Source organism: Caballeronia sordidicola, from assembly GCF_001544455.2.
Classification (GTDB): domain Bacteria; phylum Pseudomonadota; class Gammaproteobacteria; order Burkholderiales; family Burkholderiaceae; genus Caballeronia; species Caballeronia sordidicola.
The window spans coordinates 170,928-216,625 of the sequence record NZ_FCOC02000010.1 but is presented as its reverse complement, the minus strand read 5'-3'; the positions used below and the strand labels follow the sequence as shown (position 1 = coordinate 216,625).

Sequence of the window (45,698 nt, the reverse complement as noted above, 5' to 3'; positions counted from 1 at the left end):
CACCTGAAAGCGCGACGGATTTTTTCGGTTTGAAGCCGCCGGCAGCGGGTGCTTCTTTTGTCAGGGTATCGCTCATTTGTTTCAGTCTCCTGAATGAACACCGTTACTTTGCCTGGTTGAACAGCGCGTCGAGCTTCTGCTCGAAGTCGTGGTAACCAATGCTCTTGTACAGTTCCTCGCGCGTTTGCATGGTGTCGAGCACATTCGCTTGCGTGCCATCGGTGCGAATTGCGCGATACACGTTTTCCGCGGCCTTGTTCATTGCGCGGAAAGCGGAGAGCGGATACAGCACGATGGAAACATCCACGCTGCGCAATTCCTCGACAGTGAAAAGCGGCGTCGATCCGAACTCCGTGATGTTGGCAAGCACCGGGACCTTCACGGCATCGACGAATTGTTTGTACATCTTGAGATCGGTCATCGCTTCCGGGAAGATCATGTCCGCGCCGGCCTCCACACACGCGCGCGCACGGTCGATCGCCGCGTCCAGGCCTTCCACCGCAAGGGCGTCGGTACGCGCCATGACGACGAAGTTCGCGTCGGTGCGGGCGTCGACAGCGGCCCTCACTCGATCTGCCATTTCCTGCTGCGAGACGATCGCCTTGCCCGGCCGATGACCGCAGCGTTTCGCGCCCACCTGGTCTTCGATATGCATCGCGCCGGCGCCGGCCTTGATCAGCGACTTGACCGTGCGCGCAATGTTGAAGGCGCTCGGGCCGAAGCCGGTATCGACGTCGACCATCAGCGGCAGGTCGCATACGTCGGTTATGCGGCGGACGTCGGTGAGGACGTCGTCGAGCGTGGAAATGCCGAGGTCGGGCAGTCCCAGCGATCCGGCCGATACGCCGCCGCCCGACAGGTAAATTGCCTTGAAGCCGGCATGCTGGGCGAGCAGCGCGTGATTCGCATTGATCGCGCCGACGAGTTGCAGGGGCTTCTCGGCCGCGACCGCCGCGCGGAACTTCGCGCCGGCGCTTAGTGTTGCAGCTGTACTCATATCAGGTCTCCGTTGATCACGCCTTATAGCGCAAGTTGTCTGCCAGTACGTCAAGTCATTGATTGAGAACAGATTAGCCTTTTTTGTCGGCGGCTGAAAATTTCATAAATGCAATGAGATATTGCAAAATTGAATTAAACTCTGGCATCTTCAATCGAGTTCTGTCATGAATCCTCCTCCACGTATCTGGGCCGTCGGTATCAGCAAATTGCGCGATCTGTATCGCGACATGGCGGCCGAATATGACGGCATTGCCGATCTGAGGATCGTGCCGCTCGGGTACGAGGACGCCGTGCATGAGATCGAAAACGCCGGCGATGCGCGCCCGGACGTGGTGGTGGCTGCCGGATCGAACGGGGCTTATCTCAAGGTGCGGATTGGCGTGCCGGTCGTGCTGGTGAACCCGACCGGATTCGACGTCATGCACGCACTGGCGCGCGCGCGGCGCGAGGGTGATCCAGTCGGTCTCGTGATGCATGGCGAAACGCCCGCCGAAGTGGCGCGCTTTTTCCGGGCGTTCGGCGCGGCGATCGAATGTGCGTCGTATGTGTCTGCGGAGGATGCGGAATCGTGCGTGCTGGACTTGCGCGATCGCGGGGTGCAGACGGTCGTCGGGCCGGGACTTGTCACGGAACTCGCTGAAAAGGCCGGCATGAAGTCGGTGTTCCTGTACTCGCGCGCCTCGGTTCAGGGCGCGTTCGAAACCGCGCTCGAAGTGGCCCGTGCAACGCTTGGCGAGACGCAGCGCCGCCGCAGGCTGGATCAGGTCCTGCAACATCTGCGCGATGGCGTGATTGCGCTTGCCGCCGATGGCCGTATAGAAGCGCTGAGCGGCAAGATGGCCGAGATGCTACAGCTTGCGCCGTCGCAAGTGGTCGGCAGGCGCTTGCGTGACCTGGCGCCCGAGGTGGCGAGCGCGGTGCCGAGCGAGCCCGGCGAGTCGCTGGAAACGGTACGCGGGACGAATTATGTGGTGCATCGAAGCGCCTGGGGGGATGCATCGGCGGCATCGGGTTCCATCGTCACGTTTCAGGAGTCGATGGCGTTGCAGCGCATGGACCGGTCGGTGCGCACGCGGCAACGCGCACCGGCCCTCACGACGCGATACAAAATCGGCGACCTGAACGGCGGCAGCCACGCGATCGAGCAGATTCGACAGCGCGCGCGCCGTTATGCCCGCTCGGACGCCACCGTGCTGATTCGCGGTGAAAGCGGCACAGGAAAAGAACTCGTCGCGCAGGGTATTCACAGCGAAAGCGCGCGGCGTGACTTTGCTTTTGTCGCGTTCAATTGCGGCGCGTTTCCGGAGACGCTTCTGGAAAGCGAATTGTTTGGCTACGAAGAGGGCGCATTTACTGGCGCGCGGCGTGGCGGCAAGGCGGGGCTGATTGAATCGGCGCATCGCGGCACGCTTTTCCTCGATGAAATCGGCGAAATGCCGTTACCGCTGCAAAGCCGTTTGCTGCGCGTGCTGCAAGAGCGCGAGGTTGTACGGCTGGGTTCCACGGAGCCGCTACAGGTCGATGTGCGGATCGTCGCGGCAACGCACCGCGCGTTGAGCGAGCGCGTGAAGACGGGCGAGTTTCGCGCGGACCTTTACTATCGGCTGAATATCTTGAATCTGACGCTGCCGCCGTTGCGCGAGCGGTCGGCTGACGTACCGGCGCTGGCTGCACAGTTGTTGTGGCGCACCGGGCGGCTTGCTTCGCCGGATGCCGCGCTCAAGACGCTCGAACCGGTAATGCCAATGCTCGTGGCTTATGCATGGCCCGGAAACGTGCGCGAATTGCAGAACGTGATTGAACGGATTTCGGTCGAACTGGAAGACACGGCTGCGAAGCCGTTGAAGTTGACACCCAGGCTAATGAGATCGATTGCGCCGGAACTCGAGGAAACAACGTCGAATTCAAACGTGGAATCGCTCAAGGCGCGCAGCCGCAAGGTGGAGGCGGACGAAATACGCTCGATGCTGGATTCGTTCGGCGGCGACCGTGATAGAACGGCGAAGGCGCTGGGTATCAGCAAGACCACGCTCTGGCGCAAACTGACGCCGCGTCCGGCGTAAGAGATCAGCCGCGTTCCTGCACGCAAACCCACGGCGACACCACCACGGCCCACAATTCCGGGTTGCGTTCAGCAAGATCGGCGGCGGTCTCGGCGGTCGTGCGTTCGAGCAACCCTGAGGAGAGCCATTCGGTCACTTGCCGGGTATCGTCACTCGCAACGGCTTCGGCCACGCTGACCAGATCGATATCGCGCGCCACTTTCAGCAGCACGCCGCGCGCAAAAAAACGCTGCAGTTCGGACCATTCTATCTGGGCGGTTTCCGAGAAGAGCTTGAGGTAAAGCGGGCTGGGAGATTGATCGTCTTTCATGGCGCAATGCAGGCGGGTTCGAGCGTTCGACATCATAAACCATCAATACCGTACGCCCGGTCTTGCCCCATGGCGGTAGTTTCTCGAAGGTCGAGGAACATCGTTTCCTTCGGGTCTTGCAGATGGGTATGAAAGAGCGGAAACAAGAAAGCAGGGCATTCGCCTCCACATTTTGATCGACACTTTATCTAAGCGATGAAGTTATGGAAAATGTCGTTTCGTGCATTCAGACATAACCTATCGTCATGGATAACGAATCCTCGTTTAGCGCTGCGTCCGCCTCCCCGCTCGGCAGTCTGACCAGCGGGCGGATCAAGTTCCGGCATCTGCAATGTTTCCTGGCTGTGATGCAGTTCGGCAGCGTGCAGCGTGCCGCGGATAGTCTTTCGATCACGCAGCCGGCGGTATCGAAGACGATTGCGGAACTCGAATCCATCCTGAGCGTGCGTTTGTTCGAACGCGGCCGGCGCGGCGCCGAGCCCACGCGCGAAGGACGTCTGTTTGCGCCGCATGCCGCCGCGTGCGTGGGCGCGTTGCGCGAAGGCGTGGACGAATTGTCCCGGCATGGGATCGAGCATCCCGGCACGGTTTCGCTCGGCGTTCTGCCCACGGTCGGGTCTGTCTTGCTGCCGCCAGTGCTTGCAGCGTTTCGAGCGCGGTGGCCGGGGGTGTCGGTGAAAGTATGGACGGGGTCGAACTCGCAGTTGCTCGAACGCCTCAAATCCGCCGATGCCGATCTGGTCATCGGCCGGCTGTCCGAACCCGAAGGCATGCTCGGGATGACCTTCGAGCAGTTGTATCGCGAACCGCTGACGGTCGTGGTTCGTCACGATCATCCGCTCGTACACGAAAACAGTGTCACGGCTGCGTTGCTTGCGCGATTTCCAGTAGTGGTGCCGCCATTCGGGACGTTGATCCGCCAGTCGGCCGAGAGCGTACTGACGGCGTTTGGGGCGCAGGCCTTGAGTTCGCTGATCGAGACATTGTCGGTGTCGCTCGGGCGCGCTCTTGCATTGCACAACGACGCGGTTTGGTTCGTGCCGTGGAGCGTGGTCGAGCATGACATCGCGTTGAAACTCTTGGCGCGCTTGCCCATGCCTTTCGCCAGCGCAGATGAATCCATCGGTCTGATCCTCCGTCATGATCGCGCGAGGCGGGCGGCACTTGAGGATCTTATTGATGCAATCCGCGACGCAGGACGCGAGCGCGAAACGGTGCGCATCGGTATGAAATAGCTGGCCTTAAGTCTTGCTGCAGGCACTTGTTACCGCGCGAGCGGCATCGGCAAAACCCCATTAGCATACGTGCGATAAAAGCTATATAAGTGGCTCGAAGCAAGTGCTCCAAAAACAAGCGACGCGTATTGCGTGAAGCAGCGATGCATTTCGCCTACAGGCAAAACGTACTGTAAGCATGGGCAAGATATCTGCGTGCAACCAATTCCCGCTTTGTGATGTCTCACTGCCCAGACCTCATTGACCAAGACGCCATCAAAGCCGCCCGCAAGATGAAAACCGTATTGCTCGTCGACGACGATCCCGAGACTATCGAAGCGTGGACCCTGTGCATGCAATCGCAGGAATGCAGGGTGCTGTCCGCGTTCGACGGCAACGGCGCGCTCGCGTTACTGGGCGAAAACAGCGTGGACATTGTGGTGTCCGACTGGAAGATGCCGGGGCTTGGCGGCGCGTTGCTATGCCAGACCATGAAGACCAATTCGGCGATGGCGCACATTCCCTTCCTGATGATTTCGGGGCATCCGCATCCACCGGCTTTCGTTCATTACGATGGTTATCTGCAAAAGCCCGTCGAGGTGGAAGCGTTGTTGTCAGCGGTGGACAGGCTGTGCGCCGCCAAGCGCCGCCGGCCTTTTTGAGCCGGCGCGCGGGAGCGGTTGCTCATGCAAGCCGCGCCATCTCCTTCTCCATGCGTTCCTGAGCGAGCCGGTTCAACTCCTGAGGCACCACACAATCAGCGGGCAACGGCGGCAACACGATCACGCGAATATGGCCGGGCTGATCCGGCCAGCCTTTGGCCGGCCAGTACTTCCCCGCGTTGTGCACGACCGGCACGGCGGGCACCTGCGTGGAACACGCGAGGCGCACTCCGCCCGACGCCAGCTTCAACGGCGCGTCATGCGCCACCCGCGTGCCTTCGGGAAAGATCACCACGACGTCGCCCAGCGCAAGCTTCCCTGCACATTCGCGCGTGACGGCCTGATGCGCCTGACGCGGCGAACCGCGATCCAGGCTCACCATGTCGAGGCCTTTCAGCACCCAGCCGAAGAACGGGATACGCTTGAGATCGCTTTTGAATACAAAACTGATCCGGCGTGGAAACAGCGCCATGAAGGCAAGCGTTTCCCACGTCGATTCGTGCCGGCACAGCATGATGAACGGCTCGTCCGGCAGGTTTTCGAGTCCTTCCACCGAACACGACACGCCGGTAATCACGCGCATCATCTTGACCATTGCGCGGCACCATTGCTTCGCGAGCCAGTAGCGGCCGCTGCGGCCGACAAATGGAAACAAAGGCAGAATCAGGATGGACCACACTGTGCCGCTGCCAAGCAGGTAGGTCGCGAATAGCCACTTGACGAAGGTTCGATGCATTAAGTATCAGGCGATGGTAAAAACTTGGCTGAAGCGCCGCGAAAGGCGGGAGGACACAGGCCGCCATCGGGTCCGGCGGCCTGAGTTCGGCAAACGTGAGCAACCACGGCGCGCGAAACCCGAAGGATAGCGTGTGCGGCGATCCGTGTCCTGATTCCAAAATCCGGCAGGGCGGCGCGGTCACTCGTGCAGACACACAGTCAGATACAGGGAGGCGCTTGATCTCTCTTCAACGGAGTTCCAATGACGGACGATGCAGGCAACGAAGTAAAGACCCCGGTTCCGGAAGATTTATCGGCTGCACAGGCGCCGGCTTTCGACGAAGGCATGCTCGATGTGGGCGATGGGCATTCGATCTATTGGCGCGCGCAAGGCCCGAAGGACGCGCCGGTGATGCTGATCGTGCATGGCGGCCCGGGCGGCGCCATGAACCTGAAGTGGGGAGACGTGCTGGATGCATCGAAGTGGCGGATGGTCTTCTTCGACCAGCGCGGTTGCGGCAAGTCCACACCCTTTGGCAAGCTGGAACATAACGGCACGAAGGAACTCGTCAGCGACATGGAAAAGCTGCGGGTGTTGCTCGGCATCGAAAAGTGGGCATTGTTCGGCGGCTCGTGGGGCACGACGCTCGCGCTGAGCTACGGCGTGACGCATCCGGAGCGCTGCCGCGGCTTCTTGCTGCGCGGGATTTTCCTCGCTCGCCGGCAGGATATCGACTGGTTCCTGTGGGACGTGCAGCGTGTGTTTCCCGACGCACATCGCAAGTTTCTCGATGCAATCGAAGCCGCGAGCGGCGAGTACCCGCTCAACGCGGCTGAAATCCTGTCGCTGACCGGCGCGCCGCTCGCCCGTTTCGACGAAGCCGGCATCAAGCTCGCACGAGCATGGTCCGGATATGAAGCCACGCTGTCGGTGGTGAACAAGCCTGTGGCGACCAAAGCCGACGCTGCCGAAGCCGCCGGCACTGAGCCGGCCCGGCCCCAGGCATCGCCCGAGGAGACGCGCGAATCCAACGCTGCTGCCATCTCCATGTCGCTGCTCGAACATCACTACATGGCGCATGAGCTGCCGCCCGAGCCGTTGTTGCCTCGCATTGGCAGGATCGCGCATCTGCCGTGCGTGCTCGTGCACGGCCGCTTCGACATGGTGTGTCCCGCGGATCAGGCGCTCGCGCTCGCCGACGCTTGGCCTCGCGCCCAGCTTTCAATAGTCGATGCAGCCGGCCATTGGACCTTTGAACCCGGCAATGTGACCGCGCTCAAGGCAGGCGGCGAATTTCTTGCGCGCGCACTGACCGCAGGTTGATGGACAAGAGTTTGCGGCGCTTCGACAAGTTCCGCACGAGGGGCGCCAAGCGGTAAATTTGGGACGGCAATGGTACGATCCGGCCTTGCAACTCTCGGCGGGCCGTACCCGTCGAACGGTAATCAAGTTACGGAGGCAACCCGATGGCCCAACAGAAAACCAACCCGAAACTGGAGCAGGCGCTGACTCGCGGCGACCTTGCCATCCGTCAGGCCAACTCTGGCCGCGCAACCGCTGTGCTGCGCGCGCTTGGCAAGATGATTGTGGAGGCATCGGCAACGATTGGCGTGGAAGCGTTTGTGGTGATCCACGACGGCGACAAGATTTACGACCCGGTCGATGGCATGTGGCCGCAACAGCTCCTGGTGTCGCTGGACGGTCCAGTGGAAGACGCGGACCCTGACGAGTTGCGCACGGTCACGCTGATGGCCGACACGCCGGCAACCGTCCTGCGCTGCGAATGGCAGCGGGCGGACGGCAAGATCGGCCGCCAGGAAGGACGTCCGCTCGCAATGGTCGCATTCATCACCGACGTGGACATTCCCTGGCTGGACGACGAAGACTGAAGCGCACCCGGAATTTCCCCAGCGGATGTCAGGACATCCGCTGGACGTGACCACAATGCCCAATGGCGCCCGCGCTTTATTCAAGAGTTGGAAACGATTTCCAATATGCCTCTAACCTGCAATAACACGCCGTAGCGAAGTAGACTGGAAGAAAATACTGTCGCCGCCGATTTCAGTCATTTTTTCCTGTTTTCATTTGCCCGCTGCAAAGCTCGAATATGCTTTTTCTAAACACAAGGCACAGCTGCTTTATATAAACACGCACGTTGCGGGTGCATGTCCCGGCCAAGAACACTTAACCCGAATTCCCAATAATCCCTGAATTCCGCCGTATCTCCGAATAGATTTTCATAATACGAAATTAATCGAGTTAAAACTACGGATAAAACCTGAAAAGCATTAGGAATGTCGTTTTTTTAGATTTCTTCAAAGTTTTAACAACCATCCCTTACCCCGTCAATTGCCTTTAGGCGAGACTTAAATCGTCGTGCATGTGGCTTGCATAAAGTCAAGCGCATCGCGGCATCCTCCTTCTCGCCACAAATTGGGGTAACAAAAATGGAAAAGCTCGATCATGCGGACCAAAGCAGCATTTTATGCGGTCGCCTTATGGACCAACGCGCCGGGTTAGAAACGCTGGAGTGTGCGGTAGAAACGCTCAGAAAGCGCGAATCCATGCCATTTACTATTCGGATAGTTCGAGAAAGTGCCGATCTCGAGAAAGTCGTCGATATCCGGCGCCTTGCCTATGCGCGGCATTTGCCGTCCTTCGCCGCCAAGCTTGGCATTGAAGAGTGCGATCGCGATGCAGGCGTGGCGGTGCTTCTCGCGGAGTCGAAACTCGATGGCGCGCCGGTTGGCACAATGCGTATTCAAACGAATGAATATACGCCCCTGGCTGTGGAACAATCCGTGCGTCTGCCTGAATGGCTGGCTAACAGCCGGCTCGCCGAAGCGACACGGCTGGGTGTGGCGGGCGGTGGTATTGGGCGGGTCGTTAAAGTAATGCTCTGCAAGGCACTGTGGCTTTATTGCGAGCAGCAGCTTGTCGATTATATGGTTATCACGGCGCGTGCGCCGCTCGACCGTGAATATGAAGCGATGCTGTTTGAGGACGTATTCGGTGAAAGGGAATTCCTGCCAATGGCGCATGTTGGCGGATTACCGCACCGGGTGCTTGCCAAGGACGTCATGGCGGCGCGCCGCCGTTGGCAGGAAGCGAAACATCCGTTATTCAGGTTCATGGTTCACACCGATCATCCGGATCTCAATCTGGAGATGCCGGATTTATCTTTCCGTCCGGAACCGGTACGATGCCCGGAAGCATCGCAACTTAGCTTTGGCAGGTAATAAGAGATAGCCCGTCGGCCTGACTGCCGAGGTCACAGGAGAAGGTGGTGGCGATTCAACCGGGTAGTTAATAACGTTGTTTCGCCACTACTTTTGCGGCTTGCGTCATGCACGTCATGCATTACGGGGGAAATCCAGGTATGGCGTTGGGTGCCTTATTTTCGCGGGCCAAGTCCGGATTTACCGGGTCGAATATCGATCGGTTCCTGTACGCGTTCGCCGTTTATATTGTTCCCACTCTTATCGCTCTCGGCACCGTCGCAACCCTGATCTGGGGCACGCAGCAATTCGATTCGAAGGGCGGGCTCACGTTGCCCCTGCACGTGGTGAAGGATCCGGGCGGTACGCTCGATCCGGCTTCGGCGTTGCAGCGCATGCCTGGCGCCGTGACCACTAACCGCTTCAATACCCGACTGTCGGAAGAACCCTTCTGGTTTGAATTCACCGTTCCCAGCATGAGTTCGGAACAGTCCACTTATGCGGAACTTCCTTCCCGGCACGCGCAAACGCTGTCGTGCTGGGTGGCGTCGAGCCTGCAATCGCTGGGGACCGCCAACCGGCTGAGCACGACCAATGAGCTTGCGCCGGTCAAGGCCGGATTCTCATTGCATCTCGGCCACCTGGTTCAATCCGTGAGCGTGCTGTGCCGTGGCACGTTCTCCGGCCCGGCGCAGATCACGGCGCTCGCCTGGAACGGTCCGGCGTTGCGCAATGCGGCGCTCGACTTCGAGGAAAGCTCGGGGTTGATTGCGGGCGGCTTGCTGACGCTAGCCGTGTTTGTTTTCGTCACGGCGATGATCAACCGCGAATGGACCTACGTGATCTTCGCGGTCTGGCTGGTCGGTAATTTGCGGCTTTGCGCCAACGCAATGGGATGGGACATGCAATGGCTCGGGCGCGTCATTCCGCCCGAGTACATGCAAAGCCTGCGGCAACTGACATTCGCCGCGTATTACCTGCTGACAGCCGCGTTGTTCGCCTCGCTGTTTCGCCGCGAACTGAAGGCGATCGGCTATAGATGGCTGCTGAGGATCATCCAGTATGTCGGACTTGTGCTGTTGGGCGCGGCCATCGCGCTTCCTTATTCGCGATTTATTCCAACGCTTTGGGTAATCACGGGCTTTGGCGTATTCGTATTGATTTTCCTGCTTGCGCGGCTGGTGTGGATTACGCGTTCGCGCACTGTGTTGTGGTATGTCGGGTCGCTTGCGATCGTGCTGTTCGCCACATTCTCCGAAGTAATGGGCGCGGCGTTCGGCATCAAGCTGCTGGTCGGAGGCGTGAATACCGTGATGGCGGCGTTGTCGTCGAGCATGATGGCGGCGTTTGCCATCGCCGAACAAATGCGGGCGGAGCGCGAGCGTCGCCGGCAAGCGCAGACGGAATTGCGCAACACGTACGACGTGACGCCCATCGGCTTGTTTACCCTCGATACCGCCGGTCACTTCGTGCGCGCCAACCCCGCGCTGCGTTCCATGCTCGCGTTGCAGAAATCCGAGTACAAGGTGCGGCACTGGAACGATTACTTCGAATCGGGGGCATGGGGGGCGCTGCAGGCGCTGGCGTCGAAGGGCAGCGAGGGCGAACTTGAAATGGGCGGTGCGCACTCGCGCGGCAATGGCGAACGGCGCTTCCTGCTGAAGGCCACGCGCTCGAACGGCTGGATCGAGGGCTCGCTGCAGGACGTGACGGAGCGCTCGAAGGCTATCGAGCGCTTGCGCTTTCTGGTTGCGCACGATCCGCTCACGGGCTCGCTCAACCGGCGTGGTGTTGAGAAGGCGATTGCAGCGCAAAGCGAAGAGGCGTCGTCGTGGGCGCTTGCTTATGTGGATCTCGATCGTTTCAAGCTCGTGAACGATCTCTTCGGGCATCGCGCCGGCGACGAAGTCCTCAAGCAGGTCGCGGCGCGTACCCGTGCGCTGTTTGGAACGGCTTTTCCGTTCGGACGCATCGGCGGCGACGAATTCGTATGCGTGATGAGCGGCATGTCGATAGACGAAGCCGTCGACTGTTGCCAGCAATTGATGAGCGCGTTGAGCGACACGCCGTATCAGGTCGGCAATCGCGCGTTCCAGGTCAAGGCGTCCGTTGGACTGGTCGAATGCTCGACGGGCGTGCGCGTGCAGGATGCGCTTTCGCACGCGGATCGTGCGTGCCGCGAGGCCAAGAAAAGCTCCAACGTAAGAATGGTGACGTATCGCAAAGGTGCGGCGGCGTTCGAGGAACGCGCAGAGGAACTGAAGCTTGTGGAAACGCTGGGACGCAATCGACTGCCGCCCGGATTATTCCTCGTGATGCAGCCGATCATGTCGCTTACCGCGCCGACCGAGTCGCTGAATTTCGAAGTGCTGTTGCGCATGCGCGCGCCCGACGGCGCGACGCTGCCCGCGGGCAAGGTGATCGTGGCGGCGGAAGAGTCGGGGAATATTGCGGCCATCGACAAATGGGTGATTACCACGCTGCTCGAATGGATCGAGAAGCATCAGGCTTCGCTTCGGAATACGCGGTTTATCTGCGTGAATCTGAGTGGCGGGTCGCTGAACGACGAGCAGTTCATGGAAGATGCCTTCGCGCTGTTCGCACGTTACCGGCATGTGGTGCCTTACCTGTGTCTTGAGATTACTGAGAGTGTCGCGTTGCACGATCTTGGCAATACGCAGCGGTTTATCGCGCGGGTGCATGATCTGGGTGGCAAGATCGCGCTCGACGACTTCGGGGCGGGATACACGTCGTTCAAGTATCTCAAGGATCTTTCCGCCGATGCCCTCAAGATAGACGGCGAGTTTATCCGCACGATGTGCGCGCATCCGGCCGATATCGCCATTGTCGAGGCGATTGTTGCGCTGGCCCGCAATCTTGGGATGCGCAGCGTGGCGGAATGGGTCGAGGATATCGATACGCTGCGCGCGCTGAAGGACATCGGCGTTGATTATGTGCAGGGTTTCCTGATCGCCAAACCGCAGGAAAGCGGCGCAATTCTTGGCGCGGTTTCCGCCGCCAGTTTCGTGAAAGACCCGGACGTGATCGAGTTTATCGACCGGATTGCCGGCGACAAGGCGCTGGCGTTCTCGTTTGATCTTGTCGACAAGGCCGGGCTGCACTAGGGCGTACTTTACTTAGTCCGTCTTCATCTCTTTCAATATCTTCGTCGCCGCAATCGGGATACGCGTGTCATCCCACTGCGCGAGCCATTGCACTTCCTTCGTCGTGAAAAAGCCCGGCTTGTTGCGCAAGGCAAATTGCAACGCGTCGACAACGTGGTCGCGAATGATCTGCGGCGAATCTTCGCTCGTAACAACGGCGTGAAGGGCTTCAAGTGCGCTCATGATGCGTGACACCCATATGGTTGATAAAAATGCTGGTAAACCATAACCGGAGAAAATTCCGGAAAACAATTCAATTTGCCAGGTTTCCTGTTTCTTCCTCCTGCTTGGTGTTTATCCGTAGACGCGCCGCAACAATCGGCCTTCGCAACGCGCGTGCGAATACCTGGATTTATTTTCCGTCGTTCATGTTGCGGCGCACTTCACTCATCAAGCGGCTTTTCTTGACTTGTCCTTCCACCGCTGCTGTACTAAATAAAGTCAATTGATTTAGTCGACAAACGGACCTCAAGCGCTTCTCTCCCGGAAAGCGCCGGTCCATAAAAACAGTGGAGCGAGACATGAAAAATCTTCGGCGTGCCGCCGTCCGTGCGTCTTTCCTTGGCTTGGCCGTTGCATCGATTCTCGGTTCAGGCGTCGCTTTGGCCGCGGACCAGATCGCCATCGGGCTGATTACCAAGACCGAAACGAATCCGTTCTTCGTCAAGATGAAGCAGGGCGCCGAAGAGGCCGCCACCAAAGGCGGCGTGAAACTGATCACCGCCAGCGGCAAGTTCGACGGCGACAATGCCAGCCAGGTCACCGCTGTGGAAAACATGATCACGGCCGGCGTCAAGGCCATCCTGATTACGCCGAGCGACACCAAGGCCATTGTCCCGACGCTCAAGAAAGCGCGTGCGGCAGGCATTCTCGTGATTGCCCTCGACACCCCGACCGAACCGCAGGACGCCACCGACGCGCTTTTCGCCACCGATAACTTCAAGGCGGGCGTGCTGATTGGCGAGTATGCAAAGGCGTCGCTCGGCGGCAAGCCCGCGAAGATCGCGACGCTCGATCTGGCTCCGGGCGTGTCGGTCGGCGTGCTGCGTCATAACGGCTTCCTGCAGGGCTTCGGCGTGAAGGAAGGCGATCCGTCGATTGTCTGCAGCCAGGACACGCGTGGCGATCAATCGAAGGGCCAGACGGCGATGGAAAACTGCCTGCAGAAAGTGCCGGATATCAACCTCGTCTATACGATCAACGAGCCGGCTGCGGCAGGTGCTTATCGCGCGCTCAAGGCAGCGGGCAAGGACAAGGGCGTGATGATCGTGTCTATCGACGGCGGCTGCGAGGGCGTGCGCAATGTGAAGTCGGGCAACTTCGCCGCGACCTCGCAGCAATATCCGCTCGTGATGGCGGCGCAAGGTGTGCAGGCGGGTATCGACTACGCGAAGACGGGCAAGAAGGCGACCGGCTATCACGACACGGGCGTGACGCTCATCACCGATAAACCCGCCAACGGCGTCACCGCCAAGGACACGAAGTTCGGCCTGGATAACTGCTGGGGCAACAAGTAAGCTGCCACGCCGCATGCCGTGCTGAGTGCCTGAACGCAGCATGCGGCGCCTTTTGTTTGTCGCTGTCGAGGTCCCGAATCATGACGCAATCCACCTCTCCCACGGCCAGCCGCACAGCGTTCGCCGACCGCTTGCCGTCACTCACGGACATTGGCCCGCTCGCCGCGCTCGTGATCGCCTGCGCGTTTTTCATCTGGCAAAGCAACCGCTTCCTGTCGATCCAGAACCTCTCGCTGATCCTTCAGCAAACCATGGTCGTGGCCGTGATCGCCATTGGCCAGACGCTGATCGTGCTGACTGGCGGTATTGACCTGTCGTGCGGCATGGTGATGGCGTTCGGCTCCATCATCATGACCAAGTTCGCCGTGACGCTTGGCATACCGCCCGTGCTTGCAATCCTATGCGGCGTCGGTGCAAGCGCATTATTTGGATTACTGAACGGTGCCTTGATCACGAAGATCAAGTTGCCGGCGTTTATCGTGACGCTTGGCACGCTCAACATTGCGTTCGCATTGACGCAGGTCTATTCGAATGCCGAGAGCGTCACGAACCTGCCCGACGCCATGATGTTCTTCGGCACCACGTTTCATCTCGGCGGCGCGGAAGTCACGTATGGCACGGTGCTGACCCTGCTGATGTATCTGGTCGTGTGGTTCGTACTGCGCGATACCGTGCCTGGGCGCCATCTCTACGCGCTTGGAAACAACGCCGAAGCGGCGCGGCTGATGGGGCTTTCGTCGCAGAAGATCCTGATCACCGTGTACACGCTCGCGGGATTTTTCTACGGCATTGCGGCGTTGTTGTCCGTGGCGCGAACGGGCGTGGGCGATCCGCAAGCCGGGCAGACGGAGAACCTCGATTCCATCACGGCGGTCGTGCTCGGCGGCACAAGCCTCTTCGGCGGACGCGGCACGATTGTCGGCACGTTGCTGGGTGCGCTGATTGTCGGCGTGTTTCGCAACGGCCTGACGCTGATCGGCGTGTCGTCGGTTTATCAAATCCTGATCACCGGCATTCTGGTGATTCTCGCGGTTGCCGCGGACAAGCTCGCGCGGCCTCGCGCTTAAAGGAGTCACGGCCATGAACGACACACGCAAGCTTGTCCTGGAAGCGCGCGGCGTCATCAAGCGCTACGGCTCCGTCACCGCGCTCGACGGCGTCGATTTCGAACTGCTGCCCGGCGAGATCATGGCGGTCATCGGCGATAACGGCGCGGGAAAATCGTCGCTGATCAAGGCACTTTCGGGCGCGCTCGTGCCGGACGAAGGTGAGATCCTGCTCGATGGCAAGCCCGTCCATTTCCGCAGTCCGCTCGATGCCCGCGCGCAAGGCATAGAAACCGTGTACCAGGATCTCGCGGTCGCGCCGGCCATGAGCATCGCGGAAAACCTGTTTCTCGGGCGCGAGCTCAAGCGTCCGGGCGTGCTCGGCTCGGTATTCAAGATGATCGACAAGCGACGCATGCTGCAGGAAGCCATCGCCCATATGGAAGGCTTGCAGATCGGCATCCGCTCCATGAAACAGGCGGTCGAAACGCTTTCCGGCGGTCAGCGCCAGGGCGTTGCGGTGGCGCGCAGCGCGGCTTTCGCACGGCATGTCGTGATCCTCGATGAACCCACCGCCGCGCTCGGCGTGAAGGAATCCAACATGGTGCTGGAGTTGATCCGGCGCGTGCGCGATCGCGGCTTGCCGGTGATCCTGATCAGCCACAACATGCCGCATGTGTTCGAAATCGCTGACCGCATCCATATCCAGCGCCTTGGGCGGCGTGCGGCGCTTGTCAATACGCGCGACATCCATATGTCCGAGGCGGTGGCGATCATGACCGGCGCCAAGCAGGCCGACGTCCAGGCGATTGCCTGAGCGCAATGAGCCCGCCCACGGCCACGTCCGGCGCGACGTCCCCTACAACGTCCAGCGCGACCCCCAAACCGGCCGGCATGCGGCAAATGAACGAGCGCATCGTGCTGCAGGCGGTGCGCGTACATGGGCCGCTGCCCAAATCGGATATCGCGAGGTTGACGCGCTTGAGTTCGCAGACTGCGTCGCTGATCGTGGATCGTCTGATCGATGACGGCCTGCTTGCGCGCGAACCAAGAACGCGCGTACAGGGGCGCATGGGACAGCCGTCCGTGCCGATCTCGCTGCGCGCGGACGGCGCGTTTTCCATCGGCGTGAAAGTGGGGCGGCGCAGTCTTGATGTGCTGACCATGGATTTCGCGGGTCAGGTGCATGCGCGCGAGACGACTGGTTATGCATATCCCGATCCGCGCACGGTGTTCAAGCTGCTTGCCGGCAAACTCGATCAGATGATAAACGCGCTCGCCGATAACGCCGGCAAGGTGGTCGGTATCGGCGTGGCGGCGCCTTTGTGGCTGGGCGGATGGCGCACCTTCTTCGACACGCCGCCCGAGGTCTTCGCCGCTTGGAACGAGATCGATATTCGCGCGCGCGTCCAGGCGCTCACGGCGTTGCCCGTGGAGTTCGCGAAGGACACGACCGCTGCATGCGCCGCCGAGTTGTTGATGGGACAAGGACGCGGATTGCGCGATTTCCTGTATGTGTTTATTGGTACCTTTATTGGCGGTGGTCTCGTGATCGATGGCCGCCTGCATGCCGGACCAAAGGGCAATGCGGGTGCGGTCGGATCGTTTCCGCTCAGGTCCGAAGGCGCACCGCAGTTGCTGAACGTTGCATCTGTCTACGTGCTCGAGAAGCGCTTCACGGAAGCCGGATTTCCCGCGGCGGCCGCGCACGATCAGCGCGCGCTCTCGGCGCAATTGTGGCCGCTGTGCGATGCGTGGCTTCGGGATGCGTGTCCCGCGCTGGCATCGGCGATTGCTTCGGCGGCGGCGTTGGTCGACCTTGACGCCATCGTGATCGACGGCGAGCTTGATCGGGCGTTGTTGCGCGAGGTGTTGAGCCGTACGAACGCCGCGCTCGATGCGTTCGACTGGCAAGGCATGCTGCGTCCGCGTTTGGTGGAAGGCGAGATTGGCGCCGATGCGCGGGCCATGGGCGGCGCGATTTTGCCGCTCTACGCGCACTTCGCACCGCGCCATGTGCTGTTCCTGAAGTCGGGACTGAGTGTCTAATGCTTTTGTTACTGATTTTGCGCATAAAAAAGGCTGTTCCAGCTTTCGCCGGAACAGCCTTTTCAGCCGAGTGCATCAGGCGAGGTTCCGCCGCATGCGAGTGCGTATAAATGCCAGTCAGGCCCGGCGTTTCGTCACGAGCCCCCAGATCACCAGCAGAATGATTGCGCCGATCACCGACGCGATCCAGCCAGCCGGTTGTCCTTCCTGGTACCAGCCCATCGCGCGGCCTGCATAGCCCGCTATCAGCGAGCCGGCAATGCCGAGCACGATCGTCATGATCCAGCCCATGCTGTCGTCGCCGGGTTTGATCGCACGGGCGATCAAACCAATGATGCCCCCGACGATAATGGTGCCGATTAGTGAAAGCATAGAGATTCCTCCGAAGTGTTGGCGAGTGTCCCGGGTTGTCCGGGCGCTGGGCACGTGATGTCGTTGCGTAGACCGATCGGCCAGCGTCCAGGCATTTTCGACGATGCCGCCGCTTCTTGCAGTTAAAATTCGTCAATTCGACACTGCGCGGCGACGCCTTGCGTTCTTGTTTCACCTCGCACCGTCTTAATGCCATTAAACCGGCCACTCAAATAGAACACTGCTCCATGACTGTTTCCGATTCAGATCACGACCTCAACGCCGAAGAAGACAATACGATTCACGAGGCGCGTCTATGGCGCGACGACGGCTGGACGGCCCGCGTGATCAAGAACGAGGACGACGACGGCTGGGCCGTCGAGATGATCAAGGATGGCGAAGCAGAACCTGCGCTCACGGGTCCGTGGACCATGGGCCGCGACAAGAAGAACCCCAAGCCGCTTGACCCGAACGCATTTCGCACGCTGATCAAGACTGCGTCCGAAGTATTGCGCCGCCACGAGCAGCAGCGCCATGCGATGCTTCATAAGGATGTGACGGTTCGCGCGAACGGAGAAGACGTTACCGTGACGCTGGATATCGTCCCTGACGAGGACGATCCCTACGCGGATCTGAAGGCGCTCGACATGTTCGGCGCGGTGCTGGCGCACGTGCGCGTCCCGGCGGGATTCAAGTTCAGCAAGACGAGCGCTCAGGCGTGGGTGGACAACGATTTCCGAAAGCCGGAATAAGCGCCCGTGATAAGCGGCAAGACCTACGGGCCGGTCAGTACACAGCCGGCGCGCCCTCGGGCCGATGCTTGAATCGCCGATGCACCCAGTAGTACTGTTCCGGAAATCGCTCCACTTGCGATTCAAGAAACTCGTTCATGCGGCGTGCGTCGATTTCATCGCTGTCTGACGGATAGTCGGCAAGCGGCTCGAAAATCGTCATCTTGTAGCCCTTGTAGTCAGGCAGCACTTCCGTGACGAACGGCACCACGCGCGCGCGGCCAAGCCGTGCAAGCCTCGACACCGACGTGAGCGTGCACGCCGGCACGCCGAAAAACGGCACGAACACCGAGTTTTCGATGCCGTGGTCCATGTCCGCTGCCAGCATGACCGATCCGCCGCCGCGCAGCAGCTTGAGAATGCGTCGCGCGCTGTCGGCACGCATCACCATGTCGGCGCCGAAGCGGCCGCGCTGTTCGATTGCGAGCGTGTTCAGCTTCTTGCTCGACATGGGCGTATAGAGCGCGGTGATGGGCAGTTTCATGGAATACAGCATGCAGCCCACTTCAATGGCGACGAAATGAAAACCCATGAAAATGGTGGGCGGGGCGTTTTCGTCGTCAAGATCGATGTGGCTTTCGAGTTTGACCAGCTTTTCGATGGCATTGGCCGTTCCGAACCATTGCACGCCGCGCTCTACATAACTGCGCACAACGTGACGAAAATGTGAACGCCCAAGGAGTTTGTATTCGGCTGCGGTCTTGCCTGGAAAACACAATTGCAGATTGACTTGCACAATATGTTTTCGACGGCTAGGAATGTAATAAAGCAGCGCTCCGAGTACGCTGCCCACGCGCGCGACCAAGCCATAAGGTAGCCGCGCGAGTGCGCGCAGCAGCGCTACGACGAGCGCAAAACCGAGATTGTTCAAGTTGGCCCTTTGAGACGGGCGGCGAACCAATGTGATGAGCGCCGGGTGAGGTTGAACTCCGGCGATCGGCCTGTAGCCGGATGCCGAAGAGGAGTTATGGCAAAAGCAGGCGCGGCGAGGGTCCGCGAGGAAAATGGAAAGAACGCTTAAAACGCGCAAGCAGGGGCAACTGGATCATCCGCTCGTGACATGGCGAGCCCGTGCGCCGCAGCTCGATTTGCACGAGCGTGCAGACATGACGCGTCTGAAACGTCGCCATGATCGCACACCCGGCGTGGCGGACGCAGTTTCTTCATTTTCCAAAGTTGCTTCGGGAAGATCCCGTTGCGAGTTTCAACGGCCCACAGGCTGCCCACAGACAGCCCACAGTCGGCCTCTAAACGGAGACAAGCGTATGTATCTGCTTTTGATTTATGAATTGAGCGACGACTATATGGCGCGGCGGGCGGCGTTCCGCGAGCGTCATCTGACGTATGCCTGGGCGGCGGTCGGGCGTGGGGAATTGCTGCTGGGTGGCGCGCTGGAGGCGCCCGTGGATCGCGCGATGCTGCTCTTCGATGCGGATTCGGCCGCCGTGCCTGAAGCATTCGCACGGGCCGATCCGTATGTGACCGAGGGATTGGTCACGCGCTGGGAAGTGCGCAAGTGGAACACAGTGGTGGGCGAGCAGGCGGCTCAGCCGATACGGCCAGCATGAGCGCCTGCACGTGCCGTCAAGATTCGCTGGCCGTTTCCTCGTCCTCGTGCGTGTCTTCGTCGCGGGTATCGAGTGAGTCGGTCGTCGCGCGCACCGGCTGGACCTGCCTCGGCGACATCGCCACCGGACGCCGCGCCGTGCGAAACAGCCGCGTGAGCGTATCGTCCATTTCCTGCGTGCGCTCGAACAGTTCCGCGAGCCAGTCCACGAACGCGCTCACCCGCGGCGCCGCTTGCCGGGTCTTGACGAACGCCACCGATACATTCATGGGCATCGACTTCCACTGCGGCAGCACTTCGCGCAATTCGCCCGAACGCAGGTACGGCAGCGCGGCAATGCGCGGCGGCTGGATCAGCCCGAGTCCTTGCAGGCCGCACGCGAGATACGCGTGCTCGTCGGTGACTTGCACGAACCCGGCCATTTTCACGGCCACAGCTTCGCCGTCGACTTCAAAGTCGAAATCGCACGGGCGTCCTGTACGCACCGACACGCAGTTCACCGCCACATGATGCGCGAGGTCATCGAGCGTCTTCGGCGTGCCGTGCGCTTCCAGGTAAGCGGGCGTTGCGCAGGTCACGTGCTCGAAGCTGCCGAGCCGCCGCGCGATCAGCCCGGAGTCCGGCAGTTCGCCAAGCTGAATGCTGCAATCGACGCCTTCGCCGACCAGATCGACGGCGCGGTTGCTCACGCCAATCGATAGCTCTATATGCGGGTAGCGCGCATGAAAATCCGGCAGCGCGGGCACGACCAGCGAGGTCGCGACGGTATCGGGCATCTCGATGCGCAAGCGGCCGCGCAAGCGCTCCTCGCGGCCATGAAAGCCCGATTCCAGGTCGTCGATATCCGCCACGATGCGCACGCAGCGCTCATAGCACGCGGCGCCTTCGGCCGTGAGATTGAGGCGCCGGGTCGTGCGTGCGAGCAATTGCACGCCGAGCAGCGCCTCGAGTTGTTGAATGGTCGTGGAAACAGTTGCGCGCGGCATGCCTAGGGACTCGGCGGCGCGGGAGAAACTGTTGGTATCTACGACGCGTATGAAAACACGCATGGCATGAACGCGATCGGTCACGGGAGTTTTCCTGTAGAAGCGATGAATGCGTTGACCGGCGTGATCCCTTCGATACTTCGAACATCAAAAAGGAATACCGGCAAGGTTCACACTTTAAGGATCAGGACGGTTCGCGTGAATACATAAAAATCGCGGATTCTTGCCTGCTTCTCCAGCCGTCTTTTCATTTACACCGTGGGCAGTTCACCGCGCAGACGCCCGTTGTCCGCATTGCCCATCAAGCTTTGAGTGGAAGCCGAATTGCTCGTTTGCACGCCGATGCGCGCGCCCACCAGCCCGCTCATGTCCGCGCCCGAAGGCGCTTGATACAGGCGCAAGCCCATTTCCGGAAGGATGGCTAGCAGGTGATCGAACACGTCGCCCTGGATGCGCTCGTACTGTGTCCATGCGGTGACCGCCGTAAAACAATACACCTCGATGGGAATGCCCTCCGACTGAGGCTCCATCATGCGAACCATCATCGACATGTCCTGCCGGATCTCCGGATGCCGCTGCAGATACGCAAGCCCATACGCGCGAAACGTGCCGATATTCGTCAGCCGCCGCCGGTTGGCCGGTTCGCTCGCGAGTTCGCCCAGGTTCTTGTTGGCTTGGTCGACCTCGAGCTGCTTTTCTTCCAGATAATCGTGCAGCAGGCGAAATTGCTTGAGATGCGCGGTCTCGGTATCGGTGAGAAAACGCACGCACGTGGCGTCGATGCGTAGCGTGCGCTTGATGCGCCGCCCGCCCGATTCGAACATCTGCCGATAGTTGCGGTAGCTCTCCGAAAAGAGCTTGTACGTAGGCACGGTCGTCACCGTGTTGTCCCAGTTCTGCACCTTCACGGTATGCAGCGCGATGTCCTTCACGAAGCCATCGGCGTTGGATTGCGGCATCTCGATCCAGTCGCCAATGCGCAGCATGTCATTCGATGTGAGCTGCGTGCTCGCCACCAGCGACAACAACGTGTCCTTGAAGACAAGCAGCAGCACGGCGGAAAGCGCGCCGAGGCCGGAGAGCATCCACAAGGGCGACCGGTCGATCACGATAGAGAGCACCAGCACGCCGCAGATCAGTGCGAGCGCGAGCTTGCCGATCTGTATATAGCCCTTGATGGAGCGCGTCTGCGCCTGCGTGCTCGCTGCATACACGTCCTGCCAGGCGCTCAGGGCGCCGCCCATGGCGAAGAACACGCAGATCCACGCGCCCGCGTGCGCGAGCCGCTCGATCAGGTCGGCAACGTGGCCTATGAAAGGCACCTCGCCAATGCCGATCGCGACCACGGCGAATGGCACCGCGTACCAAAGCTGGTGATAGGCGCGATGCCGGGCGAGCGCTTTGTCCCATGCGTCGTGCTCGGTCAGCACCAGCAGCCGATGCGCGAAGTAAAGGACGATCCGCGCGACCACCCACTGTGCAAACAGTGCAGCCAGCACGAGCAACAGCATGCCGAGCGCGAATTGCGCCCAGTGATGCGTAGGATAGTGCTGTTGCAATGTGTCGAGGATGGTGTCGAGAGTCATGCGCAAACAAGGAAGCGAAAGGATGGAACGGACACGGGCCGTGGGAGCGGCGACCTCGTATTGTGCATGAAAGGCGGCGCGGCGCTTGCACGAAACGGTTAAAGCACGCGTCATCAACGGCTTCATCTATTATTACTGCCTTGTGCCACCTCACGCGCGCCAGCTCATGCGAACCGTCAAGCTTGAACACAACGACGACACCGTCCTCGATCCCACGGATTCCCAACTGGTCGCGCGTGGCTCGCTGCTGCTCGACGGCCACGAATGCGGCACCTGGGAGCAACGCCGCGACGGCACGTGGAGCGCGCGGTTATCGGCATCGGGTGAAACCATCGTGGAAGCGGGCCGTAAGCAGTTGATCGAGCGGCTGGCGCTCATTCCTCTTTAAACCGGTTCCTTCATGTATCTGTCGATTCTGGCTGTAGGCATTGGCGGCGCGCTCGGTTCCCTGTTTCGATGGTTCCTTGGCCTGCGTCTGAACGCCGTCTATCCCAATCTCCCGCTCGGCACGTTCGCGGCGAATGTCATAGCCGGATATGTGATTGGCGTTGCGGTGGCGTGGTTCGCGCGTTTCCCCGACATATCGCTGGAATGGCGGCTTTTCATCATCACCGGTTTGATGGGCGGTCTTTCCACTTTCTCGACGTTCTCCGCCGAAGTCGTCGCGCATTTGCAGCAAGGGCGCTACGGCTGGGCCGCGGGAGAGATCGCGATACACGTGACGGCGTCGGTCGTGATGACCATTTTGGGTATCGCCACGGTGTCTCTCGCGCGCTGAAGTTCACCATGGGCATTGCCATCCGCCGCTACGAAGCCTCTGACCTCGACGCGGTGATCGACGTGTTTCTGCGTGCGATCCGCGAGATTGCGTCGCGCGATTACGACGCGGCCCAGGTCGATGCGTGGGCGCAGGCCGACCGTACTGTGTGGTCCCGGCGGCGTCTGGATCGGCCGACATGGGTTGCGGTCGTCAACGGCGGGATTGCGGGATTCAGCGATCTTGAAGGCAGCGGGCATATAGACATGCTGTTCGTCCATCCGGACTGTCAGCGGACCGGCGTGGCGAGCGCGCTGCTCGGTCAGGTCGAGCGTGAAGCGCGGGCGGGTCATCTCGCCTTCGTCACTACCGACGCCAGCACTACAGCGCGCCCGTTCTTCGAAGCAAATGGTTTTGAAGTGGTCAGGACGCAGGTCGTGGAAGTACGGGGCGCGCGCTTCACCAATTTCCGGATGCAAAAGCGTCTGAATCCGGTATAGACAAGTGCCGTAAGGAATAAGCGGATTTAAAGCTTAAGGTGATTCCCGCCTTGTTGCAGTGCCTTTGTTTGTTTAGACTTAGTTGAAACTTGTATAGACAGGATCGCTTAAATGGACGCTGCAACTACAGCATGAGTACGCCCGCGTATCAGGAAATCAAGGATCACATTCTTACGCGCATTCATGCGGGCGAATGGAAGGAGGGCGATCAGGTGCCGTCCGAAAATGAACTCGCACGCGAATTCAAAGTGGCGCGAATGACGGTCAACCGGGCGTTGCGCGAACTGACCGCCGAGCAGATCCTCACGCGCGTGCAGGGCGCGGGTACGTTTGTCGCGCAACCTAAATACGCATCGACGCTTGTCGAAATCCGCAGCATTTCCGACGAGATCATCGGGCGCGGCCATGCACACCGGGCGGAAGTCATGCATCTCGGCGCATCGATACTCGACGAGCGCCTGGCGCTGGAAATGCATCTCACCGAAGGCAGTCCGGTATTTCATTCGCGCGTGCTGCATTTCGAAAACGATCTGCCCATTCAGCTGGAAGAGCGCTGGGTCAATCCTGCGCTTGCGCCGGAATATGCGCGCCAGGATTTCACGCTGATTACCCCGAACCAGTATCTGATGGTCGCCGCGCCATTGCAGCGCGTTGAATACCGGATTGAAGCGGCGCTGCCGGACGAGGCGACGGGTATGGCGTTATCGATGAAAAGCGGCGCGCCGTGCCTGATGCTGCATCGGCGGACGTGGTCGCGGGATGCGGTGGCGTCGGTGGCGAATCTCTGGCATCCGGGCGACCGTTATCAGTTCACCGGGCATTTCTGATTTTTGGCGAGGTTTGCCAAGAAAGGCGGGGATTCTTGTTGAATATGACATTACTGCCATATTCAGACGCTCACGCATGTGAGCCTCAACGAAAAATCAGTTATTTTCGGCAATAATTACTCGAATTAAAGTGATCTTCCTGATTTCTATCGAAACTTCTTCACCATTATTGCGAAACGAACAATGATGTTTCGCGTAAATAAGGGTTTTCCCTCTAGTGCAGGAAGCATAGACTTCATACATCCGAAACGAATTCAGAAATTGCTGATTGAGTTCTGAAACCGTTTCGAGACGACAAACAAAATACTGGAGGTTTCACCATGTTCAAGTCACTTATTCCCGCAGTTGTTATCGTGTCGGCACTCGCCGCACCGACGTTCGCATTCGCTCAAACCAGCGATAACAACGGCCCGGTCACGCGCGCTGAAGTGAAGGCGCAACTGGTTCAACTGGAAAAGGCCGGCTACAACCCGGCGGGCGACCAGATCAACTATCCGGCCAACATCCAGGCTGCTCAGGCGCGTGTGGACGCACAAAACCAGGCAGCAACGTCGTATGGTCCGTCGACGAGCGGCACATCGGCAGCCGGCGTTCGCGGTTCTGCTCCGGTGCAAAACGCTCCCGGCTCGGTTTTCTTCGGTCACTAAGCCGATTGGATCGAACAGCGGTAATTTAGCAAGGCGGCGCGAGGCCCATTCACCGGCTTGACGCACCACATAAAAAAACTCGCCCTCCGCACGAACGCGGCCGGCGAGTTTTTTTTGTTTCTTTTTACTATTCCGGCGACTTCGCGCCGCACGCGCGGATCACGAGCTTGACGACTTCTTCGGTGGCGGTATCGAAGGCTTTCTGCGATAACGCGCGCTTGCCCTTCAGCGCGCGAATCTGCGCATCGAAATCCGCGTAATGCTGGGTGGTCGCCCAGATCATGAACAACAGGGTTTGCGCGTCCGTTGGCGCGAGCAGTCCGCGTGCGACCCAGCGATCTATCACGACCACGCGTGTGTCGAGCCATGGCTTAACGCGTTCGGTCAGGATGTCCTGCATATGCACCGCGCCGTGAATGATCTCGCTCGCCCAGACTTTCGAGCCAAGCGGCCGGCGGCGCGATAACTCCATTTTCGTGCGGACATAACCGCTGATGGCTTCGACCGGGTCATCGCTGGTTTCGAAGGTATCGGCTGCCCGATGCCAGTCATCGAACAAATCTTCCAGTACCCGCCGATACAGCGCGAGCTTGGTCGGAAAGTAGTAATGCAGGTTGGCTTTCGGCAAGCCGGCGCGCTCCGCGATCATCGCCGTACTCGCACCTTCGAGTCCGCGTTCGGCGAATACCGCCTCCGCGCACGCCAGAAGATGCGCTTCATTGGTCTCGCGAATGTGCGCCTTGCGCCGCCGCAATGGAGCGGGCGCCACGTCGTCTTTGGGTGCCCCGGCTGTCGCTTCGTCGTCTCTCATCATTGTCCTCGGATGGCGCTGCGCGCCTCATTCTATTCGGTTTGCCGCCCACGCTGCACAGCGTATTCGCGAGTACGCGCGCGCTCTGCTGCGTCGCAATGGCACGCTTCTCGCTCTGGCTTTCGAACTATCGGAAACCCCGAAAGACATTGATTTGCAAATATTAATCGGCTACAACCTGTCCAGTTGGACAGGATTTGCAAAGCGATAACAACCGGATATTGGACGCTGCTTAAAGACGCGCGCAAGCTGCACAGCAGACGTGCGCAAGCGCCCCAAAAGCCGACGCGCATGCACCATATACGTACCCACATTCGAGCACTACGCCAAGGAGAACGCGACATGAACGCGGTGACTGATTCAGCGCTGGATACATCGATCCGGGTCAACGGCAAGCGCCTGTGGGACAGCCTCATGACGATGGCGAAGATCGGCGCGACGCCCAAGGGCGGCGTGTGCCGCCTCGCCCTCACCGATCTCGACAAGGAAGGCCGCGACCTGATCGTGAGCTGGGCGAAGGAGGCCGGCTGCACGGTGACGGTCGACCAGATGGGCAACGTCTTCATGCGTCGCGCGGGACGTAATCTGGAAGCCGCGCCGGTCGTCACGGGCTCGCATGCGGACTCGCAGCCAACGGGCGGCCGCTTCGATGGCATCTACGGCATTCTTGGCGGTATAGAAGTCATCAGGACACTGAACGATCGCGGCATCGAGACCGAGCATCCGGTGGAAGTCGTGATCTGGACCAACGAGGAAGGCTCGCGTTTCGCGCCCGCCATGGTGGCCTCGGGCGTGTTCGCGGGCGAATTCACGCTGGACTACGGCTTGTCGCGCAAGGACGTGGATGGCAAGACGATTGGCGAGGAGCTGGAGCGCATTGGTTATGCCGGCAGCGAACCTTGCGGTGGCCGTAAGCTTTACGCGGCGTTCGAGTTGCACATTGAACAGGGGCCGATTCTCGAAGCGGAAAACATGACGATTGGCGTAGTCACCGACGCGCAAGGCCAGCGCTGGTACGAGATCACACTGACCGGACAGGAGGCGCATGCGGGTCCCACGCCCATGCCGCGCCGCCGCGATGCGTTGCTGGGCGCGTCGCGGGTGGTTGAACTCGTGAACCGCATTGGACTGGATCACGCGCCGCTTGCGTGCGCGACGGTCGGCATGATGCAGGTCCATCCGAACTCGCGCAACGTGATTCCCGGGCGGGTGTTTTTCACAGTCGATTTCCGTCATCCGGACGACGCCGTGCTGGCGAAGATGGACGCCGCGTTGCGCGAGGGCGTGGAGAAGATCGCAAGCGGCATCGGGCTGGAAACCGGGCTCGAGCAGATTTTCTACTACGCGCCCATCGCGTTCGATACCGCCTGCGTCGCGTCCGTGCGCGCCGCTGCCGAGCGGTTTGGTTATGCGCATCGCAACATGGTGTCGGGTGCGGGACACGATGCATGTTATTTGTCCAAGGTCGCGCCCACGTCCATGGTCTTCGTGCCGTGTGTCGATGGCATCAGTCACAACGAGATCGAGGATGCGTCGGAGGAATGGATCGAGGCGGGCGCCAACGTGCTGCTTCACGCCATGCTGGAACGCGCCGGTCAATAAGAACCGCGCTCATAAACAATCCCCACGTTCAGGAAGGACGCGTATGACCATGAAGCCCTCCGGCGAGCCGTTCGGCGAGCCATTCGGCGACATAGCCTCGAACAGGCTGTCGCAAGAACAACTGGCGTGTGAGTTCTCAGACGTTGCGCCATTGCTGGATGCCACCGCGGCCGCGGCTGCGTCCAGCCGTTGCCACTATTGCTACGACGCGCCTTGCATCAATGCGTGTCCTACGAAGATCGATATTCCCAGCTTTATCCGCAAGATCGGCAACGGCAACCTGAAGGGCGCGGCGCTCGACATTCTTTCGGCCAATCCGCTCGGTGGCATGTGCGCCCGGGTTTGTCCCACGGAAATCCTCTGCGAAGGTGCGTGCGTCCGCAATCATCAGGATGACAAACCAGTTGCGATCGGTGCCTTGCAACGGCACGCAACCGATTGGGCGATGAGCCGCGGCGAACCGCTGTTCAAACGCGCCGCCGAGACAGGGCGTCATGTGGCTGTCGTGGGCGCGGGGCCGGCCGGCCTTGCATGTGCGCATACGCTCGCGCTTGGCGGGCATCGTGTCACCATTTTCGACGCATTGCCCAAGCCTGGCGGCCTGAACGAGTATGGAATCGCCGCATACAAGGTCGTGGAGGACTTCGCGCAGCGTGAAGTCGAATGGCTGTATTCGGTTGGCGGCATTGAAGTGAAAAACGGCGTGATGCTTGGCCGCGACGTCACGCTGGATACGCTTCGCAAGCAGCATGACGCGGTATTCCTCGCCATTGGCCTGGCCGGCGTGCGTGCGCTCGAAGTGGAAGGCGAAATGCTGCATGGGGTGTACAACGCGGTTGATTTCATCGAACAGGTGCGTCAGGCCGATGACCTCGCGAGCGTGCCGGTTGGACGTCGCGTGGTGGTGATCGGCGGCGGCAATACGGCTATTGACGCCGCTGTGCAAAGCCGCAAGCTTGGCGCGCAAACCGTGACCATGGCCTACCGGCGCGGCGTGGAAACAATGGGCGCAACCTGGGCCGAGCGCGAGTTCGCACAGCATAACGGCGTGTCGATCATCACGCACGCGAAGCCCGTGCGTTTATTGAACGCGGGTGATCAGGTGACGGGCGTCGAATTCGAAAACCCGCACGGCGACCGGTTCGTGATCGAGGCCGACATGGTGCTCAAGGCGATCGGGCAAACCCTCGTCTCCGATGCCATGGAAAGCGCCATGCTCACACTCGACGGCAGCCGCATTGCAGTGGACGCCAGCGGCCGCACAACGCTTCCGGACGTCTGGGCAGGAGGCGATTGCGCGGCGCATGGCGGTATGGATCTGACGGTGCAGGCCGTGCAGGACGGCAAGCTCGCGGCACAAGCCATCCATGCGTCCTTTGCAGCGACGGCCATCAAGGCTGCTTAAAAAATATCCCACGATAACGGAGCCAGCCCATGGCCGATCTTCGCAGCACGTTTGTTGGCATCACATCGCCGAATCCTTTCTGGCTCGCATCCGCACCACCCACCGACAAAGCCTACAACGTCAACCGCGCGTTCGAGGCGGGCTGGGGCGGCGCGGTCTGGAAAACGCTGGGCCTCGATCCGCACGTGGTGAACGTGAGTTCCCGTTATGGCGCGGTCCAGTGGAACGGCCAGCGCATCGCGGGGTTGAACAACATCGAGTTGATCACGGACCGTCCGCTCGATATCAACCTGAAAGAAATCAGGGAGGTCAAACGCGACTGGCCGGATCGCGCGCTGATCGTCTCCCTGATGGTGCCGTGCAACGAGCGCGACTGGAAATGGATCCTGCCGCTCGTGGAAGACACGGGCGCCGATGGCGTGGAACTGAATTTCGGCTGTCCGCACGGCATGAGCGAGCGCGGCATGGGCGCGGCGGTCGGCCAGGTGCCCGAATACGTAGAAATGGTCACGCGCTGGGTCAAGGAAGGCACGCGGTTGCCATGCATTGTGAAGCTGACGCCGAATATCAGCGATATCCGCACGAGCGCGCGGGCCGCGTACAAGGGCGGGGCGGACGCCGTGTCGCTCATCAATACCATCAATTCGATCGTCGCCGTCGATCTCGACGTCATGGCGCCCATGCCGACAGTCGACGGCAAGGGCACACATGGTGGATACTGCGGCCCGGCTGTAAAACCGATTGCCTTGAACATGGTCGCTGAAATTTCGCGTGATCCTGAAACGCCGGATTTGCCCATCTCGGGAATCGGCGGTATTTCGACGTGGCGCGACGCCGCCGAATTCATGGTGCTGGGCGCGGGCAACGTGCAGGTCTGCACGGCCGCGATGCACTACGGGTTCCGGATCGTCGCCGATCTCGCCGATGGCCTGTCCAACTGGATGGATGAAAAAGGCTACGCCACGCTCGACGATATTCGTGGACGTGCGGTGCAGAATGTCACCGACTGGAAATACCTGAACCTGAAGTACGACATCAAGGCGCGCATCGACCAGGACAAGTGCATTCAATGCGGTCTTTGTCACATCGCTTGCGAAGACACCGCGCATCAGGCGATCATGCGCGAGAAAGACGGCAAGCGCCATTTCGAGGTGATGGATTCCGAATGCGTCGGGTGCAATTTATGCATGCATGTGTGTCCGGTCGAGCAATGCATCACCATGGAACGCGTGGACGCGGGCGACTATGCGAACTGGACGACACACCCGAACAATCCGGCGCGCGTGGCCGCGGACGTTGAAGAAAGCGTCAAGGCCGCCTAGCGTTCAGAAGTTTTCGATAAACAGCGCTTGTCACCCAACGTCCCCAGACGGCCGACGCCCGAAATGAGTTACAAACCGATCCGGGCGCGGACCGCAACGATCTTGAGGAGATCAACCCGATGAAGCAGACAGCGCATTCCGTCGACCCGCAGTTCGCGGCCGGCGCCAGCAGCAGTTTATATAACGACGACCTGGCGCCGACCAGCGCCGCGCAGCGCACCTGGAAGTGGTATCACTTCGCGGCGCTCTGGGTTGGCATGGTGATGAACATTGCGTCGTACATGCTCGCCGCCGGCCTGACCGAAGAGGGCATGTCGCCGTGGCAGGCGGTGATAACCGTGTTGCTCGGCAACATGATCGTGCTCGTTCCCATGCTGCTCGTGGGCCACGCGGGCGCCAAGCACGGCATTCCGTACGCCGTGCTGGTGCGCTCGTCCTTCGGGACGAAGGGCGCGCGACTTCCGGCCTTGCTGCGGGCAATCGTTGCGTGCGGCTGGTACGGCATTCAGACGTGGCTGGGCGGAAGCGCCATCTATACCCTGCTCAATATCCTGGCCGGTAACACGACGCACGGCGCGCCATTGCCTTTTCTCGACATCTCGCTCGGGCAACTCGCGTGTTTCCTGTTCTTCTGGCTGATCCAGCTTTACTTTATCTTGCGTGGCACCGACTCCATCCGCTTCCTTGAAAGCTGGTCCGCGCCGATCAAGATTGTCATGTGCCTCGCGCTCGTATGGTGGGCGACATCGAAGGCGGGCGGTGTGGGCGCCATGCTCGCGCAGCCTTCGCAGTTCGTGGCGGGCGGCAAGAAGGAAGGTTTGTTCTGGACCACATTCTGGCCGGGACTCACCGCCATGGTCGGTTTCTGGGCCACGCTTGCGCTGAACATTCCCGACTTCACGCGATTCGCGCGCTCGCAAAAAGACCAGATCATCGGGCAATCGATCGGCTTGCCGGCGCCCATGGCGCTGCTGTCCGTGATCTCGGTCGTGGTGACGTCGGCGACGGTGGTGATCTATGGCAAGGCGATCTGGGACCCGATAGATCTCACGAGCCGCATGACGGGCATAGGCGTGGGCGTGGCGCTGATCATCCTGACGCTCGACACCATGAGTTGCAATCTCGCCGCGAATCTCGTGGGTCCCGCGTATGACTTTTCGAGCCTGTGGCCCAAGCGCATTTCGTATCGCGTGGGCGGCATGATCACGGCGTTGATCGCGATCGTCATGATGCCCTGGAAGATTCTCGCGACCACGCAGGGATATATTTTTACGTGGCTCGTGGGGTATTCCGCGTTGCTCGGACCGGTTGCCGGCATTCTGATGGTCGACTACTTCCTGATCCGCGGAACGCGGCTTGACACGCGCGAACTCTTCGATGAAAACGGCGAGTACAGCTACACCGGAGGATGGAACATGGCGGCCGTGGTCGCGCTGATCGTGGGCGTCTTGCCGAACTTGCCGGGCTTCCTGCATACGGCATTTCCCGCATCGTTTCCCAACGTGCCAGCGTTTTTCAACACGCTCTATACCTACGCGTGGTTCGTGGGACTGGCGCTTGCGTCGATTGTGTATGGCGCATGGATGAAGATGGGCAAGAGCCCGACGGCGCGCGTGGTTCGCGCCTGAGATTTAACGGGATTCAAAACAGGACTTCACAGGAGACAGGCAGATGACGATCCTGATTCGTGGCGGCACGATCATAGACGCCGAGCGCACGTATCGTGCGGACGTGCTGTGCGCAGACTCCAGGGAGGGAGGCACGATCCTGCAGATCGGGCTCGACCTGGATGCGCCGGCGGGCACCGAAACCATCGATGCATCCGGGCAATATGTAATGCCCGGCGGGATCGATCCGCATACCCACATGGAGCTGCCGTTCATGGGAACGACGGCCAGCGACGACTTTTATACCGGCACCGCGGCGGGTCTGTCGGGAGGCACCACGAGCATTATCGACTTCGTGATTCCAAGTCCGAAGCAGCCGCTCATGGAAGCGTTCAGCGAATGGCGCGGCTGGGCGGAAAAGGCATCGGCGGATTATGGCTTTCATGTGGCCGTGACGTGGTGGGACGAGTCGGTGCATCGGGACATGGGCACGCTCGTGCATGAGCATGGCGTGTCCAGCTTCAAGCATTTCATGGCCTACAAGAATGCAATCATGGCCGACGACGAAGTGCTCGTGAACAGCTTCGCCCGCTCGCTGGAACTGGGCGCATTGCCGACCGTGCACGCCGAGAACGGCGAGCTGGTCTTTCAGCTTCAGAAGCAGTTGCTTGCGAAAGGCTTCACAGGACCGGAAGCGCATCCGTTGTCGCGGCCGCCCGAAGTCGAGGGCGAGGCGGCCAATCGCGCGATACGGATTGCCCAGGTGCTGGGCGTGCCCATCTACATCGTGCATGTATCGTCGAAAGATGCTGTCGATGTCATCACGCGTGCGCGCAGCGAAGGACAGCGCGTGTTCGCGGAAGTGCTGCCGGGGCATCTGGTCATCGACGAATCCGTGTATAGCGATCCCGACTGGACCCGTGCGGCCGCGCACGTGATGAGTCCGCCGTTTCGAACGAGCGAGCATCGCGAGGCATTGTGGCGCGGCCTGCAGTCCGGGCAACTGCATACCACGGCGACCGATCACTGCGTGTTTTGCGCTTCGCAGAAAGCGATGGGGCGTGAGGATTTCACGCGCATTCCTAACGGTTGCGGCGGCGTGGAAGACCGCATGGCGATTCTCTGGCATTACGGCGTGAATCAGGGACGTCTTACGCCAAACGAGTTTGTGCGCGTGACGTCAACCAATGCCGCGCAGATCTTCAATCTGTTCCCGCGCAAGGGCGCGGTGCAAGTGGGCGCCGATGCCGATCTGGTTGTCTGGGACCCGGCCGCGAGCAAGACGATCTCGGTGAAGACGCATCATCAGAAGGTGGACTTCAACGTGTTCGAAGGCTTGACCGTGCAAGGTCTCGCAACGCATACGCTCACGCGCGGCGCGCATGCGTGGGCCGATGGCGACCTGCGTGCCGTCAAGGGCGCGGGGCACTATCTGAAGCGTCCGCCAAACGGCGCTTACTTCGATGCAACGCGGATTGCCAATCACTTGAAAGAGCCGCATCCGATTCATCGCGAGGGGGATAAGGTCGTGAAGGCGGCTTGAGATTCACGAGGGATTCCGGGAGCCGGCGCCTCTGTGCGCCGGCTTTTTCACGCCGTGATTTCATCGTGCGCCGTGATCTTCCGATACGCAGCAACCTTGTTCACGACATACTCGGCGTCGCGCGCCACGCCCGAAAAACGTCCCGAACCCCATGTGTGCAACCACGGCAAGCCAACGAAATAGATGCCGTCGACCGGTGTAACGCCGCGCGTGTGGGCGGGGTAACCACGGCCATTGAAGATGGGCGCGTCGAGCCAACTGAAGTCTGGCGTAAAGCCGATACACCAGACGACTGAACCAATACCACTCGCCTGAAGGTCCAGCGTGGTGCGTTCTTCAGCAGGTGACCATATGGGTTCGTAGCGCCATCCCGGCGGTGCATCGATACCGTTCTTTTCAATAAACGCATCGATTCCCGCGTTGATGCCATTGAATGTCTGGTCGGCGCAGTCGAGATTCTCGGTGAGGTTTGGCGCGAAGTGCAGCACGCCGTCCCGCAAATCCTGCAATCGGCCATACAGTTCCATGCCTTCGGCGGCGAACTTGCGCAGGTCGATATCGCGTCCGCCATCACGGCCGGTCACGTAGTGATTGGTGTTGTCGCGTACGCCTTCGCGCAACGGATGCTGCTCCACGGGCATGTCGTAGTACTTCATGTCTGCAAGCCAGTCGACCACGTCACGGCCCCTGTAGAAGCGTGCGCATCGCGGCGCTTCGCCTACGGCGAGGATCACCTTTCTTCCCGCGAGATGTAGGTCCTCGGCAATCTGCGCGCCCGACTGGCCCGAGCCGACAACAAGCACGGCGCCGCCAGGCAGTGACTGCGGATTTCGATATTCCGACGACTGCACCTGCATGATCGAACGCGGCAGCCGCTCGGCCATGCGCGGCACGATCGGCGTGTGATATCCGCCCGATGCAATCACGATCTGGTCCGCTGTGAACTGCCCCTGACTGGTCGACACGCTGAAGCCGCCTTCGTCATTCCTCACGACCCGCTGAACTTCCGTATGCTCCATGACGGGCGCATCGACGGCCTTAATGAAGCCGTCGAGGTACGCAACGATCTCGTCCTTTTTCATGAAACCATGAGGGTCGTCGCCAGCGTACGGATAACCAGGCAATGCGCATTGCCAGTTCGGCGTGACAAGGCAGAACGCATCCCAGCGTTGCGAGCGCCACGTGTGCGTGATGGTGTTTTTTTCCAGCACGAGATGATCGATACCCGCCTGCTTGAGATAGTAGCTCGCGGACAGACCTGCTTGTCCGCCGCCCACTACTATCACGCTGTAGTGCGTCGTGTTCGCTGATAGGTGCGACATGATGCGTCCTCGATAAAAAATGGCGGCGCTCAGACGAGCGCGATGACCTTGACCCGGGCGTCGGGTTCGTCCATGAAACGTTCTGCGTCGACCTCGATTTTCGCGAGCTGGTCCATGGCTGCCGAGCACGCGAAGCCGTACTTCTCACGCACGCGTTCGGATGCGATGTTCAATGCTTCGCGCGCACGCAAGAGGAAGTCATCGACGGGATAATCCTGGCCTGGCGTGAAGAAATCGCTGACGACCTGGGAAGGCGAATAGCAGTTCTCTTCGCTGTTATCGGGCCACTGGATTCGAAAGTGCATGACCGGCATGGCGGGTTCCTGAAGTGTGTTGAGAGTGCGGCTTGCAAGCAAACTGCCATAGATGTCGAGATGCTTTCGCGCCGACGCTTGCCAGCTCATGCGCGCAAGCAGCGCGGGCACGGCGTGCGTGAAATCGGTCTGATGACGGCCACGGATAACGCGCTCAAGGGCGTCTGCAATCGATGCAGCATCGGTGGGCGTTGCCCAGCAACAGGTTGTGTCGTCGAGATATTCGGTGAACGGCGCAATGCGGGACGCCACCACCGGCGTGCCGCTTGCAAGGGCTTCGAGCACGACGAGGCCGAAGCCTTCACGTAGCGAAACCATCGCGAGGACGTCGGCCCGGCGGAACAGCGCTGGCATGTGCGCGTCGTCAAGTGGTCCTGTTACTGTCACCGCATGGTCGAGGCCAAGCGCCGCCACGCGTTGCATGAAGGCGAGCGCGTATGCGTTGTGGTCAAGCAGACTTGCACCGCCCGCGATTACAAGTCGGGCTTGCGGGAAGCGTTGAATGAGTTCCGCGAATGCGTCGAGCAGCGTGGCTGTATTCTTACGGGCTTCAATGCCGCCAACGGCCAGGACAACCGGCGATCCGTGGATATCCAAAGCCGCGTCCTGAGGTGTGCGCTGGGCGGAGTAACGTGACAGGTCGACACCATTCGATATCATGACGGCATCGATTCCGTACGTGTCTCGCATGACGCGTGTCCACATCTCGCTTACGCACAGCACGCGATCCGCATCTCTCCATGCGCGCGTTTGCCACGCGGCGAGGCGCGGGTTGTCGAAGTGGTCCAGATGGTGAACCGTGCGGATAAAACCCGCTATTGCTCCTTCTTCCCTGAGTTCGGCGAGCGCGTTCCCGCTGATGCTGTCTTGTGCGTGCAACACGTCGAAGCTGCCAGGATCGCAAGCTTTCAAGCTGGCCTTCAAGGCGCGCAGACGCGCATCCACCATGGCCACCGTGTTCTGCTGCGAGCCTTCGATGGTGGCGAGAATCACCCTGCATGGCGGCTCGCGAAAGAGCGATTCTCCCGGCGCTGCAGGCGCGAAGATCGTGACGTCGTGGCCTGCTTCCACAAGCGCGCTGGCAAGTTCGAGCGCGTGCACCACGCCGCCGCGCGGATTGACCGAATGCGTGGTGAGAGCGACGCGCATTACGTCGTTCCCCCTGACGTTATGAACGCTTCATCCTCGAAGTTCCATAACTGCGCTGTGTCGTCACCATCATGAAGCGAGACCTTGCGCGAGGCGTTCACGGTGCCGATCACCGCGCAGGCGAGCTCGCGTTCCCTGAACATCTGTTCGACGCGCGTAACGTTTTCTTCACGCACGGACATCACAAAGCCGAAGCTGGGAAACGCGGTCAGCCATCGCAAGCGCTCGACCCCAGCGGGCGCGGGCAAGCGTGATAGATCAATGCTTGCGCCAACCCGCGAGCATTCCAGCAGCATCAACGCCGTGCCCAAGGCTCCGGCCATGCTGATGTCCTTGGCGGCATCGCAGAGACCGCTTTCTGCAAGTGTGGAAAGGATTTCGAGGTCCGCACGCAAGCGTTCTGCAGGCGCACCCACCGACGCGTTCCAGAACGGATAGGGATCTTCGAAGCGACCGCGCAGATCGACCGCCATCATCAGACGATCGCCGGGCCTCGCGTTGAAACTGGACAGCAATTTCTTCGCGCGTCCAAGAATCGATACCGCCAGTTGCGCCTGGTCGCTGCGCGTATTGCTATGTCCGCCCACAATGGGCACGCCATATGCCTGCGATGCCGCCGCCATGCCGGCAAGCACATCTTCGGCACGCTGCAAGCCGTCACTCCAGAGCGCGTCGACTACGGCAACGGGGCGGCCGCCCATCGCGTAGATGTCGCTGACGTTGACCATCACGCTGCTGTAGCCCGCGAACCACGGCATGTCGCGCACGAAGTCGCTGACCATGCCTTCGATGGCGAACAGCAGGTAGCCGTCGCCGTCGGGAATAGCTGCGCAGTCGTCGCCATTGGCAATGGCCGAAGACGAACCTGAACCGTGCCGCGCAAGCGAGGACATCACGCCGGCTATGTCCGTCTTGTGGCGAAAGCCGCGCGTCTCCCTCAGCGCCGCGACGAGGCCGGCCACGTTCATGCGGCGCTCCGCGAGGACGAATAGTGTGTCACGAAACCGCTATGGGGCGTGATGCACGGCGGGTAAAAATCGAGGTCTGCGCGCATGAGATGATGCGGCCGTCCGTGCATAAGTTCCTCAGACAACGTGGTCCAGTGCAGCGAATGAAACAAGGGCGCGTTCTGGCTCTGCACGTGCGCGAGGAAGGTCCTGCATCCCAGCGCATGCGCGCTGCTGACTGCAAGCCTGATCAATGTCGCGCCGATCTTACCGTGGCGCCGGAACGCCGCGTGCACCGCGAGCCGCGAGCCGGTCCAGACGTCCGGTTCGTCCTCGTGAATCCGCACTGTGCCGACCACCTGTTCCGGCATTCCGCCTACGCAGCTCACAGCTACAAGAAGTTGTGCGCGATCATCTATTTCATCGCGGTCATCGCCTGGAAAAATCCCTTGCTCGACGCAGAACACCGCGCGGCGCAGCTTGTACGCCTCACGCGCCTCCCACGGCAGCGTGATCCACTTGATCGTGTAGCTGGCGGGCATGTAGAGCCGGGCGAGGTCTTCGGTATCGGCGAGCATGGTTCAGACCTCGTAGGACGACAGCGACGAACACGCGCCGCATTTGCCGCAGCCCGCCTTGATATCGCCCGAACGCATGCCGCCTGCGGACACCATTGCGCCGAGCGGCTGCAGCACGGACTTCATGAATTCGGGCGAGGGCGCGGGATGATCTTCGAGCGGCGTGCCGCTGATCGGCACGAACGGCACCACGAACGGGTACACGCCAATATCAACGAGTTCACGCGATATCGACAGAATGGCTTCAGCGGTGTCTCCCAGCCCCGCGAGAATGTACGTGCTCACCTGGCCGCGACCGAACACGGCGACGGCCGCCCTGAACGATTCCATGTAGCGCGAGATCGGCACGCTCGCCTTGCCCGGCATGATCTGTTCGCGCAGCGCGAGCGTGACCACTTCGAGGTGCATGCCGAGCGTATCGATACCGCTTGCACGCATGCGCTCGAACCACTTGTCGTCGTCGGGCGGTTCGCATTGCGCCTGGATTGGCAAGTCGACCGCCGCCTTGATTGCAAATGCACTCTCGCACAGGATCTGCGCGCCGCGATCCTTCGTGGATGGCGTGCCGGTGGTGAGGACCATATGCTTGACGCCGTCGAGCAGGACCGCTGCGCGCGCGACTTCCGCCAACTGCTCTGGTGTCTTGCGCGCGATCGTGCGGCCCGCTGCCAGCGACTGGCCGATCGCGCAGAACTTGCAGGTCTTCTTGCGGCTTTCGTAGCGGATGCAGGTCTGCAGGACCGTTGTCGCGAGCACGTCGGACCCGTGCAAGGTCGCGATGTGCGAGTAGGGCACGCCGTCGAAGGTTTGCATTGCGTAGAAACGTGGCGCCTTCGGGAAGCTGATATTCGCGATGGGAATGGCGCCACGCAGCAACGCGCTGCTGCCGCTTGCATCCGGCGCGGACGCGACGAACGGCGAACGCCATGCCGTGCTGGTATGCACCGGCACCATGATCGTCACCCCGTCGATGGTCACCGCCTTGTGGTCCGACGGCCCCGCGCCGCCGCGCCGGCTTGCCACGCTGACGCCCGCGCCAGGATCGGCAAGACGCAAGCCTGCCGATTGCAGTTCAGTCATCAATTGCCGGCTCGTGGCCGACAGTGTCTCGCTCGCGTTCGCGTTCAAGATGCAATCCCCCGGTTGAAGGTGAGAAGCTGTTCATGGGAGCCGACGTAACGGCGGGCCGGTCGTTGATCGCAAGGCTCAGTAATTCGGGCCGGGCGTAGTGGCCGACCGAATCCATCATGCGTTTGCGCTTGGTGATGAGGGACATGTCCAGGTCGGCGATCACCAGACCTTCGCCTTCGCGCAATGGTGGCGCGAGATGCTGGCCCTCGGGCGAGATGATGGCGGTGTTGCAGCCGCCGCGAAGGGCCTTCTGCAAACCGGGCTCGCTCGTGATGGACTCGATCTGCGATTCGGTTAGCCATCCTGTTGAATTGATCACGAAGCAGCCGGACTCCAGCGCGTGGTGCCGGATGGTCACTTCGATCTGTTCGCCGAAGATGGGACCGACGAGCGAGCCGGGAAACTGGCTGCAATGAATCTCTTCGTGCTGCGTCATCAGCGCGTAGCGCGCGAGCGGGTTGTAGTGCTCCCAGCACGCGAGCGCGCCCACTCTCCCGATACTCGTTTGCGCCACCTTCAGGCCCGCCGCGTCGCCCATGCCCCAGATCATTCGCTCGTGAAACGTGGGCGTGATCTTGCGGCGCTTGAGAAGCAGCTCGCCGGTTGTGTCGAAGATAAGCTGGGCGTTGTAGAGGCTCCCATGATCGCGCTCGTTCACACCGAGCACGACGACCATGCCGTGCCGGCGTGCCCGCTCGGACACTGCGTGCGTAACCGGGCCTGGCACCGTGACGGCTTCGTCGTAGAGCCGCATATGCTCGGCTCCCGACGCAACCGGCGTCCGCACGAATGAAAAGTACGGGTAGTAGGGCAAGAAGGTCTCGGGGAAGACAATCAACTGCACGCCCTGGCGCGCGGCTTCGTCCAGTGTTGCGAGGACTTTCTCGAGCGTGCCGCCGGGCCGCTCCAGATCCGGTGCGATCTGGACCGCGGCGGCACGGACGATTCTCTTGTCGGGCATGGTCATTCCGTGGTCGTGAGTTGCAAACGATGTCAGACGGTCCACGTATTGATGATCAACGCGCCGTCTTTTCTATGCAGCAACTGGATGTCGAGCACGTCGAGCGGGCTGATGGGCTTGATGCCTTCGATCAGCGACGCCTCGCCCTGGCCATAAAGCGCCTGCAACGCGAAGCGGCATGCGTAGACCTTGCCGCCTTCTTCCATGAACTTCTGGATCTGCTTGTTGAAGTTCAGATGGCCGGGGAATGCTTCGTCTCCGAGCGTGGGAAAGCCGCGTTGCAACCCGAGCGTCACGCCGGGACCATAGAGCAGCACCGACGTCTCGAAGCCCTTGCGCAAGAGCCGCGTGGCCTGCAGCAGATTCACAAAGCCGATGGAACCTTCGAAAGCGACGGTATGAAACGTCACCAGCGCCTTTTCGCCTGGGGCGGCCTTGACGTCTTCAAATACCTTCTCTTCATAGTCGACAAGATAATCGCCTTTCTTGTGCATCGGGATATTGACGGCAGGCATTCTAATCTCCATTAAATAGACGATTTAATACATCGATAATCATGGGTATCCGGTTTTTTAATCGATACCCGACAGACGGCTTGCAAGGAAGATAAATGCAACGGGCATGCCATTGAATCGCTGTGTTAATGCGATCAATACCCGATCATTCAGACGATCAGGACTCGGCGGGGGCGTAAATATTTTCAGAGGATGCGCTGGAGGCCTTGTCGGGCATGGGATCAGGCCCGGGGCAATGTTCCGGGCGCACCAATACGGGCGGGATTTCCTGGTGCAGCCGCTCCCTGCTGGTGCAATAAACGCTCAATCCGTGCATTGATTGGCCATCGGGCGATTCATCATGCGATCATCCAATGCAATCAACTTATTTTTTTCGATGCGCCTCGTGCTATCGTTTTTAAACCGCATCAAATCAGAGATCGTTTCATGACCAGTCTCACTCATCACTGGATCAGAAAATTGACAGAAAGCCGCAAGCCGGCTTATTTGCTGATTCCGGAATTAATCGAAGAAGATCTGGCCAGCGGGCGCTTGCGTCCACGCGACCGGTTGCCGGGTTTGCGTGATCTAGCTGATGAACTGCAGCTCAATTACACGACTGTCGCACGTGCCTACGCCGAAGCGCGCAAGCGAGGTCTGCTCGATTCGCGTGCGGGAAGCGGGACCTTCGTTCGCGGCAGGACGGCGACGCTGCCGTTGTCGGGCGGAAGCAGTGTCGAGATGACCATGAACATGCCGCCCGAACCCGCCGAGCTTGCCGCCCGATTGCGCGAGTCGGCGGCGCGTCTTTTTGCGGCGACCGATCCTTATCGTCTGCTGCGGTATCAGGATTTCGGCGGGACTCCTGACGATCGCGCAGCCGCAACGCAATGGCTTAAGCGGCGTTTCGACGACTGCGATGAAGACAAGGTGCTCGTTTGCCCCGGCATTCACAGCGCTCGTGGCGCTTGTCTCGCAGCTTGCGCGGCCGGGCGGCATGATCTGTCTGGATACGCTGGCGTACCCCGGCATCAAGGCAATCGCCGCGCAACTCGGCGTGCGTTTGCAGGCGCTCGCGCGCGACGACGACGGTCCGCTCGCTCACGCATTCGAAGCGCTGTGCAGAAGCGACAAACCAAACGCGTTCTATTGCAATCCGACCATCCAGAACCCGAGCACGGTCACGCTTTCATCGAAACGACGCGAGGCGCTGGCCGACGTTGCGCTGAGATACAGCGTGCCGATCATCGAGGACGATGCATATGGCATGCTGCCCGTGAACGCACCTGACGCAATGGTCTCGTTCGCACCGGATCTGACGTATTACGTGACGGGTTTCTCGAAGAGCTTTGGCGCGGGGCTTCGGGTCGCCTATATCCGCGCGCCATCGTCGCGGCGCGCGCAGCATCTTGCCGGCGCATTGCGCGCAACCACGGTCATGGCGAGTCCGTTCACCATGCTGCTTGCCACGCAATGGGTGAGGGACGGCACCGCCGACCTCATGCTCGACGCCATTCGGGCCGAATCCGCCGCGCGACAGGAAATCGCATCGCGCGTGTTGTCGAAATGGAAGTTCGACGCTGATCCCGCCGGCTTTCATTTCTGGATGCCGATTGATTCCGCGTGCGGATGGCAAGCGTCGGAGCTTGCCCTGCAGTTGCGTTCGCAAGGGATTGGAGCGGTGTCCGCCACGGCGTTTGCAACCGACGGCAATCCGCCCGAAGCTATTCGCGTATGTCTTGGCGGACCGAAGAACCTGGATGAATGCGAAGACGCGCTAAGGCTGATAGCGGACACGGTCGAGCATCCGCATCATCTGCACCTGCCCGTCATGTGATGCCGGAAGTCGTGTCAAGCAGACGTAATGCGCTCTTGCTACGATGCGGCCTGTCCTTTTCAATCGCTCGCCCCAATGCGGAACTTCCGGCTTCTTTGTTTTTTCGCGAGCGCGCTCGCGGCTGCGTTTCTTGCTACGGCGTGTGCCGGCAATCCCAATGCGCTATGGCAGATCGTTCACAACTCATGTGAGCCGGCCGCGCGCGGGGCAGACGTGCCGCAGAAGTGCGTCGATGTCGATGCGGCTCAAGGCTACGCGGTGCTCAAAGACATCAACGGTATTGCGCAGTATTTGCTGATTCCGACAAAGCGCATTGGCGGCATCGAAAGTCCTGAATTGTTGAGCGCAGACTCGCCGAATTACTGGCGCGCCGCATGGGAATCGCGACGCTTCGTTACGGCGAAACTCGGCGAGCAATTGCCTCGGGACGAACTCTCGCTCGCGATCAATTCCACCAGCGGGCGTTCGCAGAATCAGTTGCATATCCACATAGATTGCCTGGCGCCCGATGTCGTCGATGCGTTGCGCGAACAGGGCCCGAAGATCGGTACGCAATGGTCTGTGTTTCCCACGCCGTTGCGCGGCCATGCATACAGGATCAGGCGCATTGATGACGCCACGCTCGATTCCGTCGATCCGTTCAAGTTGCTCGCGGCCGATGTTGCGAGGGAGGGCGGCAAGATGGCGGACCAGACGTTGTTGCTGACCGGCACGACCACGCCCGAAGGCAAGCCTGCATTTTTCCTGCTCAACGATCACGTGCGCCGGGCGGAGGGCGACTTCGCATCGTCGGAGGAGTTGCAGGATCACAGTTGCGCGATTGCACGCAAACACTAGGTTAAACGTGGCCGTCGATTGCCTCGAAATTTTTGCTCTGGCGGCCCGCCGCACTTGGCTGCACTATGTCGTTTCTATTAATCAGAAAGACGGGACGGCGGCATGACTACGATGCGAACCATAGGCATGATCGGCGGGATGAGTTGGGAATCGACCGCTGAATACTATCGGCTGATCAACCAGGATGTCCGCGCGCGGCTTGGTGGACTGAACTCGGCGCAAGTGCTGTTGCATAGCGTGAATTTCGCGCCCATCGAACGGCTGCAACGCGACGGACAATGGAACATTGCAGGTATCCGGCTGAGCGAGGCTGCGCGTCATCTCGAGGCGGGCGGTGCGCATTGCATTGTGCTCTGCACGAACACCATGCATCTGGTCGCGCCTCAAGTCGCCGCCGCGGTGTCCGTGCCGTTCCTGCATATCGTGGATCCGACTGGCATCGAAGCTCAAAGACGCGGCGTGCGCCGAGTCGGCTTTATTGGCACCGCGTTCTCCATGCGCGAAAGTTTCTTCCGCGACCGGCTTCTGGAGCGGCATGGAATCGCCACGATCGTTCCTGAGGCTGTGGAGCAGGCGGTCGTTCACGACATCATCTATCGCGAGTTGTGTCTTGGGATCGTGACGGAGGAATCGCGCAAGCTGTATCGCGATGTCATTCATGCGTTGGCGGCGCGCGGTGCCGAAGCTATCGTGCTGGGATGCACGGAAATCATGCTGCTGGTGAAGGCGGAGGACAGCCCCGTACCCCTGCTCGATACCACCGCGCTCCACGCCCGCGCCGCAGTCGATTTCTCGCTGGCGCAAGCCTGATCGGTTGAAGCGCCGTAGGTCAGTGCTCGCGCCTGTGGGTGAACACGCGCGGACGCACGGCCTCGATAACAGCCTCCGGCAGCACCTGATGCAAGGTGCGAACGGTGAAGTCGAGATCTTCCATTGCAACGTCGAATACAAGCCTCAGATCGTCGTGATCGCGCGACGCCTGGCTCACATATACGCCGAGCGGTGAATGAAAGAGGCGGCGAAGGCGCTCCCTCGCGGCTTCGTCCTGGGCGCTGCGAAGCACGGCAGAAAGATGAACCCGCGACGCGCACGGCGTTGCCGCGGTTTCCCGCTCCGCAGATTTACCGTTGGTTGCCGAGCCGATGATTCTTTCGAGTACAAGGTTCATGACGTTGCAAGCTCCTGTGTTCGGGATGACTTGCAGCGTATCTTTTCGTGCGTAAACGGCGCGTTAAATTTTCCAGCGCCGCCGTATAAACGGACTTAGTCGACGCCGTGAAAAACCGCGTCATCCGGGCCGATGTAAGCCGGCGCCTTCCAAGCAGCATCGCGCATGGAATGCTGGACCTGTTTTTCCACGCCCAGCAAGACCGCGAAAATGGCCATGCGCACCGGAATGCCGTTATCGGTTTGCCGAAAGATGGCAAGCCTTGGATCATGGTTGAGATCGGTGCTCAGGTCGTTGGCGCCGGGACGGCCATCGCGTGGCAGCGGATGCATGATCAGCGTGTCGGGCCCGCATACGCTTTCAACCAGTGCCTGATTGATTTGAAAGTCAGGCGTATAGCCTTCGATGGATTCATCGGCGAAACGCTCTTTCTGAATGCGCGTGGCATACACCACGTCGGCGCCTTTCAGACCGGCGTGCAAATCGCTTGTCTGCTCGACCACATGGTCGCCGCGCGTGATCTGATCGAGAATGGACGCGGGCATTTCAAGCGACGCCGGCGAGATCAACGTGAACTTCATCCCGCGATACAACGCCAGCAGCTTAGCAAGCGAGTGGACCGTGCGCCCGTATTTGAGGTCGCCCACCATTGCGATGTGCGAGCCGTCGACGATCTTGCCCACACGTGAAAATTCCCGCTGGATGGTGTAGAGATCGAGCAACGCCTGGCTCGGGTGTTCGCCGGGGCCGTCACCGGCGTTGATCACCGGCACATTGGTCGCGCGTACGAACTCAGCGACCGATCCTTTCTCGGGATGGCGCACCACGAGCGCGTCTGCGTAACCGCTGATCACGCGGCTGGTATCGTAAATGGACTCGCCTTTCGCCATCGATGAAAACGTGAAGCCCGTCGTGTCGCATACCGAGCCGCCGAGCCGGCAGAAGGCAGCGCCGAAGCTCACGCGCGTGCGGGTGCTTGCCTCGAAGAAAAGATTGGCAAGCACCGCGCCTTCCAGCACACGGGTAATTTTTTGCCGCCGCGCGATAGGTTGCATGGTGTCCGCGACCCGGAACAAGGCTTCGACAGAATCGCGCGTGAACTGATCGACTGAAAGCAGGTGCGGGCGGCCTTCGTACAGAATGGAAGGAGATTGTACGCGTTGCGTATATTCGTCGCCGGCGGGTGTCCTCTCCAATATCTCCATGACGTAGCGGCTTGCAATCTCGGGCATTGCGCGCGATTCGGCTGACTCATCCGGAAGCAACCAGGTATCGAGGGCTCGTCGCGCCACGCCGATCCGGTTTGCAAATGCATCGCGCGTCATGTTCAGGCGGCGCATGGCGTCGCGAAGCAGGGTTTGTTGTTGAAGAGGCATGTCGGACGCTCCGGGAGGTAATGTACGCGCTGCGTATATTAAATTACTCGCCCAAAAGGTGCAATACGACGTCGCGTGTGTGCGAAACGCGGCGATGTTCAAACACGTAGATACCTTGCCAGGTGCCGAGAACCATGCGGCCGTTGCTGACTGGAATGGATAGCTGGACTTGTGTCAGCGCAGTGCGCAAATGTGCGGGCATGTCGTCGGGGCCTTCGGCGTCGTGAACGTAGCGGCCCGGCGCTTCCGGGGCGATCGTCTCGAAGTATTGTTCGAGGTCGGTGCGTACGTCGGGATCGGCGTTTTCCTGGATCAGCAGCGA

The 45,698-nt window shown here is 60.4% G+C and carries 45 protein-coding genes and 2 pseudogenes (1 of these 47 only partly in view); 26 read left to right on the top strand and 21 right to left on the bottom strand.

Translation table 11 applies throughout. The annotated features are described in order from the left end of the window. Positions 1-103: 103 nt before the first annotated feature. Positions 104-997 (bottom strand): methylisocitrate lyase, encoded by an 894-nt coding sequence (prpB, locus tag AWB64_RS17745; RefSeq protein ID WP_060856736.1) that lies wholly within the window; start codon positions 995-997, stop codon positions 104-106. Between the two features lie 166 nt (positions 998-1,163). Between prpB and prpR the strand changes: the two genes are divergently transcribed. Further along, the gene (prpR, locus tag AWB64_RS17740; protein ID WP_060856735.1) at positions 1,164-3,062 is read left to right on the top strand and encodes a propionate catabolism operon regulatory protein PrpR; all 1,899 of its coding nucleotides are present in this window, start codon (positions 1,164-1,166) and stop codon (positions 3,060-3,062) included. Between the two features lie 4 nt (positions 3,063-3,066). Here prpR and AWB64_RS17735 read toward each other — a convergent pair whose 3' ends face one another. Then, positions 3,067-3,372 carry a DUF2288 domain-containing protein gene (locus AWB64_RS17735; RefSeq protein WP_060856734.1) on the bottom strand — a complete coding sequence of 102 codons (306 nt, stop codon included), beginning with the start codon at positions 3,370-3,372 and terminating at the stop codon, positions 3,067-3,069. Between the two features lie 245 nt (positions 3,373-3,617). Here AWB64_RS17735 and pcaQ point away from each other — a divergent pair, with 245 nt between their 5' ends. Both pcaQ and AWB64_RS17725 read left to right on the top strand, forming a co-directional pair. Beyond that, on the top strand, positions 3,618-4,607 hold the full coding sequence (gene pcaQ / locus AWB64_RS17730; protein ID WP_060856733.1) for a pca operon transcription factor PcaQ: 990 nt from the start codon (positions 3,618-3,620) through the stop codon (positions 4,605-4,607). Between the two features lie 272 nt (positions 4,608-4,879). Further along, positions 4,880-5,248, top strand: coding sequence for a response regulator (locus AWB64_RS17725; RefSeq protein WP_063493232.1), 369 nt, complete (start codon positions 4,880-4,882; stop codon positions 5,246-5,248). 22 nt (positions 5,249-5,270) lie between these two features. Here the strand turns inward: AWB64_RS17725 and AWB64_RS17720 are convergent, their stop codons facing one another. Continuing rightward, entirely contained in the window at positions 5,271-5,984 is a 714-nt protein-coding gene (locus tag AWB64_RS17720) for a lysophospholipid acyltransferase family protein (RefSeq protein WP_060856731.1), read from the bottom strand. A 243-nt stretch (positions 5,985-6,227) separates the two neighbouring features. Between AWB64_RS17720 and pip the strand changes: the two genes are divergently transcribed. From pip to AWB64_RS17700, 4 genes are all read left to right on the top strand, one after another. After that, the gene (gene pip, locus AWB64_RS17715; protein ID WP_060856730.1) at positions 6,228-7,289 is read left to right on the top strand and encodes a prolyl aminopeptidase; all 1,062 of its coding nucleotides are present in this window, start codon (positions 6,228-6,230) and stop codon (positions 7,287-7,289) included. A 143-nt stretch (positions 7,290-7,432) separates the two neighbouring features. After that, a complete protein-coding gene (locus AWB64_RS17710) occupies positions 7,433-7,855 on the top strand; it encodes a hypothetical protein (RefSeq protein WP_060856729.1) in 423 nt (140 codons plus the stop codon). Positions 7,856-8,413: 558 nt separating this feature from the next. After that, complete coding sequence (locus tag AWB64_RS17705) at positions 8,414-9,205, top strand: hypothetical protein (protein ID WP_060856728.1); 792 nt, start codon at positions 8,414-8,416, stop codon at positions 9,203-9,205. 140 nt (positions 9,206-9,345) lie between these two features. Beyond that, on the top strand, positions 9,346-12,309 hold the full coding sequence (locus tag AWB64_RS17700) for a putative bifunctional diguanylate cyclase/phosphodiesterase (RefSeq protein ID WP_099050555.1): 2,964 nt from the start codon (positions 9,346-9,348) through the stop codon (positions 12,307-12,309). A gap of 12 nt (positions 12,310-12,321) precedes the next feature. Here AWB64_RS17700 and AWB64_RS17695 read toward each other — a convergent pair whose 3' ends face one another. After that, positions 12,322-12,531 carry a hypothetical protein gene (locus tag AWB64_RS17695; RefSeq protein WP_060856727.1) on the bottom strand — a complete coding sequence of 70 codons (210 nt, stop codon included), beginning with the start codon at positions 12,529-12,531 and terminating at the stop codon, positions 12,322-12,324. A 169-nt stretch (positions 12,532-12,700) separates the two neighbouring features. Next, complete coding sequence (locus AWB64_RS31945; RefSeq protein ID WP_167353926.1) at positions 12,701-12,871, bottom strand: hypothetical protein; 171 nt, start codon at positions 12,869-12,871, stop codon at positions 12,701-12,703. Here AWB64_RS31945 and AWB64_RS17690 point away from each other — a divergent pair. The 4 genes from AWB64_RS17690 to AWB64_RS17675 all read left to right on the top strand — a co-directional run bounded on the left by AWB64_RS17690 (position 12,870) and on the right by AWB64_RS17675 (position 16,960). Beyond that, positions 12,870-13,865 carry a sugar ABC transporter substrate-binding protein gene (locus AWB64_RS17690; protein ID WP_060856726.1) on the top strand — a complete coding sequence of 332 codons (996 nt, stop codon included), beginning with the start codon at positions 12,870-12,872 and terminating at the stop codon, positions 13,863-13,865. The two genes, AWB64_RS31945 and AWB64_RS17690, sit on opposite strands and share 2 nt — an antisense overlap. Before the next feature lie 80 nt (positions 13,866-13,945). Next, entirely contained in the window at positions 13,946-14,932 is a 987-nt protein-coding gene (locus AWB64_RS17685; protein WP_060856725.1) for an ABC transporter permease, read from the top strand. Positions 14,933-14,945: 13 nt separating this feature from the next. Next, positions 14,946-15,728, top strand: a complete 783-nt coding sequence (locus AWB64_RS17680; RefSeq protein ID WP_060856724.1) for an ATP-binding cassette domain-containing protein — start codon at positions 14,946-14,948, stop codon at positions 15,726-15,728. 5 nt (positions 15,729-15,733) lie between these two features. Beyond that, positions 15,734-16,960, top strand: a complete 1,227-nt coding sequence (locus AWB64_RS17675; protein ID WP_082850524.1) for an ROK family transcriptional regulator — start codon at positions 15,734-15,736, stop codon at positions 16,958-16,960. A gap of 117 nt (positions 16,961-17,077) precedes the next feature. Here AWB64_RS17675 and AWB64_RS17670 read toward each other — a convergent pair whose 3' ends face one another. Further along, positions 17,078-17,332, bottom strand: coding sequence for a GlsB/YeaQ/YmgE family stress response membrane protein (locus AWB64_RS17670; RefSeq protein WP_060856723.1), 255 nt, complete (start codon positions 17,330-17,332; stop codon positions 17,078-17,080). 227 nt (positions 17,333-17,559) lie between these two features. Between AWB64_RS17670 and AWB64_RS17665 the strand changes: the two genes are divergently transcribed. Further along, positions 17,560-18,063, top strand: a complete 504-nt coding sequence (locus tag AWB64_RS17665) for a hypothetical protein (RefSeq protein WP_060856722.1) — start codon at positions 17,560-17,562, stop codon at positions 18,061-18,063. 34 nt (positions 18,064-18,097) lie between these two features. On the opposite strand, the gene AWB64_RS17660 is transcribed toward AWB64_RS17665, so the two are convergent. After that, the gene (locus AWB64_RS17660) at positions 18,098-18,973 is read right to left on the bottom strand and encodes a lipid A biosynthesis lauroyl acyltransferase (protein WP_060856721.1); all 876 of its coding nucleotides are present in this window, start codon (positions 18,971-18,973) and stop codon (positions 18,098-18,100) included. Between the two features lie 394 nt (positions 18,974-19,367). On the opposite strand from AWB64_RS17660, the gene AWB64_RS17655 reads away from it, so the two are divergent. Next, positions 19,368-19,670 (top strand): YciI-like protein, encoded by a 303-nt coding sequence (locus AWB64_RS17655; RefSeq protein WP_060856720.1) that lies wholly within the window; start codon positions 19,368-19,370, stop codon positions 19,668-19,670. A 16-nt stretch (positions 19,671-19,686) separates the two neighbouring features. Here the strand turns inward: AWB64_RS17655 and AWB64_RS17650 are convergent, their stop codons facing one another. Further along, positions 19,687-20,718: a LysR family transcriptional regulator gene (locus tag AWB64_RS17650; RefSeq protein WP_208603288.1), complete on the bottom strand. Its 1,032-nt coding sequence runs from the start codon at positions 20,716-20,718 to the stop codon at positions 19,687-19,689. A gap of 188 nt (positions 20,719-20,906) precedes the next feature. Further along, entirely contained in the window at positions 20,907-22,241 is a 1,335-nt protein-coding gene (locus tag AWB64_RS17645; RefSeq protein WP_060856757.1) for a mechanosensitive ion channel family protein, read from the bottom strand. Positions 22,242-22,407: 166 nt separating this feature from the next. On the opposite strand from AWB64_RS17645, the gene AWB64_RS17640 reads away from it, so the two are divergent. The 5 genes from AWB64_RS17640 to AWB64_RS17620 all read left to right on the top strand — a co-directional run bounded on the left by AWB64_RS17640 (position 22,408) and on the right by AWB64_RS17620 (position 24,972). Continuing rightward, complete coding sequence (locus AWB64_RS17640) at positions 22,408-22,629, top strand: hypothetical protein (protein ID WP_060856718.1); 222 nt, start codon at positions 22,408-22,410, stop codon at positions 22,627-22,629. Positions 22,630-22,641: 12 nt separating this feature from the next. Then, entirely contained in the window at positions 22,642-23,019 is a 378-nt protein-coding gene (gene crcB, locus AWB64_RS17635; protein WP_060856717.1) for a fluoride efflux transporter CrcB, read from the top strand. A gap of 8 nt (positions 23,020-23,027) precedes the next feature. Continuing rightward, the gene (locus AWB64_RS17630) at positions 23,028-23,498 is read left to right on the top strand and encodes a GNAT family N-acetyltransferase (RefSeq protein WP_060856716.1); all 471 of its coding nucleotides are present in this window, start codon (positions 23,028-23,030) and stop codon (positions 23,496-23,498) included. Positions 23,499-23,629: 131 nt separating this feature from the next. Next, the gene (hutC, locus tag AWB64_RS17625) at positions 23,630-24,325 is read left to right on the top strand and encodes a histidine utilization transcriptional repressor HutC (RefSeq protein WP_060856715.1); all 696 of its coding nucleotides are present in this window, start codon (positions 23,630-23,632) and stop codon (positions 24,323-24,325) included. A 320-nt stretch (positions 24,326-24,645) separates the two neighbouring features. Then, a complete protein-coding gene (locus AWB64_RS17620) occupies positions 24,646-24,972 on the top strand; it encodes a DUF4148 domain-containing protein (RefSeq protein WP_060856714.1) in 327 nt (108 codons plus the stop codon). A gap of 127 nt (positions 24,973-25,099) precedes the next feature. Here AWB64_RS17620 and AWB64_RS17615 read toward each other — a convergent pair whose 3' ends face one another. Further along, positions 25,100-25,783, bottom strand: a complete 684-nt coding sequence (locus AWB64_RS17615) for a TetR/AcrR family transcriptional regulator (protein WP_060856756.1) — start codon at positions 25,781-25,783, stop codon at positions 25,100-25,102. Between the two features lie 342 nt (positions 25,784-26,125). On the opposite strand from AWB64_RS17615, the gene AWB64_RS17610 reads away from it, so the two are divergent. The 5 genes from AWB64_RS17610 (at position 26,126) to hydA (ending at position 33,262) form a co-directional block, all read left to right on the top strand. Beyond that, positions 26,126-27,385 (top strand): Zn-dependent hydrolase, encoded by a 1,260-nt coding sequence (locus AWB64_RS17610; RefSeq protein ID WP_060856713.1) that lies wholly within the window; start codon positions 26,126-26,128, stop codon positions 27,383-27,385. A 43-nt stretch (positions 27,386-27,428) separates the two neighbouring features. Further along, positions 27,429-28,790 carry an NAD(P)-dependent oxidoreductase gene (locus AWB64_RS17605; protein WP_060856712.1) on the top strand — a complete coding sequence of 454 codons (1,362 nt, stop codon included), beginning with the start codon at positions 27,429-27,431 and terminating at the stop codon, positions 28,788-28,790. A 29-nt stretch (positions 28,791-28,819) separates the two neighbouring features. After that, on the top strand, positions 28,820-30,112 hold the full coding sequence (gene preA, locus AWB64_RS17600; protein WP_060856711.1) for an NAD-dependent dihydropyrimidine dehydrogenase subunit PreA: 1,293 nt from the start codon (positions 28,820-28,822) through the stop codon (positions 30,110-30,112). A 119-nt stretch (positions 30,113-30,231) separates the two neighbouring features. After that, positions 30,232-31,740: an NCS1 family nucleobase:cation symporter-1 gene (locus AWB64_RS17595; protein ID WP_060856710.1), complete on the top strand. Its 1,509-nt coding sequence runs from the start codon at positions 30,232-30,234 to the stop codon at positions 31,738-31,740. A 43-nt stretch (positions 31,741-31,783) separates the two neighbouring features. Then, positions 31,784-33,262, top strand: a complete 1,479-nt coding sequence (hydA, locus tag AWB64_RS17590; RefSeq protein WP_060856709.1) for a dihydropyrimidinase — start codon at positions 31,784-31,786, stop codon at positions 33,260-33,262. Between the two features lie 47 nt (positions 33,263-33,309). On the opposite strand, the gene AWB64_RS17585 is transcribed toward hydA, so the two are convergent. From AWB64_RS17585 to AWB64_RS17555, 8 genes and pseudogenes are all read right to left on the bottom strand, one after another. After that, positions 33,310-34,584, bottom strand: a complete 1,275-nt coding sequence (locus tag AWB64_RS17585; RefSeq protein WP_060856708.1) for an MSMEG_0569 family flavin-dependent oxidoreductase — start codon at positions 34,582-34,584, stop codon at positions 33,310-33,312. 29 nt (positions 34,585-34,613) lie between these two features. Beyond that, positions 34,614-34,898 carry an MSMEG_0570 family nitrogen starvation response protein gene (locus AWB64_RS31940; protein ID WP_167353927.1) on the bottom strand — a complete coding sequence of 95 codons (285 nt, stop codon included), beginning with the start codon at positions 34,896-34,898 and terminating at the stop codon, positions 34,614-34,616. Positions 34,899-34,925: 27 nt separating this feature from the next. Then, positions 34,926-36,047 (bottom strand): annotated as a pseudogene (locus AWB64_RS17580) (MSMEG_0565 family glycosyltransferase); the annotation flags it as partial. Further along, the gene (locus AWB64_RS17575) at positions 36,047-37,015 is read right to left on the bottom strand and encodes a sll0787 family AIR synthase-like protein (protein ID WP_060856707.1); all 969 of its coding nucleotides are present in this window, start codon (positions 37,013-37,015) and stop codon (positions 36,047-36,049) included. The gene AWB64_RS17575 and the pseudogene AWB64_RS17580, both read right to left, overlap by 1 nt. Continuing rightward, positions 37,012-37,572, bottom strand: a complete 561-nt coding sequence (locus AWB64_RS17570; protein ID WP_060856706.1) for an MSMEG_0567/Sll0786 family nitrogen starvation N-acetyltransferase — start codon at positions 37,570-37,572, stop codon at positions 37,012-37,014. Before AWB64_RS17570 ends, AWB64_RS17575 begins: the two co-directional genes overlap by 4 nt. Positions 37,573-37,575: 3 nt before the next feature. Continuing rightward, positions 37,576-38,652, bottom strand: coding sequence for an MSMEG_0568 family radical SAM protein (locus tag AWB64_RS17565; RefSeq protein WP_060856705.1), 1,077 nt, complete (start codon positions 38,650-38,652; stop codon positions 37,576-37,578). Continuing rightward, on the bottom strand, positions 38,645-39,664 hold the full coding sequence (locus AWB64_RS17560) for a Nit6803 family nitrilase (RefSeq protein ID WP_060856704.1): 1,020 nt from the start codon (positions 39,662-39,664) through the stop codon (positions 38,645-38,647). The genes AWB64_RS17565 and AWB64_RS17560 overlap by 8 nt, the downstream gene beginning before the upstream one ends. A 32-nt stretch (positions 39,665-39,696) precedes the next feature. Continuing rightward, positions 39,697-40,179: an MSMEG_0572/Sll0783 family nitrogen starvation response protein gene (locus AWB64_RS17555; RefSeq protein WP_056365868.1), complete on the bottom strand. Its 483-nt coding sequence runs from the start codon at positions 40,177-40,179 to the stop codon at positions 39,697-39,699. Between the two features lie 426 nt (positions 40,180-40,605). On the opposite strand from AWB64_RS17555, the pseudogene AWB64_RS17550 reads away from it, so the two are divergent. From AWB64_RS17550 to AWB64_RS17540, 3 genes and pseudogenes are all read left to right on the top strand, one after another. Continuing rightward, a pseudogene (locus tag AWB64_RS17550) lies at positions 40,606-41,995 on the top strand (aminotransferase-like domain-containing protein). Between the two features lie 75 nt (positions 41,996-42,070). Then, positions 42,071-42,832, top strand: coding sequence for a CDP-diacylglycerol diphosphatase (locus AWB64_RS17545; protein ID WP_060856703.1), 762 nt, complete (start codon positions 42,071-42,073; stop codon positions 42,830-42,832). 111 nt (positions 42,833-42,943) lie between these two features. Then, positions 42,944-43,642: an aspartate/glutamate racemase family protein gene (locus AWB64_RS17540; protein ID WP_060856702.1), complete on the top strand. Its 699-nt coding sequence runs from the start codon at positions 42,944-42,946 to the stop codon at positions 43,640-43,642. A 19-nt stretch (positions 43,643-43,661) separates the two neighbouring features. On the opposite strand, the gene AWB64_RS17535 is transcribed toward AWB64_RS17540, so the two are convergent. The 3 genes from AWB64_RS17535 to AWB64_RS17525 form a co-directional block, all read right to left on the bottom strand. Beyond that, the gene (locus AWB64_RS17535; protein WP_060856701.1) at positions 43,662-44,000 is read right to left on the bottom strand and encodes a hypothetical protein; all 339 of its coding nucleotides are present in this window, start codon (positions 43,998-44,000) and stop codon (positions 43,662-43,664) included. Between the two features lie 95 nt (positions 44,001-44,095). After that, a complete protein-coding gene (locus tag AWB64_RS17530; RefSeq protein ID WP_060856700.1) occupies positions 44,096-45,376 on the bottom strand; it encodes an aspartate carbamoyltransferase in 1,281 nt (426 codons plus the stop codon). 43 nt (positions 45,377-45,419) lie between these two features. Then, on the bottom strand, positions 45,420-45,698 hold the 3' portion of the coding sequence (locus tag AWB64_RS17525; protein WP_060856699.1) for a secondary thiamine-phosphate synthase enzyme YjbQ. 141 nt of this gene lie beyond the right edge of the window; only the last 279 of its 420 coding nucleotides appear in the window; its start codon lies off the right edge, out of view; its stop codon occupies positions 45,420-45,422.

Coding starts and splice junctions, on each gene's coding strand:
- AWB64_RS31945 (WP_167353926.1), bottom strand. CDS start 12,871: ATGTCTCGCTCCACTGTTTTTATGGACCGGCGCTTTCCGGGAGAGAAG.
- AWB64_RS17545 (WP_060856703.1), top strand. CDS start 42,071: ATGCGGAACTTCCGGCTTCTTTGTTTTTTCGCGAGCGCGCTCGCGGCT.
- pcaQ (WP_060856733.1), top strand. CDS start 3,618: ATGGATAACGAATCCTCGTTTAGCGCTGCGTCCGCCTCCCCGCTCGGC.
- AWB64_RS17705 (WP_060856728.1), top strand. CDS start 8,414: ATGGAAAAGCTCGATCATGCGGACCAAAGCAGCATTTTATGCGGTCGC.
- AWB64_RS17585 (WP_060856708.1), bottom strand. CDS start 34,584: ATGTCGCACCTATCAGCGAACACGACGCACTACAGCGTGATAGTAGTG.
- AWB64_RS17665 (WP_060856722.1), top strand. CDS start 17,560: ATGACTGTTTCCGATTCAGATCACGACCTCAACGCCGAAGAAGACAAT.
- pip (WP_060856730.1), top strand. CDS start 6,228: ATGACGGACGATGCAGGCAACGAAGTAAAGACCCCGGTTCCGGAAGAT.
- AWB64_RS17570 (WP_060856706.1), bottom strand. CDS start 37,572: ATGCTCGCCGATACCGAAGACCTCGCCCGGCTCTACATGCCCGCCAGC.
- prpR (WP_060856735.1), top strand. CDS start 1,164: ATGAATCCTCCTCCACGTATCTGGGCCGTCGGTATCAGCAAATTGCGC.
- AWB64_RS17615 (WP_060856756.1), bottom strand. CDS start 25,783: ATGAGAGACGACGAAGCGACAGCCGGGGCACCCAAAGACGACGTGGCG.
- AWB64_RS17735 (WP_060856734.1), bottom strand. CDS start 3,372: ATGAAAGACGATCAATCTCCCAGCCCGCTTTACCTCAAGCTCTTCTCG.
- AWB64_RS17530 (WP_060856700.1), bottom strand. CDS start 45,376: ATGCCTCTTCAACAACAAACCCTGCTTCGCGACGCCATGCGCCGCCTG.
- prpB (WP_060856736.1), bottom strand. CDS start 997: ATGAGTACAGCTGCAACACTAAGCGCCGGCGCGAAGTTCCGCGCGGCG.
- AWB64_RS17595 (WP_060856710.1), top strand. CDS start 30,232: ATGAAGCAGACAGCGCATTCCGTCGACCCGCAGTTCGCGGCCGGCGCC.
- AWB64_RS17640 (WP_060856718.1), top strand. CDS start 22,408: ATGCGAACCGTCAAGCTTGAACACAACGACGACACCGTCCTCGATCCC.
- AWB64_RS17610 (WP_060856713.1), top strand. CDS start 26,126: ATGAACGCGGTGACTGATTCAGCGCTGGATACATCGATCCGGGTCAAC.
- AWB64_RS17555 (WP_056365868.1), bottom strand. CDS start 40,179: ATGCCTGCCGTCAATATCCCGATGCACAAGAAAGGCGATTATCTTGTC.
- preA (WP_060856711.1), top strand. CDS start 28,820: ATGGCCGATCTTCGCAGCACGTTTGTTGGCATCACATCGCCGAATCCT.
- AWB64_RS17535 (WP_060856701.1), bottom strand. CDS start 44,000: ATGAACCTTGTACTCGAAAGAATCATCGGCTCGGCAACCAACGGTAAA.
- AWB64_RS17655 (WP_060856720.1), top strand. CDS start 19,368: ATGTATCTGCTTTTGATTTATGAATTGAGCGACGACTATATGGCGCGG.
- AWB64_RS17695 (WP_060856727.1), bottom strand. CDS start 12,531: ATGAGCGCACTTGAAGCCCTTCACGCCGTTGTTACGAGCGAAGATTCG.
- AWB64_RS17725 (WP_063493232.1), top strand. CDS start 4,880: ATGAAAACCGTATTGCTCGTCGACGACGATCCCGAGACTATCGAAGCG.
- AWB64_RS17630 (WP_060856716.1), top strand. CDS start 23,028: ATGGGCATTGCCATCCGCCGCTACGAAGCCTCTGACCTCGACGCGGTG.
- AWB64_RS17645 (WP_060856757.1), bottom strand. CDS start 22,241: ATGACTCTCGACACCATCCTCGACACATTGCAACAGCACTATCCTACG.
- AWB64_RS17710 (WP_060856729.1), top strand. CDS start 7,433: ATGGCCCAACAGAAAACCAACCCGAAACTGGAGCAGGCGCTGACTCGC.
- AWB64_RS31940 (WP_167353927.1), bottom strand. CDS start 34,898: ATGCCGGTCATGCACTTTCGAATCCAGTGGCCCGATAACAGCGAAGAG.
- crcB (WP_060856717.1), top strand. CDS start 22,642: ATGTATCTGTCGATTCTGGCTGTAGGCATTGGCGGCGCGCTCGGTTCC.
- AWB64_RS17690 (WP_060856726.1), top strand. CDS start 12,870: ATGAAAAATCTTCGGCGTGCCGCCGTCCGTGCGTCTTTCCTTGGCTTG.
- AWB64_RS17620 (WP_060856714.1), top strand. CDS start 24,646: ATGTTCAAGTCACTTATTCCCGCAGTTGTTATCGTGTCGGCACTCGCC.
- AWB64_RS17605 (WP_060856712.1), top strand. CDS start 27,429: ATGACCATGAAGCCCTCCGGCGAGCCGTTCGGCGAGCCATTCGGCGAC.
- AWB64_RS17575 (WP_060856707.1), bottom strand. CDS start 37,015: ATGAACGTGGCCGGCCTCGTCGCGGCGCTGAGGGAGACGCGCGGCTTT.
- AWB64_RS17540 (WP_060856702.1), top strand. CDS start 42,944: ATGCGAACCATAGGCATGATCGGCGGGATGAGTTGGGAATCGACCGCT.
- hydA (WP_060856709.1), top strand. CDS start 31,784: ATGACGATCCTGATTCGTGGCGGCACGATCATAGACGCCGAGCGCACG.
- AWB64_RS17675 (WP_082850524.1), top strand. CDS start 15,734: ATGAGCCCGCCCACGGCCACGTCCGGCGCGACGTCCCCTACAACGTCC.
- hutC (WP_060856715.1), top strand. CDS start 23,630: ATGAGTACGCCCGCGTATCAGGAAATCAAGGATCACATTCTTACGCGC.
- AWB64_RS17650 (WP_208603288.1), bottom strand. CDS start 20,718: ATGCGTGTTTTCATACGCGTCGTAGATACCAACAGTTTCTCCCGCGCC.
- AWB64_RS17685 (WP_060856725.1), top strand. CDS start 13,946: ATGACGCAATCCACCTCTCCCACGGCCAGCCGCACAGCGTTCGCCGAC.
- AWB64_RS17680 (WP_060856724.1), top strand. CDS start 14,946: ATGAACGACACACGCAAGCTTGTCCTGGAAGCGCGCGGCGTCATCAAG.
- AWB64_RS17700 (WP_099050555.1), top strand. CDS start 9,346: ATGGCGTTGGGTGCCTTATTTTCGCGGGCCAAGTCCGGATTTACCGGG.
- AWB64_RS17720 (WP_060856731.1), bottom strand. CDS start 5,984: ATGCATCGAACCTTCGTCAAGTGGCTATTCGCGACCTACCTGCTTGGC.
- AWB64_RS17565 (WP_060856705.1), bottom strand. CDS start 38,652: ATGACTGAACTGCAATCGGCAGGCTTGCGTCTTGCCGATCCTGGCGCG.
- AWB64_RS17670 (WP_060856723.1), bottom strand. CDS start 17,332: ATGCTTTCACTAATCGGCACCATTATCGTCGGGGGCATCATTGGTTTG.
- AWB64_RS17560 (WP_060856704.1), bottom strand. CDS start 39,664: ATGCCCGACAAGAGAATCGTCCGTGCCGCCGCGGTCCAGATCGCACCG.